Source organism: Saccharopolyspora sp. NPDC002578 (genome assembly GCF_053592695.1).
On sequence record NZ_JBSFWJ010000005.1, the window covers coordinates 56,649 to 114,319 of the forward strand.

The 57,671-nt window shown below is 71.6% G+C and carries 48 protein-coding genes and 1 riboswitch (2 of these 49 cut by a window edge); of the genes, 33 read left to right on the forward strand and 15 right to left on the reverse strand.

The features are described 5' to 3' along the window. Positions 1–452: the beginning of a glycosyltransferase family 2 protein gene (locus ACWD38_RS04370; RefSeq protein ID WP_450123341.1), read on the reverse strand. It extends 520 nt beyond the left edge of the window; the window shows 452 of its 972 coding nt (coding positions 1–452); its start codon is at positions 450–452; its stop codon lies beyond the left edge, outside the window. Then, on the reverse strand, positions 449–2,188 hold the full coding sequence (locus tag ACWD38_RS04375) for a hypothetical protein (protein ID WP_450123342.1): 1,740 nt from the start codon (positions 2,186–2,188) through the stop codon (positions 449–451). Before ACWD38_RS04375 ends, ACWD38_RS04370 begins: the two co-directional genes overlap by 4 nt. A 456-nt stretch (positions 2,189–2,644) precedes the next feature. Here ACWD38_RS04375 and rplU point away from each other — a divergent pair, with 456 nt between their 5' ends. The 4 genes from rplU (at position 2,645) to proB (ending at position 5,950) form a co-directional block, all read left to right on the forward strand. Then, positions 2,645–2,953 carry a 50S ribosomal protein L21 gene (gene rplU, locus ACWD38_RS04380; RefSeq protein ID WP_184477668.1) on the forward strand — a complete coding sequence of 103 codons (309 nt, stop codon included), beginning with the start codon at positions 2,645–2,647 and terminating at the stop codon, positions 2,951–2,953. 14 nt (positions 2,954–2,967) lie between these two features. Then, entirely contained in the window at positions 2,968–3,228 is a 261-nt protein-coding gene (rpmA, locus tag ACWD38_RS04385) for a 50S ribosomal protein L27 (protein ID WP_184477669.1), read from the forward strand. Between the two features lie 113 nt (positions 3,229–3,341). Continuing rightward, a complete protein-coding gene (gene obgE / locus ACWD38_RS04390; protein ID WP_184484806.1) occupies positions 3,342–4,829 on the forward strand; it encodes a GTPase ObgE in 1,488 nt (495 codons plus the stop codon). Further along, positions 4,826–5,950: a glutamate 5-kinase gene (gene proB, locus ACWD38_RS04395; protein ID WP_184477670.1), complete on the forward strand. Its 1,125-nt coding sequence runs from the start codon at positions 4,826–4,828 to the stop codon at positions 5,948–5,950. Before obgE ends, proB begins: the two co-directional genes overlap by 4 nt. Before the next feature lie 12 nt (positions 5,951–5,962). On the opposite strand, the gene ACWD38_RS04400 is transcribed toward proB, so the two are convergent. Both ACWD38_RS04400 and ACWD38_RS04405 read right to left on the reverse strand, forming a co-directional pair. Continuing rightward, the gene (locus tag ACWD38_RS04400; RefSeq protein WP_184484808.1) at positions 5,963–7,198 is read right to left on the reverse strand and encodes an MFS transporter; all 1,236 of its coding nucleotides are present in this window, start codon (positions 7,196–7,198) and stop codon (positions 5,963–5,965) included. 391 nt (positions 7,199–7,589) lie between these two features. After that, positions 7,590–9,707: a RecQ family ATP-dependent DNA helicase gene (locus tag ACWD38_RS04405; protein WP_450123343.1), complete on the reverse strand. Its 2,118-nt coding sequence runs from the start codon at positions 9,705–9,707 to the stop codon at positions 7,590–7,592. Positions 9,708–9,803: 96 nt separating this feature from the next. On the opposite strand from ACWD38_RS04405, the gene ACWD38_RS04410 reads away from it, so the two are divergent. After that, the gene (locus tag ACWD38_RS04410; protein WP_425503523.1) at positions 9,804–11,120 is read left to right on the forward strand and encodes a glutamate-5-semialdehyde dehydrogenase; all 1,317 of its coding nucleotides are present in this window, start codon (positions 9,804–9,806) and stop codon (positions 11,118–11,120) included. An 86-nt stretch (positions 11,121–11,206) separates the two neighbouring features. Further along, on the forward strand, positions 11,207–11,830 hold the full coding sequence (nadD, locus tag ACWD38_RS04415) for a nicotinate-nucleotide adenylyltransferase (protein WP_184477672.1): 624 nt from the start codon (positions 11,207–11,209) through the stop codon (positions 11,828–11,830). Positions 11,831–11,858: 28 nt separating this feature from the next. On the opposite strand, the gene ACWD38_RS04420 is transcribed toward nadD, so the two are convergent. After that, positions 11,859–12,362 carry an N-acetyltransferase family protein gene (locus ACWD38_RS04420; RefSeq protein WP_450123344.1) on the reverse strand — a complete coding sequence of 168 codons (504 nt, stop codon included), beginning with the start codon at positions 12,360–12,362 and terminating at the stop codon, positions 11,859–11,861. A gap of 225 nt (positions 12,363–12,587) precedes the next feature. Between ACWD38_RS04420 and rsfS the strand changes: the two genes are divergently transcribed. The 5 genes from rsfS to ACWD38_RS04445 all read left to right on the forward strand — a co-directional run bounded on the left by rsfS (position 12,588) and on the right by ACWD38_RS04445 (position 17,905). Beyond that, on the forward strand, positions 12,588–12,980 hold the full coding sequence (gene rsfS / locus ACWD38_RS04425) for a ribosome silencing factor (RefSeq protein ID WP_184477674.1): 393 nt from the start codon (positions 12,588–12,590) through the stop codon (positions 12,978–12,980). Further along, on the forward strand, positions 12,977–13,588 hold the full coding sequence (locus tag ACWD38_RS04430) for a histidine phosphatase family protein (RefSeq protein ID WP_184477675.1): 612 nt from the start codon (positions 12,977–12,979) through the stop codon (positions 13,586–13,588). The genes rsfS and ACWD38_RS04430 overlap by 4 nt, the downstream gene beginning before the upstream one ends. A 54-nt stretch (positions 13,589–13,642) precedes the next feature. Next, positions 13,643–14,503 (forward strand): DegV family protein, encoded by an 861-nt coding sequence (locus ACWD38_RS04435; RefSeq protein ID WP_184477676.1) that lies wholly within the window; start codon positions 13,643–13,645, stop codon positions 14,501–14,503. A 142-nt stretch (positions 14,504–14,645) separates the two neighbouring features. Continuing rightward, positions 14,646–15,539, forward strand: a complete 894-nt coding sequence (locus ACWD38_RS04440) for a ComEA family DNA-binding protein (RefSeq protein WP_184477677.1) — start codon at positions 14,646–14,648, stop codon at positions 15,537–15,539. After that, on the forward strand, positions 15,536–17,905 hold the full coding sequence (locus ACWD38_RS04445) for a ComEC/Rec2 family competence protein (protein ID WP_184477678.1): 2,370 nt from the start codon (positions 15,536–15,538) through the stop codon (positions 17,903–17,905). The genes ACWD38_RS04440 and ACWD38_RS04445 overlap by 4 nt, the downstream gene beginning before the upstream one ends. Positions 17,906–17,959: 54 nt before the next feature. Here the strand turns inward: ACWD38_RS04445 and ACWD38_RS04450 are convergent, their stop codons facing one another. Both ACWD38_RS04450 and thrC read right to left on the reverse strand, forming a co-directional pair. Next, positions 17,960–19,183 (reverse strand): geranylgeranyl reductase family protein, encoded by a 1,224-nt coding sequence (locus ACWD38_RS04450; RefSeq protein ID WP_450123345.1) that lies wholly within the window; start codon positions 19,181–19,183, stop codon positions 17,960–17,962. Between the two features lie 198 nt (positions 19,184–19,381). Continuing rightward, positions 19,382–20,650, reverse strand: a complete 1,269-nt coding sequence (gene thrC, locus ACWD38_RS04455; protein WP_184477680.1) for a threonine synthase — start codon at positions 20,648–20,650, stop codon at positions 19,382–19,384. Positions 20,651–20,662: 12 nt separating this feature from the next. Beyond that, positions 20,663–20,790: riboswitch (SAM riboswitch) on the reverse strand. A gap of 106 nt (positions 20,791–20,896) precedes the next feature. On the opposite strand from thrC, the gene holA reads away from it, so the two are divergent. After that, a complete protein-coding gene (gene holA, locus ACWD38_RS04460) occupies positions 20,897–21,880 on the forward strand; it encodes a DNA polymerase III subunit delta (RefSeq protein ID WP_184477681.1) in 984 nt (327 codons plus the stop codon). 136 nt (positions 21,881–22,016) lie between these two features. Here holA and rpsT read toward each other — a convergent pair whose 3' ends face one another. Continuing rightward, complete coding sequence (gene rpsT / locus ACWD38_RS04465; protein ID WP_184477682.1) at positions 22,017–22,277, reverse strand: 30S ribosomal protein S20; 261 nt, start codon at positions 22,275–22,277, stop codon at positions 22,017–22,019. A gap of 228 nt (positions 22,278–22,505) precedes the next feature. Between rpsT and ACWD38_RS04470 the strand changes: the two genes are divergently transcribed. The 6 genes from ACWD38_RS04470 (at position 22,506) to ACWD38_RS04495 (ending at position 29,921) form a co-directional block, all read left to right on the forward strand. Continuing rightward, entirely contained in the window at positions 22,506–23,312 is an 807-nt protein-coding gene (locus ACWD38_RS04470) for a TSUP family transporter (RefSeq protein ID WP_450123346.1), read from the forward strand. A gap of 289 nt (positions 23,313–23,601) precedes the next feature. Then, complete coding sequence (locus tag ACWD38_RS04475; RefSeq protein WP_184477684.1) at positions 23,602–23,805, forward strand: cold-shock protein; 204 nt, start codon at positions 23,602–23,604, stop codon at positions 23,803–23,805. 93 nt (positions 23,806–23,898) lie between these two features. Further along, complete coding sequence (locus tag ACWD38_RS04480; protein ID WP_184477685.1) at positions 23,899–24,279, forward strand: VOC family protein; 381 nt, start codon at positions 23,899–23,901, stop codon at positions 24,277–24,279. Between the two features lie 122 nt (positions 24,280–24,401). Further along, entirely contained in the window at positions 24,402–26,255 is a 1,854-nt protein-coding gene (gene lepA / locus ACWD38_RS04485; RefSeq protein ID WP_184477686.1) for a translation elongation factor 4, read from the forward strand. Positions 26,256–26,565: 310 nt separating this feature from the next. Further along, positions 26,566–28,926, forward strand: a complete 2,361-nt coding sequence (locus tag ACWD38_RS04490) for an arylsulfatase (RefSeq protein ID WP_450123347.1) — start codon at positions 26,566–26,568, stop codon at positions 28,924–28,926. Between the two features lie 101 nt (positions 28,927–29,027). Beyond that, on the forward strand, positions 29,028–29,921 hold the full coding sequence (locus tag ACWD38_RS04495; protein ID WP_184477688.1) for a LysR substrate-binding domain-containing protein: 894 nt from the start codon (positions 29,028–29,030) through the stop codon (positions 29,919–29,921). A gap of 136 nt (positions 29,922–30,057) precedes the next feature. On the opposite strand, the gene ACWD38_RS04500 is transcribed toward ACWD38_RS04495, so the two are convergent. Then, entirely contained in the window at positions 30,058–31,518 is a 1,461-nt protein-coding gene (locus ACWD38_RS04500; RefSeq protein ID WP_184484812.1) for an XRE family transcriptional regulator, read from the reverse strand. Between the two features lie 121 nt (positions 31,519–31,639). Between ACWD38_RS04500 and aceA the strand changes: the two genes are divergently transcribed. Then, on the forward strand, positions 31,640–32,962 hold the full coding sequence (aceA, locus tag ACWD38_RS04505; protein WP_184477689.1) for an isocitrate lyase: 1,323 nt from the start codon (positions 31,640–31,642) through the stop codon (positions 32,960–32,962). Between the two features lie 364 nt (positions 32,963–33,326). Further along, positions 33,327–33,890 (forward strand): Uma2 family endonuclease, encoded by a 564-nt coding sequence (locus tag ACWD38_RS04510; RefSeq protein ID WP_184477690.1) that lies wholly within the window; start codon positions 33,327–33,329, stop codon positions 33,888–33,890. 136 nt (positions 33,891–34,026) lie between these two features. On the opposite strand, the gene ACWD38_RS04515 is transcribed toward ACWD38_RS04510, so the two are convergent. Then, the gene (locus tag ACWD38_RS04515) at positions 34,027–34,245 is read right to left on the reverse strand and encodes a hypothetical protein (RefSeq protein ID WP_184486138.1); all 219 of its coding nucleotides are present in this window, start codon (positions 34,243–34,245) and stop codon (positions 34,027–34,029) included. Between the two features lie 329 nt (positions 34,246–34,574). Between ACWD38_RS04515 and ACWD38_RS04520 the strand changes: the two genes are divergently transcribed. Continuing rightward, a complete protein-coding gene (locus tag ACWD38_RS04520; protein WP_450123348.1) occupies positions 34,575–35,627 on the forward strand; it encodes an NAD(P)H-dependent flavin oxidoreductase in 1,053 nt (350 codons plus the stop codon). Positions 35,628–35,723: 96 nt separating this feature from the next. Next, complete coding sequence (locus ACWD38_RS04525; protein ID WP_450123349.1) at positions 35,724–36,374, forward strand: MOSC domain-containing protein; 651 nt, start codon at positions 35,724–35,726, stop codon at positions 36,372–36,374. On the opposite strand, the gene ACWD38_RS04530 is transcribed toward ACWD38_RS04525, so the two are convergent. After that, positions 36,349–37,347: a methyltransferase gene (locus ACWD38_RS04530; protein WP_450123350.1), complete on the reverse strand. Its 999-nt coding sequence runs from the start codon at positions 37,345–37,347 to the stop codon at positions 36,349–36,351. The two genes, ACWD38_RS04525 and ACWD38_RS04530, sit on opposite strands and share 26 nt — an antisense overlap. A 50-nt stretch (positions 37,348–37,397) precedes the next feature. Next, complete coding sequence (locus ACWD38_RS04535; protein ID WP_184477692.1) at positions 37,398–38,066, reverse strand: FCD domain-containing protein; 669 nt, start codon at positions 38,064–38,066, stop codon at positions 37,398–37,400. 135 nt (positions 38,067–38,201) lie between these two features. On the opposite strand from ACWD38_RS04535, the gene ACWD38_RS04540 reads away from it, so the two are divergent. The 11 genes from ACWD38_RS04540 to ACWD38_RS04590 all read left to right on the forward strand — a co-directional run bounded on the left by ACWD38_RS04540 (position 38,202) and on the right by ACWD38_RS04590 (position 49,417). After that, positions 38,202–39,011, forward strand: coding sequence for a sugar phosphate isomerase/epimerase family protein (locus ACWD38_RS04540; RefSeq protein WP_450123351.1), 810 nt, complete (start codon positions 38,202–38,204; stop codon positions 39,009–39,011). 90 nt (positions 39,012–39,101) lie between these two features. Beyond that, positions 39,102–39,866, forward strand: a complete 765-nt coding sequence (locus ACWD38_RS04545; protein ID WP_450123352.1) for an SDR family NAD(P)-dependent oxidoreductase — start codon at positions 39,102–39,104, stop codon at positions 39,864–39,866. Positions 39,867–39,998: 132 nt separating this feature from the next. Further along, positions 39,999–41,336, forward strand: coding sequence for a GntP family permease (locus ACWD38_RS04550; protein WP_450123353.1), 1,338 nt, complete (start codon positions 39,999–40,001; stop codon positions 41,334–41,336). A gap of 154 nt (positions 41,337–41,490) precedes the next feature. Further along, positions 41,491–43,179 carry a dihydroxyacetone kinase family protein gene (locus ACWD38_RS04555; protein ID WP_184477696.1) on the forward strand — a complete coding sequence of 563 codons (1,689 nt, stop codon included), beginning with the start codon at positions 41,491–41,493 and terminating at the stop codon, positions 43,177–43,179. Positions 43,180–43,497: 318 nt separating this feature from the next. Beyond that, on the forward strand, positions 43,498–44,997 hold the full coding sequence (locus tag ACWD38_RS04560; RefSeq protein ID WP_184477697.1) for a CoA-acylating methylmalonate-semialdehyde dehydrogenase: 1,500 nt from the start codon (positions 43,498–43,500) through the stop codon (positions 44,995–44,997). A gap of 72 nt (positions 44,998–45,069) precedes the next feature. Then, a complete protein-coding gene (locus tag ACWD38_RS04565) occupies positions 45,070–46,254 on the forward strand; it encodes an acyl-CoA dehydrogenase family protein (RefSeq protein ID WP_343071234.1) in 1,185 nt (394 codons plus the stop codon). Then, positions 46,251–47,297, forward strand: a complete 1,047-nt coding sequence (locus ACWD38_RS04570; protein ID WP_450123354.1) for an enoyl-CoA hydratase/isomerase family protein — start codon at positions 46,251–46,253, stop codon at positions 47,295–47,297. The genes ACWD38_RS04565 and ACWD38_RS04570 overlap by 4 nt, the downstream gene beginning before the upstream one ends. Positions 47,298–47,457: 160 nt before the next feature. Continuing rightward, positions 47,458–48,381, forward strand: a complete 924-nt coding sequence (gene mmsB / locus ACWD38_RS04575; RefSeq protein ID WP_450123355.1) for a 3-hydroxyisobutyrate dehydrogenase — start codon at positions 47,458–47,460, stop codon at positions 48,379–48,381. A 91-nt stretch (positions 48,382–48,472) separates the two neighbouring features. After that, positions 48,473–48,691, forward strand: a complete 219-nt coding sequence (locus tag ACWD38_RS04580) for a hypothetical protein (RefSeq protein ID WP_221316169.1) — start codon at positions 48,473–48,475, stop codon at positions 48,689–48,691. Beyond that, positions 48,688–48,921, forward strand: a complete 234-nt coding sequence (locus ACWD38_RS04585; protein WP_246456683.1) for a hypothetical protein — start codon at positions 48,688–48,690, stop codon at positions 48,919–48,921. Before ACWD38_RS04580 ends, ACWD38_RS04585 begins: the two co-directional genes overlap by 4 nt. Positions 48,922–49,054: 133 nt before the next feature. Continuing rightward, positions 49,055–49,417: a barstar family protein gene (locus tag ACWD38_RS04590; RefSeq protein WP_343071235.1), complete on the forward strand. Its 363-nt coding sequence runs from the start codon at positions 49,055–49,057 to the stop codon at positions 49,415–49,417. A gap of 16 nt (positions 49,418–49,433) precedes the next feature. On the opposite strand, the gene ACWD38_RS04595 is transcribed toward ACWD38_RS04590, so the two are convergent. From ACWD38_RS04595 to ACWD38_RS04605, 3 genes are all read right to left on the reverse strand, one after another. Continuing rightward, the gene (locus ACWD38_RS04595) at positions 49,434–50,213 is read right to left on the reverse strand and encodes an enoyl-CoA hydratase-related protein (RefSeq protein WP_450123356.1); all 780 of its coding nucleotides are present in this window, start codon (positions 50,211–50,213) and stop codon (positions 49,434–49,436) included. A 244-nt stretch (positions 50,214–50,457) separates the two neighbouring features. Further along, entirely contained in the window at positions 50,458–52,914 is a 2,457-nt protein-coding gene (locus ACWD38_RS04600) for an ADP-ribosylglycohydrolase family protein (protein WP_450123357.1), read from the reverse strand. Positions 52,915–53,341: 427 nt separating this feature from the next. Next, positions 53,342–57,671, reverse strand: the 3' portion of a protein-coding gene (locus ACWD38_RS04605) for a type VII secretion system-associated protein (RefSeq protein WP_450123358.1). The gene runs 929 nt beyond the window's last position; the window shows 4,330 of its 5,259 coding nt (coding positions 930–5,259); its start codon lies off the right edge, out of view — the gene reads right to left on this strand; it ends in the stop codon at positions 53,342–53,344.

Below are 57,671 nucleotides of genomic sequence, written 5' to 3' on the forward strand. Positions count from 1 at the left end.
GTGATCACGCCGGTCATCCAGTTGAAGAACTTCGACGGCAACCGCTTGCCCAGCGGATCCTTGCGCTGCGCCTTGTGCCCGCTGACCAGGTCGGCTCCCGCGTCGAGCTCGGCGAGCAGCCGCGGCACCTCCGCCGGGTCGTCCTGCAGGTCCGCGTCGAGGGTGACCAGCAGCCGCCCGCGCACCTCGGCCACCCCGGCGGCCAGCGCGGCGGCCTTGCCGAAGTTGCGCCGCAGCCGCAGCCCCCGCACCCGCGGATCCACCGCGGCGTGCTCGGTGATGACGCGCCAGCTGTCGTCGGTGCTGCCATCGTCGACGACCAGCAGTTCCCAGCTGCGCGGCTGGGCGTCCATCGCCGCGGTGATCTCGGCGAACAGCTTCGGCAGGCTCTCGCCCTCGTTCTTCGCCGGGGCCAGCAACGACACCTCGACGTCCGCAGTGCGGTCGCTCATGACGCCACCTTCGGGTTCTCGGTGAGGGGACGGGCCCACCAGCCGTCCGGGAAGCGGAACGCGACGCGCAGCGGACCGGTGGTCGCCGCCGGGGCCACCGCGCGGTAGCCGAGGCCGATCTCGATGCCGACGGTCTGGCTCTCGGCGTCGGACCGCGGGATGTCCACGACACCACCGCCGACGACCTCGCCGTTCTGGTCCAGCACCGCGACGCACTCGGCCCGTTCGATGCCGGAGATCGCCCAGCCCTTGAGCATCCGCGCGCCGCCCTGGATCTGGTCGGTCTCCACGTTGAGGATCACGTCCCACCCGGCCGGGCGGGGTTCGCGGTAGCTGCCGACGCTCGGCACCCGCCAGCCGGAGGTGTCCACCCGCGCGCCGATCTCGGTGCCGTCGCCGCAGCCCAGGGTGAACTCGTCGGAGAACGGGTAGTGCCCCAGCGCTCGCATCCGCGGCAGCAACCGGTCGGGGGAGGGGAAGCGATCGGTGAACGCGTCGGTGGCGTCGACCTTCGCGGCGACCGCGAGCAACTGCTGGTTCGGCGCGTCCTCGCGCACGGTCTGCGCCATCGGGGCGCCCAGCGCCACGGTGCTCAGGACGGTCGTGAACACCGCCACCGACCGCACCGCGGGCCAGCGGGCCCACGCCACGGTGATCACGAGCACCGCGATCCACAGCGCGGCGGTCATGCTGTTGTAGCGGCTCTGCAGGCCGGCGGACTCGCCGAACGCCGCTCGCGAACCGGAGATCATCACCGCGCAGCCGACGGCGTACACGGCCAGGCCCCACCAGGGAGCGCTCGCCGAGCGGTGTTCGGGGCGCAGGCACCCCGGCAGGTGCACGGCCAGCAGCGCCAGCCCGGCGACCCCGGCGACCAGCGCCAGCGAGGGCTCGGTGCCCGTCCACACCATGCCGAGCATGCTCAGCCCGGCCAGCAGCGCCTGCGCCGGGTCATCGGTCGGGGAGGCGCCCCCGCCGCCCTGCGGGCCGCGCAGCACCAGCCAGGTCGCGACCACGACCACTCCGACGATCATCGGAGTGGCGATGCGCGCCCGCCGTTCGCCGCGCAACCACGCCACCAGCGACAACGCCGGCCACACCGCGAACGAGGTGCCGTAGCTGATCGAGGCCAGCAGCCCCAGCACCACCGCGGTCGACAGCCGCCCCCGCTGCATCGCCAGCAGCGCGCCGAGCACCAGCAGCATCGCCAGGATCCACGAGGCGCCGCTCATCGAGCGCACGAAGTTGTGGATGCCGTGCGGGTTGAACACCAGCGTCGAGGTTGCCACCACCAGCGCCGCGCGCTGCCAGCGGCCGAGCGAAGCGGGCAGCATCGCCCACACCAGCAGCACGCAGCCCACACCGAAGGCCAGCACCACCAGCCCCAGCGGATGGTTCAGGCCGTGCCCGAACCGGGCGCTGAGCCAGAACAGCAGGCTCGGCAGCACGAACGGGTGCTCGTTGCGGAACCCGAACAGCGCCTCCGGGCGCAGCGAGCCGTCCTCGCCGGTGATGTCCAGCAGGACCCACCAGTAGTCGTAGAAGTGCAGCTGAGGTGAGCGCAGCACTTCCCGGAGCATCATCAACGGCGGTACCAGGGCCGACAGCAGCAGCAGCCGAGGGCCGAGCGGTCCTGCGCGGAGCCGCTGTGAGCGGTCGCGCGGCAGGTCGTCGAGGTCCCCGGACGATGCGTGCTCGTCCCGCCCCGAAATGGACTCGGATGCGATCTCGGTCACGCGCTTTTCCCCATGTCACGGTCGAACGGCGACTCACCGTAGCAAGCGGCGTGCGCGGGTTCGGGCGTTTGTCGGGACATCGCCGGTGACGGTGTTCACCCGCGCTTTCCGGCTGGTGCGCGGCCCTCCGGAGGAGCCGCGAGGCGCCGATGCCCACCCGGTTCTCCGGTGCCGCGGCGGTGTGGAATAAGCTGCCGTCCTGCCCGCTCCCGGCGGCTCGGACCCCTAGCGGCCGGGTGCCATCGGGCGGTCTGTATGCTGTGTGAGCACTTCTCGCCGCCGGACGGGCGGAGAGGCAAAACGCCTGTGGAACCCGGTGTGCCCCTCGTGGGGACGAGGGTCGCGACACAGGAACCCCCCGAAGCCCGGCCTGGCCGGGTGGTAGGAACTCCGGCTCGCCGGAGAGGGCGTCAACGGGTGAACCAAGCGAACCGAGTAGCAGGAGACTTCCGACTCATGTACGCGATCGTCAAGACCGGCGGCAAGCAGTACAAAGTGGCGGTCGGGGACGTCGTCGAGGTCGAGAAGCTCGAAGGCGACGCCGGCACCGAGGTCACCTTCCCGGCTGTTCTGGTCGTCGACGGCACCGACGTCACCGCCGACGCCAACGCACTGGCGAAGGTCTCGGTGACCGGGAAGCTGGTCGAGCAGACCAAGGGCCCCAAGATCCGCATCCACAAGTTCAAGAACAAGACCGGATACCAGAAGCGCCAGGGTCACCGTCAGAAGTTGACCCGCGTTGAGGTCACCGGCATCACCAAGTGAGGACCTGAGTAGTCATGGCACATAAGAAGGGCGCATCCAGCTCTCGTAACGGCCGCGACTCGAACGCTCAGTATCTGGGCGTGAAGCGCTACGGCGGCCAGGTCGTCAAGGCCGGCGAGATCCTGCTTCGGCAGCGCGGCACGAAGTTCCACCCCGGCCTGAACGTGGGCCGCGGCAAGGACGACACGCTGTTCGCTCTCTCGGCCGGTGAGGTCGAGTTCGGCAGCAAGCGCGGTCGCAAGACCGTGAACATCGTGCCGGCCGAGGTCGTCTGACCCGGCTCTCGGCACAGCACTTCCCGACGAGGGGCGGGTCCGGTTCGCAAACCGGTCCCGCCCCTCGTTCGCGTTCGCGCTCGCGGACGCTGTGATGTCAGCACTTTCTTTACCTGGAGGGACTCGTGTCGCGGTTCGTTGACCGCGTGACCATCCACATCGCCGCGGGCGATGGGGGCAATGGCTGCGCCTCGGTCCACCGGGAGAAGTTCAAGCCGCTCGGCGGCCCCGACGGCGGCAACGGCGGCCGCGGCGGTGACGTGCGGCTCGTCGTGGATTCGGGCGTGCACACGCTGCTCGACTTCCACCACCGGCCGCACGCCGCCGCGGCCAACGGCAAACCGGGCAAGGGCGGGCACCGCAACGGCGCGATCGGCGAGGACCTGATCCTGCCGGTGCCGGACGGGACCGTCGTGCTCACCGAGGACGGCGAGGTGCTGGCGGACCTGATCGGCCCCGGCACCACGTTCGTCGCCGCCGAAGGCGGCCGGGGCGGGCTCGGCAACGCCGCGCTGGCCTCGAAGGCCCGCAAGGCGCCCGGTTTCGCGTTGCTCGGGGAGCCGGGTGACCAGCTCGACCTGGTGCTGGAGCTGAAGTCCGTCGCCGACGCAGGCCTGCTCGGATTCCCCTCGGCGGGCAAGTCGTCGCTGATCTCGGTCGTGTCCGCCGCGAAGCCGAAGATCGCGGACTACCCGTTCACCACGCTGGCGCCGAACCTCGGTGTGGTCACCGCGGGCGAGACGGTGTTCACCTTGGCCGACGTGCCCGGTCTGATCCCCGGAGCGAGCGAAGGCCGCGGGCTGGGCCTGGACTTCCTGCGCCACATCGAGCGGTGCGCGGTGCTGGTGCACGTCGTGGACTGCGCGACGATGGAGCCGGGACGCGATCCGCTGTCCGACGTGGACGCGTTGGAATCGGAACTGGCCCGCTACACGCCCGCGCTGCAGGGCGAGCACGGCGACCTCGGCGAACGCCCGCGGCTGGTGGTGCTGAACAAGGTCGACGTGCCGGAGGCGCGCGAGCTCGCCGACCTGATCCGGCCCGACCTGGAAGCCCGCGGACTGCGCGTGTTCGAGGTCTCCGCGGCCAGCCACGAAGGCCTCCGCGAGCTCACCTTCGCGCTGGCCGAGGAGGTCGAGCGCTACCGGGCGTCGCTGCCCGAACCCGAACCGGCGCGGGTCGTGGTGCGCCCGCACGCCATCGGAGACTCCGGGTTCACCATCGAGACCGACCCGGAGGACGACGCCGCGTTCGTCGTGCGCGGCGAGAAGCCGGAGCGGTGGGTGCGCCAGACCCAGTTCGACAACGACGAGGCGGTGGGCTTCCTCGCCGACCGGCTCGCGAAGCTCGGGGTGGAGGAAGCGCTGGGCCGCGCCGGTGCGGAGCCGGGCAGTCAGGTCACCATCGGCAGCGTGACCTTCGACTGGGAGCCGTCCACCCCGGCCGGTGTCGCCGCGATGCTCAGCGGGCGCGGCACCGACAACCGCTTGGACTCGACCGACCGCGTGGGCGCCTCCGAGCGCAAGGCGGCGAAGAAGGCGCGCCGTTCGCACCTCGACGAGCAGGGCGGCTACATCGGCGGTGACGAGGAGGACGAATGACCGACGCGGTGGAGCTGTCGCCGACCCGCAAGTCGATCGCGGCGGCGCACCGCCTCGTCGTCAAAGTCGGTTCGTCCTCGCTGACCACGTCGAAGGGCGCGCTGGACCAGGCGCGGCTAGCCGCGCTGGTGGACGCCGTCGCCGCCCGCGTCGACGCGGGCTGCCAGGTCGTCGTGGTGTCCTCCGGTGCCATCGCGGCCGGGATCGCGCCGCTGGGACTGCGCCGCAGGCCGCGTGACCTCGCCACGAAGCAGGCCGCGGCCAGCGTGGGGCAGCAGGCGTTGGCGCACGCCTACGCCGAGTCCTTCGCCCGCTACCGCCGCACCGTCGGGCAGGTGCTGCTCACCGCCGACGACGTGGTGCGGCGGGCGCACTACCGCAACGCGCAGCGCACGCTGAACCGCCTGCTCACGCTGGGTGTGGTGCCGGTGGTCAACGAGAACGACACGGTCGCCACCGCGGAGATCAGGTTCGGGGACAACGACCGGCTCGCCGCGCTCGTCTCGCACCTCGTCGGCGCGGACGCGCTGCTGCTGCTGTCCGATGTGGACGCCCTCTACGACGGTGATCCGCGCGGTGGGGGTGCGTCGGTGATCCGCGAGGTCACCGGTGCGGGCGACCTCGACGGCGTGGACGCGAGCGGAGCGGGGTCGGGGGTCGGCACCGGCGGCATGGCCTCCAAGGTCGAGGCCGCCCGGGTGGCGTGCACCGCGGGCATCCCGGTGCTGCTGACCTCCGCCGCGCAGGCCGGGCGGGCGCTCGGCGACGCCGACGTGGGCACCGCGTTCGCGGCCACCGGCACCCGGCTCTCGGCCCGCCGGTTCTGGCTCGCGCACGCCGCGGGCGCCCGCGGCCGGTTGTGGCTGGACGACGGGGCGGTCGCGGCCGTGGTCCGGCGGCGGCGTTCGCTGCTGGCGGCCGGGATCACCTCGGTCGAAGGCACCTTCGACGGCGGCGACGTCGTCGAACTGCTCGATCCGTCCGGGATCGTGGTGGCACGTGGTGTGGTCGCCTACGACGCGGGTGAGCTGCCCGACCTCATCGGCCGCTCCAGCCACGAACTGCCCGCGGAGCAGCGCCGCGAGGTCGTCCACGCCGACGACCTGGTCGCACTGCGCTGACGGCGTTCGCGCTCAGCGGAGTTCGGTGCCCTTGGTCTCCGGGAGGGTGCGGATGACCAGGAACGCGACCACGGCGCTCCCGGCGATGTACCAGAAGAACGCGGTGGACGCGTCGACCGCGGCCAAGCCCTGGATCACCAGCGGAGCGGTGCCGCCGAACACGGCGACCGTCAGGTTGTACCAAGCCCCGATGCCCAGACCGCGCAGCTCCGTCGGGAACAGCTCCGACATGATCGCCGGGGCGATCGACGTCATCGCCGTGTAGAGGCCGACGCCGACGCAGAAGACGACCAGCAGGCTGCCGAGCCCCGGGCGGACCAGGGCCGACAGCGGCACGATCAGCACCGCCGTCGCCGCCGACCACGCCAGCAGCTGCGGTTTGCGCCCGAAGCGGTCCGACAGCACGCCCATCGGGTACTGCAAGGCGATGAACAGCGCGGTGGCCACCGACAGCGCCAAGAAGACGTCCGTGGCGTCGGCACCGCGGGTCTTCACCGCGAACGGGGTCAGCGCGCTGAAGAACGTGTAGTAGCACAGCGTCGAGAGCATGCTGAACCCGATCAGCTGGCCCACCGCCTTGGGGTGCAGCCGCAACGTCGTCCGCAGCGGTTTCGCGAGGGCGCGGGCCTTCTCCCGGTTGTCCTCGAACTGCTCGGTCTCCTCCAGCGAGCGGCGCAGCCACACGCCGATCAGCCCCAGCACGCCGCCGATCACGAACGGGATGCGCCAGCCGAAGTCGGTGAGCTGCTGCTCGCTGAGCACCGAGGTCAGCAGGAAACCCAGCAGCGAGGCGATGAGCAGCGCGGTGCCGGTGGAGATGTAGAAGAAGGCGGAGTAGCGCCCGCGCCTGCTCGCCGGGGCGATCTCGGCCAGGTAGGCCGACGCGTTCGACACCTCGCCGCCCAGCGACAGGCCCTGCCCGATCCGGGCCAGCACGAGCAGCGCGGGCGCCGCCCAGCCGATCAGGTCGAAGGTCGGCAGCACCCCGATCAGCAGCGAACCGCCCGCCATCAGCGCGATCGTCAGCAGCATCGCCGTCTTCCGGCCGCGCAGGTCGGCGAACCGGCCGAGCAGCCAGCCGCCGAGCGGGCGGAAGAAGAACGCGAGCGCGAACGTGGCGAGCGTGTTCACCAGCGCCAGCTCACCGGGGAAGAAGCGGCTCGCGAAGTACACGCTGAACGCGCTGTAGATCGTCCAGTCGTACCACTCGATCGCATTGCCGATGCTTGCCGCGACGAGCTTGCGCATCGGCAGCCGATGCCGCTCGGGCACGGATGTAGCCGTCACCGTCCGCCCCTCCCCGAATCGGTCCCCCACACGGGCTAGTGGGTCGGATCACACTAGAGCTCCTGGCACCCGCCTGGAAACCCTTCCCAGCCACCGGACCCACCGTTTCGCGTGAAACACCCCGATCACCACCCCACCCTCAGCGACCCGCCCGGCCCCTCAACCCCGAACCACCCCACGTCCGAGCGACACCGCCCACCCGCAATTTCTCGCGAAATTGACGAGGGGAAACGCCGTGATCAGCGGAAACGTGAGCGGTGGGATTCAATTTCTCGCGAAATTGCAGGGGGTGGGTGACATTCGTGCGGGTGGAATCGGTGTCGACGCTGGGGAGCGTGCGGTAAGAGACGGCTCAGCCGGTGGAGGCGAGGGTGAACGGCAGCACCGCCGGGGCACCCGCGAGCCGCAAGGTGCGGGCGACGATCGCCGAGGTCCAGCCGGTGTCGGTGTAGTCGTCCATCAGCAGCACCGGACCGTCCAGCTCGGCGACCTTCGCCGCGAGGTCCTCCGGCACCTTGAACTGCCCGCGCAGCGAACCGACGCGCTGCGCGCTGTTGCCGCGCTTCGGCGACGTCGACGGATTCGTCGCCACCTCGCCCAGCAGCGGCAACCGGCCGATCGTGGCGATGCGCTGCGCGAGGGTGCGCACCAGCAGCGGCCTGCTGTTCGAGCCGATCGAGATGACGCCCACCGGCCGCTGCTCCCAGTCCCAGGAGGCCAGCACCTGCACGCACGCCTGGAACAGGTCCTCCGGCAGCTCCTGGTCCGCGACACCGGTGCCGAGCAGTTCGCGCAGCCGATTGCCCCAGCCGATGTCGGTCAACCGGCCCACGGCGCGGCCCGGTTCGGCGCGCTCTCCGGCGGGCAGCCTGCCGGAGACGGCGAGCCCCAGCGCATCCATGCCGCTCGGCCACATCTTGCGCGGTTCGAACACGACGCCCGGCCGGTGCAGCCGCTCCTGCGCCTGCTGGACCACCTGCTCGTCGACGTCGGTGGAGCGGTTCTCCCCGGTGCAGTTGTCGCAGCGCCCGCACGGCTCGGCGTACGGGTCGTCGAGCTGGCGGCGCAGGAACTCCATCCGGCATTCGGTGGTGCCCAGGTAGTCCAGCATCGCCTGCTGCTCGGAGGCCCGTTCCGCGGCGATGCGCCCGTAGCGTTCGGCGTCGTAGCTCCAGGGTTCGCCGGTCGCTTCCCAACCGCCCTTGACCCGGCGCACGGCGCCGTCCACGTCGAGGACCTTGAGCACCATCTCCAGCCGGGACCGGCCCAGTTCGACGCGGGGTTCCAAACCGGCCGTGGACACGGTGCCGCTTTCGGCGAGGGCGGCCAGGATCGAGCGGACGGTGCCCTCCGGCGGGAACGCGAGCGACGCGAAGTAGCGCCAGATCTCCTGGTCCTCCGGTCCGGGCAGCAGCAGCGCCTCCGCGCGCCGCACACCACGACCGGCGCGGCCGATCTGCTGGTAGTAGGCGATCGGCGAGGACGGCGCACCCAGGTGCACCACAAAACCGAGGTCGGGCTTGTCGAAGCCCATGCCCAGCGCGGAGGTCGCCACCAGCGCCTTGACCCGGTTCGCCAGCAGGTCCTCCTCCGCGCGCTGCCGCTCCTCCGGGTCGGTGCGCCCCGAGTAGGAGGCGACCTCGAAGCCCTGGTCGCGCAGGTACCCGGCGACCTCGTCGGTGGCCGCGACGGTGAGCGTGTAGATGATCCCGGAGCCGGTCATGTCGCCGAGGTTGCTCGCCAGCCACGCGAGCCGCGCCTGCGCCGTCGGCAGCCGCAGCACGCCGAGCCGCAGGCTCTCCCGGTCCAGGGTGCCGCGCAGCACCAGCGTCTCCTGCGGGTCGCTGAACTCGCCGCCGACGCCGAGCTGGTCGGACACGTCCTGCACGACGCGGTCGTTGGCGGTGGCCGTCGTCGCCAGCACCGGGACGCCTTCGGGCAGCTCGCCCAGCAGCGTGCGCAGCCGGCGGTAGTCGGGCCGGAAGTCGTGGCCCCAGTCGGAGATGCAGTGCGCCTCGTCGACCACCAGCAGGCCCGCGCTGTGGGTGAGCTCCGGCAGCACCGTGTCCCGGAAGTCGGGATTGTTCAGCCGTTCGGGGCTCACCAGCAGCACGTCCACGTCGCCGACGGCGACCTGCTCCTCGATGGACTGCCAGGCCTGCGGATTGGCCGAGTTGATCGTGGCGGCGCGCACGCCCGCGGCTTCGGCGGCTTCGACCTGGTTGCGCATCAGCGCCAGCAGCGGCGAGACGATCACCGTGGGGCCTTCGCCGAGTTCCCGCAGCAGCGCGGTGGCCAGGAAGTACACCGCGGACTTGCCCCAGCCGGTGCGCTGCACCACGAGCGCGCGCCGACGATGCAGCACCAGGGCCTGGATGGCGCGCCACTGATCTTCGCGCAGTTCCGCATCCGGACCGGCCAGCGCACGGAGCCGTTCATCGGCGAGTTCCCGCAGGGCTTGTTCGTCCACGCCTCGATTCCTACCGGATGGCGCCGACGTGCCCGGCACCGCCCATCGCTTCGTCACCAGCGGAACTCGGTTGCGGGCGCCCACTAGGCTGGTCGCGTGACGACGAGCATCGAATCCACCGACGCCCGGCAGGCGGAGACCGCCGGCGACGAACTCCGCGACCAGGTGCGCGACGCGGCTCGGGCCGCTCGGGACGCCGCCGCCGAACTGGCGCTGCTGCCGCGAGGCGCGAAGGACGCGCTGCTGCACGCGATGGCCGATGCGCTCGTCTCCCGCGCCCCGGAGATCTTGGCCGCCAACGAGCTCGACGTCGCGCGCGCGGAGGACAACGGCACCGCCGCCGGGTTGATCGACCGGCTGCGGCTGAGCACCGACCGCGTCGAGGGGATCGCCGACGGGCTGCGCACCGTCGCCGGGTTGCCGGATCCGATCGGCGAGGTCGTGCGCGGCAACGTGCTCGCGAACGGCCTGCAGCTCCAGCAGGTCCGGGTGCCGCTGGGCGTCGTCGGCATCGTCTACGAAGGCCGTCCCAACGTGACCGTGGACGCCGCCGGGCTCACGCTGAAGTCCGGCAACGCCGTGCTGCTGCGCGGTTCCGCGTCGGCGGAGCAGTCGAACACCGCGCTGGTCGCGGTGCTCCGCGAAGTGCTCGTCGAGCACGAGCTGCCCGCCACGGCCGTGCAGCTGCTGCCCAGCCACGACCGCGCCTCGGTGCGGCACCTGATCACCGCGCGCGGCCTGGTGGACGTCGTGATCCCCCGCGGCGGTGCGGGCCTGATCTCCACGGTCGTCGAGCAGTCCACGGTGCCGACGATCGAGACCGGGGTGGGTAACTGCCACGTGTACGTCGACGCGCACGCCGACGCGGACACCGCGCTGCGCATCCTGCTCAACTCCAAGGCGCGTCGCCCGAGCGTGTGCAACGCCGCGGAGACGCTGCTGGTGCACCGGGATGTCGCGGCCGAGTTCGTGCCGCGCGCGGTCGCCGAGCTGCGCGCCGCCGGGGTCACCGTGCACGGCGACGACGAGGTCGTCCGCCTCGGCGGTTCCGGCGTGGTCGCCGCCGAGGAGCACGACTGGGACACCGAGTACGGCTCGCTGGACATCGCCGCCGCCGTCGTGGAGTCGCTGCCCGCGGCGGCCGAGCACATCCGCGCTCACGGATCCGGGCACACCGAGGCCATCGTGACCAGCGATGTCCGCGCCGCGCGCCAGTTCACCGCGCGGGTCGACTCGGCGGCGGTGATGGTCAACGCCTCCACGGCGTTCACCGACGGAGCCGAGTTCGGCATGGGCGCCGAGATCGGCATCTCCACGCAGAAGCTGCACGCCCGCGGCCCGATGGGGCTGCCGGAGCTCACCTCCACGAAGTGGCTCGTGTTCGGCGACGGGCACGTGCGGCCCGCGGGCTGAGCGGCGGCGCGCGGGGCGTGTGATCAGTCACCGTCGCGCAGTTCGCCGGCGCTACCTGGGAGGTCGCTGGATTAGGCTGTGCAGTCATGTCTCGTCGGCGCCGTATCGGGGTCATGGGTGGCACCTTCGACCCGATCCACCACGGTCACCTTGTGGCTGCCAGTGAAGTGCAGGCCCAGTTCGGCCTCGAACAAGTGATCTTCGTGCCGACCGGCCAGCCGTGGCAGAAGGGCCACGACGTGGTCAGCCCGGCCGAGGACCGCTACCTGATGACGGTCATCGCCACGGCGTCGAACCCCCGGTTCCTGGTGAGCCGGGTCGACGTGGACCGCAGCGGCCCCACCTACACCGCCGACACCCTCAGCGACCTGCGCGCGCAGTACCCGGACGCCGAGCTGTACTTCATCACGGGCGCCGACGCGATGGAGCAGATCCTGTCCTGGCACCGGGTGGAGGAGCTGTTCGAGCTCGCGCACTTCATCGGCGTCACGCGTCCCGGCTATTCGCTCGACGACGCGCACCTGCCGCAGGGCTCGGTGTCGCTGGTGGAGATCCCGGCGATGGCGATCTCCTCCACCGGCTGCCGGGAACGCGTGAACGCGGGCCTGCCCGTCTGGTACCTGGTTCCCGACGGGATCGTCCAGTACATCACCAAGCGCGGCCTCTACCGCGCCGAAGACGGCTCACCAGCACCGGAGTGGGGTCCGTGAGCGTCCGATAGGACCTCGATATCGCCGGTCAGGCGCCGCTGTCGAGGTCCAGTGCCATCAGGACGTCGTCGACGTAGTCGCCCTGCAGGAAGAACTCGCCCCGCAGGGTTCCTTCGACCCGGTAGCCGTGCCGCTGGTACAGCGCCTGCGCGCGGGGGTTGGAGCCGAGCACCTTCAACGTGATCCGGCGTGCGCCGCGCGCGACGGATTCCTGCCGGATCGCGTGCAGCAACGCCGTCCCCACTCCGCGCCCTTGGTGTTCCGGGGCGACCGAACACCCGTAGATCAGTTGGACGTGGGCCGTGACCGAGCCGACCTTGGGCTGGGCGAGCGAGCTCGGGACCAATTTCGCGAAACCCAGCGGGTGCGCGTTCTCGACGGCCACGAGGACGTCCTCGGGGCGGACCGGCTCGGTGAAGACGGGGGCGTCGAGCGGTGGTCGCGGGAACACCGACGATTCCGGCGACCACGCGGTGTGCACGATTCGTGCGAGTTCTGGTTCGTCGTCCTGAACAGCCGTCCGCACTCGCATCCGCCGACTCCTCTCGCTGACCTCACGTCCAGTTTCCTGTTCGGCGCAACCGATTATCGGGATCGACGGAAATCCGCTGCGGGTCTTCCGCGCCCGCGTCCCGGGGTCTCGGAACTCGTCGCAGTGGTCCACGTCCCGTGCGCACCCCGGTGGTCGTGGTGGGCGTGGTGGGGCTGGCTATCCTGGGGCGCGTGGGCGGAACCGTGCCCGCCTGAGAGGAGTGACGTGGCAGCCACTGAGGAAGCCCGCAGGCTGGCCCTCGTCGCGGCGCAGGCCGCGGCGGACAAGAAGGCGAACGACCTCGTGCTGCTCGACGTCTCCGAGCAGCTGGTGATCACTGATTGCTTCGTGATCGCCTCGGCGCCGAACGAGCGCCAGGTCGACTCGATCGTCGAGGCCGTCGAGGAGAAGATGCGCGCCGCGGGCACCAAGCCGGTGCGCAGGGAAGGCGCCCGCGAGGGGCGCTGGGTGCTGCTCGACTTCGTCGAGGTCGTGGTGCACGTGCAGCACGCCGACGAGCGGTCCGTGTACGAGCTGGAGCGGTTGTGGAAGGACTGCCCGCGCATCGACTTCGTCGACAGCGCCGTTCCCGCTGAGCAGCAGGACGGCGTCGAGTGAGCTTGGATCGCCTGGTGCTGTGGCGCCACGGCGAGACGGACTACAACGCCGCCGGCCGCATCCAGGGGCACCTCGACACGTCGCTGACCGAGAACGGCATCGCGCAGGCGCACCGCGCCGCCCCGGCGATCGCGGCGTTCGAACCGGAGGTCGCGGTCGGGTCGGACCTGCGGCGGGCGAGCGCGACCGCGGCGGCGTTCACCGAGGTCTCCGGCATGCCGGTGCGGCAGGACAAGCGGCTGCGCGAGACCCATCTGGGCGAGTGGCAGGGCCTCAGCGGTGCCGAGGTCGAGCACGGCTGGCCGGGGTCGATGGCGGTGTGGCGATCCGATTCGACGTGGGCGCCGCCCGGTGGCGAGTCCCGCGTGGAGGTCGCCGAGCGCGCGTTCGAGGTCGTCGACGAGCTCGACTCCGCTCATCGGGCGACCGCGCTGGTGTGCGCGCACGGTGGGCTGATTACCGGGTTGACGGCTCGGTTGCTGGAGTGGCCGGTGGAGATGTGGACCGGTCTCGGCGGGGTCTCGAACTGCCACTGGGTGGTGCTGACGCGGCACGCGGTCACCGGTCGGTGGCGGCTGACCACGTACAACGGCGGTATGCCTGCCTGAGCGCCTGGTCACCCTTGAGGGTGCGCGCGACGGCCGGACCTTAGGGTTGCGCGCGTGTCCGTAGCCGTCGTCACCGATTCGACCGCGTACCTGCCGACCGGGTTCGCGCAGCGGCACGCGGTCCAGGTGGTTCCGCTGCACGTCAGCGTGCAGTCCGCCGAGCCTGTCCCGGAGCACGAGTTCGATTCGGGACGGCTGCTGGCGGCGTGGGACCGCAAGCAGCGGGTGACGACCTCCGGCGCGAGCGTCGGCGAGTTCGCGGCGGCGTACCGGGAGGCGTTGTCCTCCGGTGCCGACGGAGTGGTCTCCATCCACCTGTCCCGCCGGCTGTCGGGCACCTGGGACGCCGCGCGGCTGGCGGCGAGGGAGGTCGACCCGGAACGGGTGCGCGTCGTCGATTCCCGTTCCGCCGCGATGGGGCTGGGTTTCGCCGCGTTGGGGGCGGCGGAGAGCGCCCGCTGCGGGGCGAGCCTGTCCGCGGTGGAGAGCCGGGCCGCGTTGATCGCGCAGCGGACCAGGACGTTGTTCTCCGTGCAGACCTTGGAGCACCTGCGCCGCGGTGGCCGGATCGGTGCCGCGGCGGCCGTGCTGGGCACGGCTCTGGCGATCAAACCGCTGCTGCACGTGCACGAGGGCCGGGTGGAGCTGCTGGAGAAGGTGCGCACCACGGCGCGCGCGCACGCCCGGCTGCTCGACCTGGTGTGCCGGTCCGCGGAGGAGGGGCCGGTGTCGGTGGCGATCCACCACTTGGCCGCTCCCGAATGGGCGGAGCGGCTCGCGGAGCAGTTGCGCAGGCACGCGTCGGCGGCGCTGGAATGCGTCGTGTCCGAGGTGGGGCCGGTGGTAGGGGCGCACATCGGCCCTGGAGCGCTGGGTGCGGTGGTGTTGCCGGGAGGCTGGCGGCCGACTGCTTGATCCTGCGATTCACTCTGATGAATAGCGGATACATCTGCTTTCGAGTGAATTCGACGTCGAGTTGTCCACAGGTCATCGATTCATCCACAGATTCTGACATTCGGTCTGGGCGCGGCCGGAACGGACTTCTAACGTCGATGGCATGGCTGCTCCGACCCGCCTTCGTGGCGTTCTCCACGATTCCCCCGAATCCGCGACCACCCCGCGAGCTCGCCTGCTCGCGCTGAAGCAGCAGGCCGATCGCGAGTCCCGAACCCAGGAACGGGATTCCCGCGAGCACGACGACACCGCGGTTCCGCTCGATTCCGGAATCGAGCACGATTCGCGCGCCGGCCCCGAATCCTCCGGACGGCATTGCGCCACGGCGGAACCGGACACCCGGACGCGACGAGTGCTGCAGCGGTGGCTGCCCGAATCCGTGCTGGGGGCCAGGCTCGACCCCGGCCGCGCGGGACGGCTCGGCCTGCTGCTCGCGGCCGCGCTGGCGCTCATCATCGTCATCGTCACGACCTGGGTGGATCGCCCGGTTGCCGAACCCGCTCCAGGACCGCCGCTGCCCGTTCAACCGGCCCCGGCCGCCCCTGCACCACCCCCACCGCCGCCGGAATTGGTGATCAGCGTCGTCGGCGAGGTCGCTCGCCCCGGCCTCGTCACCGTGCGGCCCGGCGCCCGCGTGGCGGACGCGCTGGAAGCGGCGGGCGGTTCGAACGCGGGATCCGACATCACGGCGCTCAACCTGGCGCGGCGGCTGGCCGACGGCGAACAGCTCTACGTCGCCGTCCCGGTACCACCGGGCGCGAACACCGGGCAGGCCGAGTCGAGCCCCGGAACTGGGACGTCCTCGACGAAGGTCGACCTCAACACCGCTACTGAGGAGCAACTCGATGCGCTGCCCGGAGTCGGCAAGGTCATGGCGGAACGGATCGTGCAGTGGCGCACCGAGCACGGGCGCTTCGGCTCCATCGATCAGTTGCAGGACGTCGACGGCATCGGGGAGACCCGATTGTCCAAGCTGCGCGAACTGGTCCAGGTGTGAGGGCCACGTCCTTCCCGCACTCGGCTCTGCTCGACCTGCGGCTGGTTCCGGCGGCCCTCGTGACCTGGGCGGTGACGCTGGTCGGGCTGCTCGGCGGCTGGGTCCCGGCAGCGGTGCTCGCGTGCTCGTCGGCGGTGCTGCTGGTCGCGGCGTGGTCGGTGCGGGGCCGGGCGTGGCGCAACGGCCTGCTCGCCGTGCTGATCATCGCCGGGGTCGCCGCCGCGGGTGTGGCGGTGCGCGCCCACGCGGTCAGCGCGCACCCGCTGCGCGTCGCGGCACAGCAGGGCGAGCGGGTGACGCTGCGAGCCACGCTCGCGGAACCACCGCGTCCGCTGCAGGGCGCGTCCTACGGGGCGCGGCGTGCCCAGGACCGCTCCCTGGCGCACGTGCGGCTGAGCTCCGTCGACACCGGCGAGGGGAAGACCCGGGTCGGTGGCAGGGCGTTGCTGCTGGTGCCCACGGCGCAGTGGCGGACCTTGATCGCGGGCCAGGAGATGACGGTGACCGGGAGGGCGGTCCCACCGCGCGGCGGGGAACTGCTGGCGGCCGCGGTCCAGGTCAACCGGCCGCCGACCCAGGTGCTCCCGCCGCCCGGCTGGCAGCGGGTGGCGGAAGACCTCCGCGAAGGACTGCGGTCGACTTCGCGAGCGGTGCTGGGCCCGGCCGCCGCCGGACTGCTGCCCGGACTGGTCGTCGGCGACACCGGTCGGTTGCCACCGGAAGTCGTGGAGCAGTTCGACACCGCGGGGCTGACCCACTTGATGGCCGTCTCGGGGGCGAACCTCGCCATCGTGTGCGGAGCGGTGCTGCTGGTGCTGCGGCTGGCCGGGGCGGGACCGGTGCCGTCCTCGGTGGGCGCCGGGCTGGCGATGGCCGGATTCGTGGTGCTGGCCGGACCGGAGCCGAGCGTGCTGCGGGCGGCCGTGATGGGCGCGATCACGCTGTTCGCGCTGGCGCTGGGACGGGAGCGATCGGCGTTGCCGACCTTGTCGGCCAGCGTCATCGGCCTGTTGCTGCTCGCCCCGGGCTTGGCGACCACGGTGGGCTTCGCGCTGTCGGTGGCGGCGACGGCCGGGCTGGTCCTGCTGGCACCGGTGTGGGCGGGTGCGATGCACGCCAGGGGAGTGCCGGTCGGGATCGCCGAGTCGCTGGCGGTGCCCGCGGCGGCGCACCTGGTCACGGCCCCGCTGGTGGCGGCGATCTCCGGGGAGGTCAGCCTCGTCGCGGTGGCGGCGAACCTGCTCGCCGGGCCGCTCGTCGCGCCCGCGACCGTGCTGGGCGTCGCGGCCACCGTGCTGGCTCCGATCTCCGCTGCGCTGGCCGCCGCGCTGGTGTGGCTGGCGGGGCCGGAGCTGGAGTGGGTGCTCGCCGTGGCGCGGCACGCGTCGGCGGTGCCGGGCGCCTCGTTCGGCTGGCCCTCGGGAGTGCTGGGCGGGGCGTTGCTGGCGGTGCTCTCGGTGATCGCCCTGATCGTGCTGCGCGGTCGCATCGCCCGGCTGGTGCTGGCGAGCGTGGTGCTGATCGTCGTGGTGGTGGTGATCCCGATCCGGCACCAGGTGGCGCCGTGGCCGGTGCCGGGCTGGGCCGTGGTGGCCTGCGACGTCGGCCAGGGCGACGGCCTGGTGCTGTCCACCGGGCGCGATCGCGAAGCTGTCGTCATCGACACCGGGCCGGATCCGGTGCTGATGGCCGAATGCCTGCGGCGGCTGCGGATTCGCAGCGTGCCGCTGGTGCTGCTGACCCACCTGCACGCCGATCACGTCAGCGGGCTCCCGGCGGTGCTGTCCGGCCGGGAGGTGGGCTCGGTCGCCGTCGGGCCGCTGAACGAACCCGCGTGGGCGGCGCAGGAAGTGCGGGCGACCGCTCGCGCGCACGGGGCTCACGTGCTCCCGCTGCACGCGGGGCAGCGGCTGCGCTGGCCGGGGCTGGTGCTCGACGTGCTCGGCCCGAGGGGCGAGTTGGCGCGGACCACGTCGGCCGACGACGCCAACGACGCCTCGTTGGTGGTCAAGGCGACGACTCCGGCCGGTCGCGTGCTGCTCACCGGGGATGTCGAACTGCCGGGCCAGTCCGAACTGCTGGCGGCGGGGGTCGATCTCCGCGCGGAGGTGCTCAAGGTGCCGCACCACGGTTCGCGCTACACGTCGCCCGCGCTGCTCGCGGCGGTGCGGCCGCGGGTCGCCGTGATCAGCGTCGGCGCGGGCAACGACTACGGCCACCCCAGCCCGTTGATCCTGGGCGCCCTGACCAGGATGGGCGTGCGGATCCAGCGGACCGACCAGTCCGGGGACATCGCCATCGCCGCCGAGGGCGACGGCCGCGCGGTGGTCGAACGAGGAGATCCGGTGCGGCCGGACGAGAACTGACCGGGGTGGTACGCGCACCACCGTCACGGCCCACGAATCAGGTGGCCCGCCGACTCACCAGAAGCGCAAGATTCGAAGCACGGTGGAAGCGTGGATCCGGCCGAAGCCGAACAGCATCTCCACCCCGTCCGCCAACATGCGCGGGTCGTGTCGCGCGGTCCGCAGCAGTGCGGATGCCCACCGCGGGTTGCGCAGTAGCCGCTGCGAAACGAGGGAGGAGACGAAGTGGGCCCGGTAGCGTCGGCGGAAGTCCGCCTCGAAGCCGGTCAGCGCCGCAGCAAGCGCGGCTCCGTCGTCGAGGCTCGGCGGTAGGGCCTCGACGAGGCGTTCGGCCGCGGAGACCGCATAGGCGATGCCTTCGCCGCTCACCGGGTTGATCATCGACGCGGCGTCGCCGATCAGAACCGCTCGAGGATGCGCCATCTTCGCCAGGCCGCCGACGTGCGGGAGGTGGTAGGCGCGTTGATCATGGAGCTCGCCGAGTTCGATCCCACGCGCCCGCACGCTGTCGGCGAACGTCGACGTGAGCGCCTTGATGTCGTCGTCGCGGTCTTGCATGCTCTTGAGCGAGCCGACGATACCGATGTTGACCAGGCCGTTGGTGAGCGGGAACAGCCAAGCGTAGTGCGGTAGCAAGTCCGCGCGGAAATCGAACAGCAGTCGTGGCCCGATTTTGCCGCCGGGTTGAAAATCTCCACTCTCGGCGTACGCGCGGCTCGCCAGGCCTCGATGTTTCTTGGCTCTGGCCGAATCGGTTTCCGAGGACAGTTCTTTCCGGATCGCCGAGTGTGCCCCGTCGGAGCCCACCACCAATCGAGCGTTGATCGAACGTAATGTCCCGTCGGCGGCTCGCAGCCGGACTTCCCGCGTGCTCGGGCCGTCGACCATGGACAGGTAACGCATGCCCGTGAAGTCCGCGGCTCCGGCTCGCATGGCCGCGCGCACCAGCCGATCGTCCAGCTCCAGCCGGGAGATGACGTGGCCGTGGGCCACACGCCCGTCGTCGCGGGAGATTGCGCTGTGCAGCTGCTCGCCGACCGGTCCGAAGATCGTGACATCGTTGATCGGCGTGCGGTCGGCGAACACGTTCCCGAGGCCGAGGCGGTGAATGACTTCGACCGCGCCAGGGCCGACCCCGTCCCCGCACGTCTTATCCCGGGGAAAGATGGCCCGGTCCACCAACGCGACGCGCAGGCCTCGCCGCGCTGCGGAATATGCTGCGACGGATCCGGCCGGACCGGCGCCGACGACGACGATATCGAAGGATTCCTGCGTCATGCGGCGCAGTGTCGCACGCTTCGCGGAAGGGTGGTGCTTTGTCGAATTGCTCGAACCGGGTCGTGTCATTTCCGGTCATCGGCGAAATGTTCCAACTCGCAATTGTGGAATTCGCTGAGGAGAAATTCGGCTGGTGAACGGTGACCGGAGCCGTCCCAGCACCGTGGGCCGCGGCGCACCGCGGCCCACGGGGGACGATCAGAGGCCCAGCGCCTCGTTCACGGCGTCGGTGCTGGGGGCGACCGTGGCCTTCGGCCCGACCTGGTCCTGCACGGCGTCCAGGGTCTTGAGCCCGTCGCCGGTGATCAGCAGCACCGTCTCCTGGTCCGGGTCGATCTTGCCCGCCTCGATGAGCTTCTTCGCGGTCGCCACGGTGACGCCACCGGCGGTCTCGGCGAAGATGCCTTCGGTCCGGGCCAGCAGCCGGATGCCTGCCACGACCTCCTCATCGGTGACGTCCTCGATGGCCCCACCGGTGCGGCGGACCGCGTCGAGCACGTAGGGCCCGTCCGCGGGAGCCCCGATGGCCAGCGAGCGCGCGATGGTGTCCGGGCGCACCGGCTGCACCACGTCGTGGTCGCTCTTGAAGGCGGTGGCGACCGGGGAGCACCCGGTGGCCTGCGCACCGAAGATCCGGTACGGGCTCTGCTCGACCAGACCGGTCTGCCCGAGCTCGCGGAAGCCCTTGTCGACCTTGGTCAGCTGCGAACCGGACGCGATGGGAACGACGATCTGCTCCGGCAGCCGCCAGCCGAGCTGCTCGGCGACCTCGAAGCCGAGGGTCTTGGAGCCCTCCGAGTAGTACGGCCGCACGTTGACGTTGACGAACGCCCAGTCCTCGTGCTCGGCGGCGAGCTCGGTCGCCAGCCGGTTCACGTCGTCGTAGTTGCCGTCCACCGCGAGCAGCGAGCCCTCGTAGACCGCGCTCATCAGGATCTTCGCCCGCTCCAGGTTGGAGGGGACGAGCACCACGGAGTCCCAGCCCGCGCGGGCCGCGGCGGCGGCCACGGCGTTGGCGAGGTTGCCGGTCGAGGGGCAGGCGAGGACCTTGAAACCGAATTCGCGGGCGGCGGCCAGCGCGACCGCGACGACCCGGTCCTTGAAGGAGTGGGTCGGGTTGCCGGTGTCGTCCTTGATCCAGATCCGCTTGACGCCGAGCGCCTTCGCGAGATTGTCGGCACGCACCAGCCTCGTACAACCGGGCTCGGTGTTCGGGTACTCCTCGACGTTCGTCGGCACCGGCAGCAGCTTCTTGTAGCGCCAGATCGACCGCGGGCCGGACTCGATGTCCTCGCGGCGGATGCGCCCGAAGTCGTAGGCGACCTCGAGGGGCGAGAAGTCCTCCAGCGAGACGAACTCGGGTGCCAGGGGCTGGCGGTGGCCCTCTTCCTTCGACACCAGTTCGACGGCGGGACCCAGGTCGTAGGTCTTACCGGTGGAGTTCGGGGCTTGGGCGGCAGCAGTCATCGCGAGGTCCTTTCCTCATCTGTCCCGCGGGCGGGTCGGAGTTGGCACCAATTTCTTCGACTGCCTCGCGAGTGCCGCGAATGGTCGAGATGGTTGCCGGGGCTTCATCGGGCCGTTCCCTCTGCCCCTCTGGATGAGCTATTCGGTTGTGGCGGCAACGTTACGGTAGGGCGCCGCGTCCTGGCCAGCACGGTCCAGCGCACGGGAACGATCCGCGGTGTCGCAGGGTCATGCGACGATGCCCCTATGAGTTCTCCGTCGGTGGTCTGCGACCCGCTGCATTTGATCCTCGGGGACGAGGAACTGCTGGTGGAGCGTGCCCTGTGGGAGGCGGTCGGGGCGGCCCGCGCGGCCGACCCGGAAACCGAGCTGCGCAGGATCAAGGTGAGTGAACTCACCCCGCCGGAGCTCGACGAGCTGCTGAGTCCCTCGTTGTTCGCGGAGGGCCGAGTGGTGGCGCTGGAGGCCGCGCAGGACGCGGGCAAGGAGATCGCCGAAGCGATCTTGTCCCACGCCAGGCAGCCCGCGGACGGCGTGGTGCTCGTGATCGTGCACAACGGCGGGGGCCGCGGCAAGAACGCGAAGGAACTGCCGAACGCGCTGCGCAAGCTCAACGCCCGGGTCACGGAGTGCAACAAGATCACCAAGGGCTCGCAGCGCGAGTCGTTCGTCAAGGACGAGGTGCGGCGCGCGGGCGGGCGCATCGACGCCGCCGCGGTGGGCGCCCTGATCGAGGCGGTCGGCTTCGACCTGCGCGAACTGTCCTCCTCCGCGTCGCAGCTGGTCGCCGACACCGGGGGCAAGATCGACGATGCGGCGGTGCGCCGCTACCACCGCGGTCGTGCTGAGGTGACCGGCTTCGTCGTGGCGGAGAAGGCCGTGACCGGGGACCGGGCCGGGGCGCTGGAGGCGTTGCGGTGGGCGCTGCAGCTGGGCGTGGCGCACGTGCTGATCGCCGACGCCCTGGCCGACTCGGTCCGCACCATCGGCCGGGTCGCCGCTTACGGCCGAGGGGACCCGTTCCGGCTCGCCGGCGAGCTGGGCATGCCCGCGTGGAAGGTGAAGAAGGCGCAGGGCCAGGCGCGGGGCTGGAGCAGCGCCACGGTCTCCGAGGCGCTGCGCGCCGTCGCCGCGCTCAACGCCGACGTCAAGGGCATGGCCGCCGACGCCGATCACGCCTTGGAGCGCACCGTGCTGCGCTTGGTCGACCTGCACTCGTCCCGGAACTGACGCGTACCGCCCACGCGGGTCCAGCGGCGCTTCGTGGTTGCCCCGCACGACGAAACGGGGCCCGTTCCCCGGAGGGAACGGACCCCGTTGTCAGCCTGCGACCGGTCGAGCGCGAAGCCGGCCGGTGCCGCGCGGCTCAGAGCTCGTTGGCGACCTTGGCCAGCGCCGACTTCTTGTTGGCGGCCTGGTTGGCGTGGATGACGCCCTTGCCGGCGGCCTTGTCCAGCGTGCGCGAGGCGGCGCGCTGCAGCTCGAGGGCCTTGTCCTTGTCGCCGGCGGCAGCGGCCTCGCGGAACTTGCGGATGGCCGTCTTGATCGACGACTTCACCGACTTGTTGCGCAGGCGGTTGCGCTCGTTGGTCTTGATCCGCTTCATCTGGGACTTGATGTTGGCCACTGCGGGCGCCTCTTTCCTCGATCGGATTCGTCGTGCCGCGCTGAATCGGCGCTGCCGTGCCGGGTCGAGCGGACCTCGGCGCGCGCAGCTTTCCTCCCTGGCGGAATGCCGCACGGCACGGTCGGCAATCCTAGCAACGCCGCACCCGGCGCCGGCGCCGCGGTCCTGGCTGCGAGGGCGCTCACACGCGGCGCCGTCGCCGGTGGTCGCCGCATAGGGTCACCCGTCGTGTTCACCGCATTGGGCTGGCCCGGCTTCGCCGAACTGTCGCTGGCCGGGTTGATCTTCCTCTGCTGCGCGGCGTTCCTCGCCGGCGCGGTGGACGCCATCGTCGGTGGCGGCGGCCTGATCCAGCTGCCCGCGATGCTGCTGCTGGTGCCGGGTGGCGACCTGATCTATTCCTTGGGTACGAACAAGCTCGCCGCCGTCGCGGGCACCGCTGCCGCCGCCCGGACCTACGCGAAGCGGACCTCGGTGCCGTGGCGCAGCGCGCTGCCGATGGCGGCGGTCGCGTTCGTCGGCGCCTTGGGGGGCGCGATGTTCGCCGCCGCGCTGCCGCAGGCGGTGCTGACCGGAGTGGTGCTGGTGGCGCTGATCGCGGTCGGGATCTACACGTGGCGCAAGCCGGACCTCGGTTCGGTGGAGGCTCCTCGATTCGCTCCGGCCCGTCAGACCCAGGTGATGGTGGCGGGCGGCGCGGTGATCGGGTTCTACGACGGCATCGCCGGTCCGGGCACCGGCTCGTTCCTCGTCTTCCTGCTCGTCGGGCTCGTCGGTTTCGCCTTCGTCGGGGCGTCGGCGACGGCGAAGATCGTCAACGTGGCGACGAACCTCGGGGCGCTGCTGTTCTTCGTCGCCGCGGGCAAGATCCTGTGGGGGCTGGCGCTGGCGATGGCGGTGAGCAACGCGACCGGCAGCGTGCTGGGTGCGGCGATCGCGTCCAGCCGCGGTTCGGTGTTCGTGCGCAAGGTCTTCCTGGCCGTCGTGGTGGCCTTGGTGGCGAGTCTCGGGTGGAAGCTCGCGTCCGGGATCTGAGCATCCGGAGGCCGGTTCCGATCGGGCCGCGGGGCAAGACGTCACCGCTGCTGCGAAGGGCCGCGACAGGCGCGGGTTGAGATCGAGAACACCGGCGGGTCGCGGGAATGATCCGGCCCTGAGTGTGGTTGTATGAGTCGGCCGATTTTTGTGTTCGTGTTCGACACGCTCGCGAAAGTTGCGGGCGCGACTCTGTCCTGAGCGCAAGCTGGAGAGTTCGCCGTCTGGACTAGGCCCCGTTGCTCGCACAGTGCGGGCATCGGTACTCATCAGCTGTGAGGAGACAGAGATGGCACAGGGCACCGTGAAGTGGTTCAACTCCGAGAAGGGCTTCGGCTTCATCTCCCCCGACGGTGGCGGCCCGGACGTGTTCGTCCACTACTCGGCGATCGACGGCTCCGGCTTCCGCACCCTGGAAGAGAACCAGACCGTGACCTTCGAGATCACCCAGGGCCAGAAGGGCCCGCAGGCCAGCGGCGTTCGCCTGGTCTGAGAGCGGTGATCCGCTCGGCGGGTCCCCCACCTTCGTGGTGGGGGGCCCGCCGTTTTTTCGCCCCGATGCGGCCGAAGCGGTACAACCGGACCCATGGAGGTCCTCAACAGCCGCATGATCCTTCGCCCGCTCGACCCGGAGCGCTCGCTGCGCTTCTACCGGGACGTGCTGGGCCTCGCGATCTCCCGCGAATTCCCGGGAGGCACCGTGTTCTTCCTGGGGCAAGGGTTCCTGGAGTTGTCGGGCCGAGGTGAGCACGGCCCCAGCCCCGATCAGGTGCTGTGGTTGCAGGTGCGTGACCTGCGCTCGGAGTTCGACCGGCTCAGCGGGCTCGGCGTCGCGGTGGAGACCGCGCCGGTCCGGCAGCCGTGGGGCCTGGACGAGGCGTGGATCGCCGACCCGGACGGCATGCGGATCGTGCTCGTGGAGGTCCCGCAGGACCATCCGGTCCGCGCCGACCAGCGCCCGCGGTGAGCTGACCGGCCGCGCCCCGGATCCGGGCATTCGGAACTGGGCATAAGGGGCCGCCCGCGGCGTGGGACGATGTGGGTTGAACGCGCGCCCCGCGAGGACCCCGAGATCCCAAGGAACACCGAGTGAGCAGCTTCGCCGACAACACCTTCACGGACCCGGAGCGCATCCGGAACTTCTGCATCATCGCCCACATCGACCACGGCAAGTCGACGCTGGCGGACCGGATGTTGCAGCTCACCGGGGTGCTGGGGGAGCGGGCGTACCGGGCGCAGTACCTGGACCGGATGGACATCGAGCGCGAACGCGGCATCACGATCAAGGCGCAGAACGTCCGCCTGCCGTGGGAGAAGGACGGTGTCGAACACGTCCTGCACATGATCGACACTCCGGGGCACGTCGACTTCACCTACGAGGTGAGCCGGTCGCTGGCCGCGTGCGAGGGCGCGATCCTGCTGGTCGACGCAGCGCAGGGCATCGAGGCGCAGACGCTGGCGAACCTGTACCTGGCGATGGAGCACGACCTGCAGATCATCCCGGTGCTCAACAAGATCGACCTGCCCGCCGCGGAACCGGACAAGTACGCGGCCGAGCTCGCGCACATCATCGGCTGCGAGCCGGGCGACGTGCTGCGGGTGTCGGCCAAGACCGGCGAGGGCGTCGGGGCGGTCCTCGACGAGGTCGTCAGCCAGATCCCGGCTCCGGAGGGCGATCACGACTCGGCGCCCCGCGCCATGATCTTCGACTCGGTCTACGACACCTACCGGGGCGTGGTGACCTACATCCGGGTGGTGGACGGCAAGATCACGCCGCGGCAGCGCATCCGGATGATGTCCACCAACGCCACGCACGAGCTGCTCGAAGTCGGCATCATCTCGCCGGATCCCAAGCCCTCCGCCGGGCTCGGCGTCGGCGAGGTCGGTTACTTGATCACCGGTGTGAAGGACGTCCGCCAGTCCAAGGTCGGCGACACGGTCACCGCGGAGCGCAAGGGTGCCGTCGAGCCGCTCGGTGGTTATCGCGAGCCCAAGCCGATGGTGTACTCGGGCCTGTACCCGCTGGACGGCTCGGACTACCCGATCCTGCGGGAGGCGCTGGACAAGCTGCAGCTCAACGACGCCGCGCTGACCTACGAGCCGGAGACGTCGGGCGCGCTGGGCTTCGGCTTCCGCTGCGGCTTCCTGGGACTGCTGCACTTGGAGATCACCCGGGACCGGCTGGAGCGCGAGTTCGGCCTGAACCTGATCTCCACCGCGCCGAACGTGGTCTACCAGGTGAAGCTCGACGAAGGTGAGGACTTGGAGGTCACGAACCCGTCGGACTGGCCGGAGGCCAAGATCGGCGAGGTGCACGAGCCGATCGCCAAGTGCACCGTGATCGCCCCGTCCGAGTTCGTGGGCACGATCATGGAGCTGTGCCAGAGCAGGCGCGGCCAGCTCGACGGCATGGACTACCTGTCGGAGAGCCGCGTCGAACTGCGCTACACGCTGCCGCTGGCCGAGATCGTGTTCGACTTCTTCGACCACCTCAAGTCCCGCACCCGCGGATACGCCTCGATGGACTACGAGGAGTCGGGCACGCAGAGCTCGCAGCTGGTCAAGGTCGACATCCTGATGCAGGGCGAACCGGTCGACGCGTTCAGCGCGATCGTGCACAAGGACGCCGCGTACGGCTACGGCACGAAGATGACCTCGAAGCTGCGCGAGCTGATCCCGCGGCAGCAGTTCGAGGTGCCGATCCAGGCGGCCATCGGTTCGCGGATCATCGCGCGGGAGACGGTCCGCGCCATCCGCAAGGACGTGCTGGCCAAGTGCTACGGCGGTGACATCAGCCGGAAGCGCAAGCTGCTGGAGAAGCAGAAGGAAGGCAAGAAGCGGATGAAGACCATCGGCCGGGTCGAGGTCCCGCCGGAGGCTTTCGTCGCCGCGCTGTCCACGGACGACGCGGGCAAGGACGACAAGTCCAAGCCGAAGAAGTGACCTGCCGCGGTCCTGCTTGAGCGGTGCCGGCGGTGGTGTCGCACCGTCGGCGAGGTGCGCGCCATAGGCGTCGGCTATGGCGCGCATCGTGAATCGGTCTTCCCGTCATCGGCATGCATGATCACCAGGCGCGATGCTCGCCGGATGTGTCGTGGACCTCGCTGACCAGCGGCGTCCGGCCCGTGGGAACCCTTGCTCCCGGCCACTCGCCGACTAGCATTCGGTCGGCATCGTGGAGACCCGGAATTCGTTGCGCCGCTTGCGGTTTCGCCTCCCGTGCCCGTTCACCGCATCGCACAGGAGGTAGCACATGGGAGCATCCGACGTATCGCGTGAACACCTGCCGATCCCGGACGCCCCGCCCGCTTCCGCAACATCTCTCGACGCACGAGACCAGGACCCCGCCTTCACCCCGGTCCAGCCGCTGAACGCACCGGCCGGTGCGCCGAACGTGGTGATGGTCCTGATCGACGACATGGGTTTCGGCGCGTCCAGCTCGTTCGGCGGGCCGTGCGAGATGCCCGCGGCGCAGCGCTTGGCCGACGGTGGACTGCGCTACTCCCGGTTCCACGTCACCGCCATCTGCTCGCCGACGCGGCAGGCGCTGCTGACGGGCCGCAACCACCACTCGGTCGGCATGGGCGTCACCACCGAGATGGCCAGCGCCGCGCCCGGCTATTGCGGAATCCGCCCGCGCAGCGCCGCCACGATCGGTCAGCTGCTCAACGGCAACGGGTACAACACGGCCGCGTTCGGCAAGTGGCACCAGACCCCGGCGCGGGACGTGAGCCCGGCTGGTCCGTTCGACCGCTGGCCCACCGGTGAGGGCTTCGAGAAGTTCTACGGGTTCCTGTGCGCGGAGATGAACCACTGGTACCCGGTGCTGTTCGACGGCACGAACCCGGTGGAGCCGGACCGCCGCCCGGAGGACGGCTACCACCTCTCGGAGGACCTGGTGGATCACGCGATCGACTGGATGCAGACCCAGCACACGCTGAAACCGGACACGCCGTTCTTCACGTACCTGCCGTTCGGCGCGACCCACGCCCCGTACCACGTGCCGCAGGAGTACCGGGACAAGTACCGCGGCAAGTTCGACCACGGCTGGGACCGGCAGCGCGAGATCACGTTGCAGCGCCAGAAGGAATTGGGCGTGGTGCCGCCGGACACCGAGCTCGCGCCGTGGGCCGAGGGCGTGCCGCACTGGGACGAGCTGTCCGATGAGGAGCGCCAGGCGGCCGCTTCGCTGATGGAGCTCTACGCCGGTTTCGCCGAGCACACCGATGACCAGGTGGGCCGCCTCGTCGATGCGCTGGACGAGCTGGGCGAACTCGACAACACGATCTTCATCTACATCCTCGGCGACAACGGCGCTTCGGCCGAAGGCGGCCTGGGCGGCACGTTGAACGAGCACCGCTTCGCCACGGGCATCCCGGACAGCGCCGAGTTCATCAACGCGAACCGCGACGCGCTCGGCGATGCCACGACGCACGCGCACTACCCGGTGGGCTGGGCGCTGGCGATGAACACGCCGTACCAGTGGACCAAGCAGGTCGCCTCGCACCTCGGCGGCACGCGCGACGGCATGATCGTGCACTGGCCGCAGGGCATCGAGGAACGCGGCGGTGTCCGGGACCAGTGGCACCACGTGATCGACGTGGTGCCGACGATCCTGGAAGCCGCGGGCATTCCGCACCCGAGTTCCGTGCAGGGCGTGCCGCAGCAGCCCATCGAGGGCACCAGCATGCTCTACAGCTTCAACGACGCCGCGGCGCCGGACCGGCACCGCGTGCAGTACTTCGAGATGGTCGGCAACCGCGGCATCTACCACGACGGGTGGATGGCCGTGACCCGGCACGGGACGCCGTGGGAGATGGTGCAGGACGGCACTCGCCGGTCCTTCGACGACGACCGCTGGGAGCTCTACGACACCAACGTGGACTGGAGCCAGGCGCACGACATCTCCGCCGAGCACCCCGGCAAGCTCCGCGAGCTGCAGCAGTTGTTCTTGGTGGAGGCCGCCAAGCACCAGGTGTTCCCGCTCGACGACCGGATGACGGAGCGGGAGAACCCGAAGGAGGCCGGTCGGCTCGACCTGCTCGGCGACCGCAAGACCATCACCTTCCACGCCGGTGCCAAGCGGCTCACCGAGGAGACCGCGCCGAACATCAAGAACCGGTCGCACGTGATCACCGCGCAGGTCGAGGTGCCGGAGGGCGGCGCCGAAGGCGTGGTCGTGGCGCAGGGCGGGCGGTTCGGCGGCTGGTCGCTGTACTTCCACGAGGGCCGTCCCAGCTACGCCTACAACTACTTCGGCACCGACATCTACAAGATCGCCGGGGAGCGGTTGGAGCCGGGCGTGCACGAGGTGCGGCTCGACTTCGGTTACGACGGTGGCGGTGTCGGCAAGGGCGGGACGGCCCGGTTGGACGTCGACGGCGCGAAGGTCGCCACCGGGCGGGTCGAGGCGACCATCCCGTACTACTTCGCCTTCGACGAGACGTTCGACATCGGCGTGGACCGGGCCTCTCCGGTGGTGGACGACTACGCGCCGGTGGACAACGCGTTCACCGGTCGGCTGCGGTCGGTGCGCTTCGACCTGGGTGACGACCTGGCCAGCGATTCGTCGGACGCCGAGGCGCGGGAGCGCTTCCGCGCGGCCCACGACTGAGCGGTTCCGCTCCGGCCCGGCGGTCGCCGCCGGGCCGGAGCGCTTGCGCAGACCGTCGTGTCCGGGATGGTTACGGTGACCGGATGTGAGAGGAGGCGGTCGTGGAGCGTCGTGAGGTCGAGTACTTCCTGGCCGTCGCCGAACACGGCAGCTTCACCGGTGCCGCGAAGGCGTTGCACGTCGCGCAGCCGTCGCTGTCGGCGGCGATCGGCCAGCTGGAGAACCGCTTGGGCGGCAAGCTGTTCCACCGCCTCCCGCACGGGGTGCGCCTGACCCCGGCGGGCGAGGCGCTGCTGGAGCCGGGCCGCCAGGTGATGAGGGACCTGACCACGGCCCAGGACTCGGTGCGCCAGGTCCTGGGGTTGACCTCCGGTCGGTTGGACATCGTCGCGCAGACCACGCTCGCCATCGATCCGCTCGCCGGGCTGATCGGGAAGTTCCTCCACCACCACCCGCAGGTGGACGTGCGGGTCGTCGATCAGGAGTCGGGAAAGTCGCTGACCGGCATCGTTCGTGCGGGTGAGTGCGAACTCGGCATGGTCGACTCCGGAACCGACCCGGAGGGGATGGACGGGATTCGGTTGCCCGGCCGGGAGATCTACGCCGTGCTGCCGCCCGGCCAGCGCACCACCAAGCGGATCGGGCTGTCCGAGCTGGCCGCCTTGGACTTCGTCACGACACCGGAGGGCACTGCCACCCGCGGGGTCATCGACGACGTGGTCGCCGCCCGCGACCTGCGACCGCGGGTGTCGGTGGAGACGGTGCACCTGGCGATGGTCGTGCCCCTGGTGCTGGCCGGGGCGGGGGTGACCTTGCTGCCGGAGTCGATGGCGGCCGGTGCCGCGCGGGAGGGGGCGACGGTGTTGCCGTTGCGCCCGAAGGTCGTCCGGGCCGGGCGGTTGTTCTGGCGTCCCGGACCGCTGTCCCCGGCGGCGTCCCGGTTCGTCGACCTCGTGATGGAATCGGCCGAACCGAAGAGGCGCCGCGCACGGTGATCGCCCCCGGAATCAGGGGTGCGCGCATCGAGCCGATGCCGCCATCGAAGTCCCGTGGTGAGGGCGCTTCGATGGCGGCCGTGCGTTGGTCCTGCTCGTCCGTTCCTGCGGTCGTGACGCAGGCGGGCGATCTCGGTCAGTGCGTTTCGAGGAACGAGTAGACGTCGGCTTCGTCCACGCCGGGGAACGTTCCGGACGGCAGTGCGGAGAGCACGTGGGAGTGCGCCCGCGCTGACGGCCAGACCATGCCCTGCCACCGGTTCGAGAGCTCTGTCGGCGGGCGCTGGCAGCATTCGCCGTTGGGGCAGCGCGACTTCGAGTGGTTCGTGGTCTCACGTCCGCGGAACCAGCGGGATTCGGTGTAGGGCACTCCCAGCGTGATCGCGAAGTCGCGGCCCCGGTTCGGGTCGACGTGCGCGACGCACCAGTGCGTGGCTCCTGGCTTGTCGGTGTACTGGTAGTGCGTCGAGTACCGGTCCGGTGAGGCGAAGACCGTGCGCCCCGCCCAGTGCCGGCACATCCGCTGGCCCTCGATGGCCCCCGCCGGGTCGGTGGGGAAGACCAGGCCGTCGTTCTCGTACGCCTTGTAGATGATGCCGGTCTCGTCGTTGCGCACGAAGTGGCAGACCAGGTCCAGGTACTGCGTCGCGAGGTTGGTGAACCGGTGCGCGGCCATCTCGTAGGACACCGAGAACACGTCCCGCAGGTCCTCGACCGCCAGGTCGCGATCAGCTTTGGCCTGCTTGAGGTAGCTGACCGCCGTCCGCTCCGGCATCAGCACGGCCGCGGCGAAGTAGTTCGCCTCCACCCGCTGGCGCAGGAAGTCCGCGAAGTCCCGAGGCTGGCTGTGGCCGAGGGTCAGGTGCCCCAGCGTCTGCAGCAGGATGGTGCGCGGGCTGTGCATGCCCAGCGATTCCCGGCGCAGGAAGATCCTGCTGTGGCGCAGGTCGGTGATCGAGCGCACCGAGCGCGGCAGGTCGGTGACGAACCGCAGGCCGTAGCCCATGTGCGTGGCGATGGACTGGATGAGGCCCTCGGAGAGCGCGCCACCGTGGTAGCCGACCCGGTCGAGGATGCCGGAGGCGGCCTGCTCGATGTCCGGGAAGTAGTTGCCGTGCTCGCGCATCATCCGCCGCAGCTCGGCGTTCGCCTTGCGCGCCTCCTCCGGCGTGGCGACCTGCTTGGTCTCCCGGCGCTTGAGCTCGTCGTAGAGCGCGAGCACGTGCTCCAGCGCCTCCGTGGGCACGCGCTTGCCCACCTTCAGCGGTGGCACGTCCAGCCGCTGGTACAGCGGGTCGAGCTGAGCCTGCTCGACGGCGATCTCTAGCTCCGCGCGGCGGTTCGGCGGTTTTTTCGACATCAGTTCGTCCACCGAGCTCCCGAGCGCGTCCGCCAGCGCGCGCAGCAGCGAGAGCTTCGGCTCGCGGTGCCCGTTCTCCAGCAGGGACAGCTGCGAGGGTGCGCGCCCGACGCGTTCGCCCAGCTCAACGAGGGTGAGCCCGGCGGCGCGGCGCAGGTGGCGCAACCGCTGCCCGAAGACCAGAAGGTCTTGGTCGGTGGAAAAATTGCGGTCTTCTTCAGCGGCGAACTCGGCCATGTCGTTGATGCTAGCAGAAAAATCCACGAAATTTCCACGGATTTCTTCTCGGAATGGGCTTGTTCTCCGGCAACACTGGGTTCAGCAACGCCGCAACGAACATCCCGGAAGGGGAAGAACCATGAGCCTCCAGCCTGGAACCCGCCAGCAGGCGATCAAGGCCGCCGAAGAACTCCAGCACGACTGGGACACCAACCCCCGCTGGAAGGGAATCGAGCGTACCCACACCGCCGCGGACGTCGTCCGGCTGCGCGGTTCCGTGCAGGAGGAGCAGACCCTGGCGCGCAACGGCGCCGAGCGGCTCTGGAACCTGCTGCACGAGACCGACTACATCAACTCGCTGGGCGCGATGACCGGTAACCAGGCCGTCCAGCAGGTTCGCGCGGGGCTCAAGGCCATCTACCTCTCCGGCTGGCAGGTCGCCGCCGACGCCAACCTGGCGGGCGAAACCTACCCCGACCAGAGCCTCTACCCGGCGAACTCGGTCCCGCAGGTCGTGCGCCGGATCAACAACGCCCTCAAGCGCGCCGACCAGATCAGCTGGTCCGAGGCGCTGGACCCGGAGACGGAGGAGACCGACTCGGAGCCGACGCAGTGGATGGCCCCGATCGTCGCCGACGCGGAGGCCGGCTTCGGTGGCGTGCTCAACGCCTACGAGCTGATGAAGGGCATGATCCAGGCCGGTGCGGCCGGCGTGCACTGGGAGGACCAGCTGGCCTCCGAGAAGAAGTGCGGCCACCTGGGCGGCAAGGTGCTCATCCCCACCAGCCAGCACGTCAAGACGCTCAACGCCGCCCGCCTCGCCGCGGACGTCGCGGGCGTGCCGTCGCTGGTCGTCGCCCGCACCGACGCGCAGGCCGCGACGCTGCTGACCAGTGACGTCGACGAGCGCGACCAGCAGTTCGTGACCGGCGAGCGCACCTCCGAGGGCTTCTACAAGGTCCGCAACGGCATCGAGCCCTGCATCACCCGCGGTCTGGCCTACGCGCCGCACGCGGACCTGATCTGGATGGAGACCTCGAAGCCGGACCTGGAGGTGGCCAAGCGGTTCGCCGAGGCCATCAAGGACAAGTACCCGGACCAGATGCTGGCCTACAACTGCTCGCCGTCGTTCAACTGGCGCAAGAACCTGGACGACAGCACCATCGCCAAGTTCCAGCGGGAGCTCGGCCACATGGGCTACAAGTTCCAGTTCATCACGCTGGCCGGCTTCCACGCGCTGAACTACGGCATGTTCGACCTGGCCAAGGGCTACGCGGCGGACGGCATGACGTCCTACGTGGACCTGCAGGAGCGCGAGTTCGCCGCCGAGGCGCAGGGCTACACCGCCACCCGCCACCAGCGCGAGGCGGGCACCGGCTACTTCGACCTGATCAGCACCGCGGTGAGCCCGGACTCGTCGACCACCGCGCTGGCCGGGTCGACCGAGGCCGCGCAGTTCTGATCGCGACGTGATCCGATGCCCTGCCGTGTCGGATCGGGCGGGGGAGCGGCGGTTCCGGCCAGCGGCGGCCGGGGCCTGCCGCGCCGGGCACCTCGGTGCCCGCCTCCGCAGCACAAAAACGGATGAGCGCTCGTCGCGGGAGCGCTCACCCCAGACGCACCAGCGGCCCTGTGGCGGGGTGTGAGTGATCGCAATGGTGCGAGTGGGCGGGAATCTCCGATGGGGATTCCCGCCCACTTTTTTGCGCTCACACCTTCCGGTGACGGCTGTATCAGATCGGCGGTCTCGTCCCTCTTCATCGCAGACCGGTTCGCGTCGGCGCTCGCGCCGACCGGGCAGCAGGCACCAGCGGAAGGGGACGATCATGCGGATCGAATCGGGAGCGGGACGGCCGTTCAGCGTGCACGACCTGGACGGTTCGCCGGAGGACGGCAGGCGCTACGAATTGATCGACGGCGATCTGATGGTGAGCGCGGCGCCGGGGTGGCCGCACCAGGCGGCGGTGGTGGAACTGGCCTCGCAGCTGCACATCGCCTGCACCTCGGAGTACCGGGTGCTTCCCGCGCCGTTCGCGGTGCGCCCGGACCCGTTCACGGAGTTGCGGCCCGACGTCCTGGTGGCGCGCCACGACGATCTCACGCTGCGGAACCTGCCCGCGGCGCCGGAGCTCGCGGTCGAGGTGATCTCGGCGAGCAGCAGGCTCAAGGACACCACGTTGAAGAAGGCGATCTACGCGAAGCTGGGCGTGCGGTTCTTCTGGCTGGTGGACCCCGACCTGGAGGAACCCGAGATCGCGGCGTGGGAGCTCGTGGGCGGGTCCGGATACCAGCGGATCGCCCGCGTGCGCAACGACGAGGTGTTCGAGGTGCAGCGCCCGTTCCCCGTCAAGCTCACCGCCTCGGACCTGGTGGCGGGGTTGCGGCCGTGAAGGCGGGCCGTCCGGCCACCGCGCAGGGCACGCGCGCACGAGAGCGGGGCGGGAATCCGCGCCTGGTTCCCGCCCCGCTCAGGTGGCCGATCGATTCACCGGGGCGCGCGCGAGGCGCGCCTGCCGGTGCGCCGGATCAAGCCGCCAGCCCCAGCGCGTCCAGCGCCGCGCCGATCGAGGACAGCGTGCTGGCCAGCGTCGCGTCCAGCGCCTCGGCGATCGGCGTCAGCTCCGCGGCGTTCGCCGGGAGCGCGAGGCCGACCATGAGGGCGGGGACGGCGACGGCGGCGAAGGCGAAGCGCCGGAGGCGCGTGCGGGGCTCGGCGACGGCGGTCTGCTCGGTCGTCGTGTTCATGTGGATCACCTGTTCTCGATGCGAATTGGCTGGTGTGCCAAGAGATTCGCCGTCGCGATGGCACAGGGCAAGGTCGTTTACAGCTCGTTTTCCCGTTCGGTACGCGTTCGCCCCACTCGTGTCCCGGGGCACAGACCTTCGGTGGTGGCGCCGTCGCGCGGCACGTGGCTCGAAGTCGTCGTGGATCGGCCGAGCGCGGCGATGTCATCCGGACGCGCCCGTCGTCGGCGGTGCGTCGGCGGCGAACCCGGTTGCCGCGTGGGGTGATTCACGAGCCGGGCCGGGGTGATGCCATCGCGCGGCGGCCGGGTGAACACTAGGGTCCGGGCATGATCGAGCGGCGGACTTCTCCGGTGATCGCGGCGCCGATGGCGGGCGGGATCTCCACTCCTGAACTGGTGGCGGCGGTCGGCGACGCGGGCGGATTCGGCTTCCTGGCGGCGGGCTACCTCGCGGAAGAGGCGCTGGCCGGGCAGATCCGGCGGGTCCGCGAGCTCACCGGCGAGCCGTTCGGGGTGAACCTGTTCGTTCCGGGGCCGCGAGCCGATCTCGACCTGGGCGACTACCGGGAGCGGGTCGCGGCCGAGGCTGAGCGCTACGGCGTGCGGGCGGGATCCGGGCACTGGGACGACGATCTGTACCAGGCGAAGGTCGAGCTGGTGATCGCCGAACGGGTTCCCGTGGTGTCGTTGACCTTCGGCTGTCCGGAGAAGTCCACTGTGGATCGACTGCGGGCGGCCGGCGCGCAGGTGATCTGCACGGTCACCACTCCCGCGGAGGCGCGGCGGGCGGCGGCGGCCGGGGTCGACCTGCTGTGCGTGCAGGGCGCCGAGGCGGGCGGGCACCGGGCGGTGTTCGACGACGACGCGGATTCCGCGGCCGGCGGGGAGCTGTTCGGTCTGCTGGGCGCGCTGCGGGTGATCTCCGGAGCGGTCGATCTCCCGCTGATCGGCGCCGGGGGCATCGTGTCGGGCGCGGACGTGGCGGCGGTGCTCTCGGCCGGTGCGGTGGCGGCGCAGCTCGGTACGGCGTTCCTGGTCTCCGACGAAGCGGGGACCGCGCCCGCGCAGCGCGCGGAGTTCGCGTCCGCGACCAGGGGCACCGCGATCACCCGAGCGTTCAGCGGACGTCCGGCGCGCGGCTTGGTCAACCGGTTCATGGCGGAGCACGGCCCGCACGCCCCGGCCGCCTACCCGCAGCTGCACCACCTCACGAAACCGGTGCGGGGCGCGGCGAGCTCGGCCGGGGATCCGGAGGCGATGTCGCTGTGGGCGGGGCAGACCTACGCGCAGGCGACTCCGCTGCCCGCCGCCGAACTGGTCCGGGCGCTCGACGAGCAGGCCAAGAACGCGCTCGACGCCGCGCGCGCCCGCTGGTCCTGAGGGCGCGGTGCTCAGCGGCCCGTTCGCTGCGAGCTCCGGCGGAGTGTGGGTGAAATCCGGGTGCGTCGCCGGGCTCGGCGCACATAGATTGGCCCGGTGGGTCATGTGCAGTCAGTGAACATCGCCGTGCTCCGGACCGGTCAGTGGACCGGCCGCATGGGCAGCACGGGCATCGACAAGCGGCCGGTGCCCGGCCCGGTCAGGTTCACCGAGGCCGGGGTGAGCGGTGATCGCGTGATCGACACCAAGCACCACGGCGCCTGGTACCAGGCCGCCTACGCCTTCGACGTCGAGGACTTCCACTTCTGGTCGGCGGAGTTGGGCAAGGAACTCGTGCCCGGCAACGCCGGCGAGAACCTGAGCCTGCGCGGTTGCGACTCCAGCTCCGCGCTTGTCGGGGAGCGGTGGCGGATCGGCGACGCCGTGCTGCGCGTGACCGGGCCGCGCAACCCGTGCCGGGTATTCGCCGGGTTCTGGGACGTCAAGGGCTTGGTGAAGCGCTTCGCCGAGGTCGGGCGTCCCGGCGCCTACCTCGCGGTGGAACGGGACGGTGAGATCACCGCGGACGATCCGGTCGAGGTGCTCAGCAGGCCCGGCCACCTGGTCACGGTCGCCGACGTGCTCGCCCTGAGCATGGGGGACCGGGAACGCAAGGAGCACGTCGCGGCGGCCGCCGCGGATCTGCCGGAGAAGTGGCGGGTGTCGCTGGGGCTCGCGGAGCTCAGCGGTCGGGAAGGCATTCGATGATGCCGTGGCCGTCGTCGAGCGTGGTGACGGCGGCGACGAACAGCCCGGCGGCGGCGGTGATCCGCTCCGTGCGGTCCATGTCGCGCATCCGGCCGCCCACGTAGATCATCATCCGCAGGTCCGTCTCGGTGAACTCGCCATCCGGGTCGGGCAGCAGCTCGATGATGATCACGCTGCTCTCCGGGCCCGCCGCCTCGGCGCAGCGGGTCAGGATGCGCACCGCGTCCTCGTCCTCCCAGTCGCTGAGCACGTCGCACAGCACGTAGGCGTCGGCACCGGCGGGCAGCGGGTCGAAGAAGTCGCCGACCACCACCTCGGCCCTGTCCCGCACGCCGCGGGACTCCAGGTAGTCCTCCGCGGCGCGGGCCGGACCGGCCAGGTCCACCACCGTGCCGCGCACCGCGGGGTAGCGCTCCACGATCTCCGCGATGAGCACGCCCTTGCCGCCGCCCACATCGGTGACCTGGTCGAACCGGTCCCAAGCCAGTGACGCCGCCACCGACGGGACGAACTCGCCGGACTTGGACTCCATCAGGTCGTCGAAGGAGTCCGACAACTGCGGGCTGTGCGCCAGGTCCTCCCGGAACGAGCGGCCGAACGCGGCCCGGTAGGCGGGGTGGTGCCCGCGGACCTGCTCGATGAGTTCCACGAAGGCCAGGTCGGCGCGGCCGACGGCGCCGTCGAGGTCGAGCCATTCGCGGCTCCCGCCCGGAGCGTTGCTCTGCAACGAGCGGGAAGCCTCGTTGGGGCCGAACACGTCCGGTTCGGGCTCGGTGAAGATCCCGCGCCGAACCAGGAATCGCAGCACCCGGCCGAGCGGATCCGCTCGGGTCTCGGACCGCTTCGCGATCTCGTCGAGCGGGACCGGGCCGTCCTGGACGATGTCGGCCACCCGCAGCGTGGCCGCGGTCCGCACGGCGAAGGGCGTGATCAGGTCGGCCATCGCCCAGACGTCCACCGGCTCAGAGGCCATGCGGGCAGGATAGGCGCGGCTCCGGAACCTGGCAGGGGCGTCGGTCCCGGTCAGTCCTGCAGGACCGACACGATCCGCTCGGCGGTCTCCCGCATGTGCTCGCGCACGACCTCGCGGGCCTTCGCGGCGTCCCCGGCCTCGATGGCGTCCACGATCGGGGAATGCCGCTGCCAGGCCATGTTGCGCACGGCCAGCTCCGGCCCGGATCGGACGATGGTGGCCCGGGTTAGCCCGGAGATGTGCTGCCAGGACTGCACCAGCGCGGCGTTGCCGGTGAGCTCGCACATCCGCTGGTGGAAGGCCAGGTCCGCTTCGACCAGCGTCGCCATGCTCTGGTCGAGGTCGCGCAGCCGGTCCACCGATTCGCGCAGCTCCGCGACGCTGGTGCTCCGGTCCGGCGCCTCGCAGAGCGCCTCCACCGCCAGCGATTCCAGGGCGGCGCGCACGGCGAAGATGTCCCGCACCTCCGCCGTGGTCAGGGCGCGCACCAGCAGCTTGCCGCGTTCGTCGGCGACCACGAGGCCTTCCTGCACCAGGTGGCGCAGGGCTTCGCGCAGCGTTCCCCGGGAGACCGAGAGCGCATCGCTGAGCTCCGTCTCGATCAGTCGCCTGCCGGGTTCGAGCTGGCCGCTGCTGATCGCCTCGCGCAGCTTCCGCAACGACTGCTCGCGCAAGGTCTGCCGGTCGACGCCGCCGAGCGCCGGAACATCCAGGGGCACTTGTGCATCGCCTCTCTGCTGGTGGTCGCGCTCATCGTAATCCACCACCACTTCGCCGAATAACGGTCGACTGTTGACAGTCGACGAGACTCGCCGTTAACTGTGCGCTACCTAACGCACGAAGGGGTGAGGCGGATGCCGGAGTTGGGCTGCTCGACGATCTCGTTCCGGCAGCGGCCGGTGCGCGAGGCGCTCGCCGTCATCCGGGAACTCGGCTTCGACGGCATCGACCTCGGCGGCCTCCCCGGCGTCTGCGACCACATCCCCACCCCGCTGGCCGGCTCCGCGGACGAGCTCGTGGACGTGGTCCGGGGGTCCGGATCGCGCACGTGGGCGATCAACGTGGACCCGGGCCCGCTGAACGATCCGATGCTCGACGAGCACGACCTGCGCGACTCCGGCCGGGAGCTCATCGGGCTCGCCGCGAGCCTGAACGCGGCGATGATCGTGCCGTGCGGGGCCCAGCACCGGGAACCGTTCGTCGACGAGGCGGCCGATCTCGACCGGATCGCGCACGGCCTGGGCCTGCTCGGCGAGCTCGCCGAGCAGCGCGGGGTGCGGCTGCTGGTCGAAGGGCTGCACCACTACCGCTTCTGCCACACGACCGAGCGAGCCGAGGCGCTGCTGGACCGGGTTCCCGCGGCCGCGGCGGGCTTCGTCTTCGACGTCAGCCACGTCGTGGCGGGCGGGTTCGACGAGGTCGCCTTCGCGCGGGAGTTCGCCGAACGCATCGAGCACGTGCACTTGCGCGACGCCGAACCCGGCGACATCAACCTCAGCATCGGCCGCGGCCGGGCCGACTTCGCCGGGGTCGTCCGGGCGCTGCGCGACCACGGCTACACCGGCCGCTACGTGCTCGAACTCGAAACCCACGACGTCGCCGAGCAGGACCGGCCCGCCGAGGCCGCGGCGGCACGAGCGGCCATCACCGCGTTGCTGGACTGACCCGCACCTGCCGGCCGCACTCCCCGATTCCGGCGTCAGCGCACGAGCCTGGCGACCGACCGCAGATCCGACCCGTTTTGGAGGACCCGCATGTCCGAATCCGCTCGCACCGCCCTGATCACCGGCGCAGGCTCGGAACGCGGCATCGGCCGGGAGACGGCCCGCGAGCTCGCCGCCGCGGGCTTCGACATCGCCGTGCTCGACCTCGACGGCGAAGCCGCCCAGCGCACCGCCGACCTGGTCGCCGAGGAGCACGGGGTCCGCGCGCTGGGCGTGCGGGCCGACGTCACCGATCAGGCGTCGGTCGACGTGGCTGTCAGCGCGGTCGAAGCCTCGGAGCTCCCGGCGGTCGCCGCCCTGGTCAACAACGCGGGCATCACCCGCCCCACCCGCTTCCTGGACATCGAACCCGCGGAGTGGGACCTGGTGTTCAAGGTCAACGTCACCGGCACCTACCTGGTGACCCAGCGCGTGCTGCCCGGCCTGGTGGAGCGCGGGTACGGCCGCATCGTCAACGTCTCCTCGGTCAGCGCGCAGCGCGGTGGCGGCGTGTTCGGCGGCTCGCACTACTCCGCGGCGAAGGCCGCCGTGCTCGGCCTCACCAAGGCGCTGGCGCGGGAGGTCGGCCCGAACGGGGTCGTGGTCAACGCGGTCACGCCGGGCCTCATCGACACCGACATCACCGGCGGTCTGCTGACCGGTGAGCGCAAGGAGGAGCTGATCGCCGGCGTGCCGGTCGGGCGCAACGGCCGCACCACCGACGTCGCCGCCACCATCGCTTTCCTCTCGGGTGACGCCGTCGGCTACATCACCGGCGCCACGTTCGACATCAACGGCGGCTCGCACATCAACTGATCACGCGGCCTGCCGCGTCGTTTCCAGGTGCCTCGCGACGTGCGACGACGTGCTCCTGGAAGCTCGACCGGCCGGGGACCGCCCACCCGCCGCACCGCCTCAACGACGAGGATCACGGAAAGAACGAGTGGTATGCCCAACTCCCTCATCCTGCTGCACACGGCCATCACCGTGGTCGGCATCGTCACGCTGATCGTGGCGGCACGGCTCAACCCGGTCATCGTGCTGGTGCTGGGTTCGCTCTACCTGGGGCTGGCCACCGGCCTCGGTTTCGAGGAGACCGCGAAGGCCGTCACGGACGGCTTCGGCGGCTTGATGGCCGAGGTCGGCCTCATCATCGGGTTCGGCGTGCTGCTGGGCGCGCTGCTGTCGGCGACCGGGACGTTGCAGCGCATCGTCGAGCTGTTCCTGAAGGCCTTCGGCAAGTCCCGGTCGCCGTACGCGCTCGGGCTGTCCTCCGGCGTGGTGTTCCCGGCGATCTACTTCGACGTGGCGCTGGTGATGCTGGCACCCATCGCCCGGTCGGTCGCGGCGCGCACCGGGGCGAGCGTCGCCGCCGTCGGCGGGGCGCTGGCCATCGGCCTGGAGGTGGGCCTGCTGATGGTGCTGCCGGGCGCGGCGGCGCTGGCGATCAGCGGTTCGCTGGGCGTCGGGCCGGGCATGATGCTGCTGTGCGGCATCGGGATCGGGGTGCTCTCGATCGTCATCTCGGTGTTCCTGCACGGCAGGCTGATGCGCCGCACGTGGAATCCGGCGAAGGACGAGGTCGCCGCCGACGGCGGCCCCCAGGGCGTGGAGGCCGCTGCGGAGGAGTCGCCGCGCCGAACCCTGCCGCTGATCGTGCTGGTCCTGCCGGTGCTGGTGCCGCTGGCCCTGATCGTGCTGGGCACGGTGACGGAGACGGCGGGCGTGCAGATCGGCTGGGTCTCGTTCCTGGCCGATCCGGTGGTGGCGCTGCTGTTCGGCCTGCTCATCGGCTGCGCGCTCACGGCGTGGACGTTGTCGCGCGACGCGGTGGAACGGGCGCTGACCAGGGGTGCTTCGACGAGCGGCACGATCCTGCTGTTCACCGGTGTCGCGGGCTCGCTCGGCGAGGTGATCAGCCGGACCGGGGTGGGCGACATCGTCTCCGGCTTGTTCCACGCGGGCAGCGCGTCGCCGCTGCTGCTGGCGTGGGCGGTCGCGGCGCTGCTGCGGCTGGCGCAGGGGTCGGGGTCGGTCGCGGCGATCACCGGCGCGACGCTGCTCGCCCCGGTGGTCGGCGAACTCGGCACTCCCGCGGTGCTGGTGGCGCTGGCCGCCGCCGCGGGCGCGAGCTTCGGCGGGCACGTCAGCGACAACACCTTCTGGATGTTCCGCACGATGCTCGGGTTGTCCACTCGGGGCGCCTTCCAGGTCTACACCGTCGCCCAGTCGATCATGTCCGTGGTCGCGCTGGCGCTGGTGCTGGCCGCGGACCTGGTGCTGTGAGCCGCTGACGCCCCGCGCGTTCACCCGGCGGGAGAGGCCGGGACGGACGCACCCTGGTGGTCGGCGTGCTGCCGGACCGGGGGCGCGCTTCGAGAATCGGGCGGCGCCGTCGCGCGGGCCGCCTGGCGCGAAGCCGTGGTGGGGCGGGGAAACGATGACGCGCTTGTTCAACGATCCGGCCTCGTTCGCCGAGGACGCGCTGGCCGGTTTCTGCGACCTGCACGCCGCGCGGGTGCGCAGGGTCGAGGGCGGAGTGGTGCGAGCGGTCCCGTCGGCGCAGGGCAACGTGGCGGTGGTCGCCGGAGGGGGCTCCGGGCACTACCCGGCGTTCCACGGGCTCGTCGGAGCGGGATTGGCCGAGGGCGCGGTGGTGGGTGACGTGTTCACCTCGCCGTCGTCGCGGGAGGTGTTGTCGGTGGCGCGGGCCGCGCACCGCGGTGGTGGCGTGCTGTTCGCCTTCGGCAACCGCGCGGGCACCGTCGAGAACTTCGAGGCCGCGCGGGCGCGGTTGTTCCGGGACGGCATCGACTGCCGCGCGGTGGCGGTCACCGACGACATCGCTTCGGCGCAGGCTCCGTCGCGGCGCAGCGGGGCCGCCGGGAACTTCGTGGTGCTCAAGATGGCGGCGGCAGCGGCGGACCAGGGCCTGGTGCTCGACGAGGTGCAGCGGGTCGCGGTCACCGCCAACGAGCGCACCCGGACCCTCGGCGTCGCGGTGGACGGGTGCACCTTGCCGGGGCGGGACGGTCCGCTGTTCACGGAACCGGTCGGCAAGGTCGGGCTGGGGCCGGGTGCGCGGGGCGAGCCGGCGGCGTCCGGCGTGGGCTTCTCCACGGCGGCGGAACTCGCCGACGTCGTCGTCGACGGGGTGCTGGCGGAGTCCCCGGCCGGCGCGGGCGGCCGGGTCGGCGTGGTGCTCAACGGGTTGGGACGCACCGAGCACGAGGAGCTGTTCGTGCTGTGGTCCCGGATCGCGGCGCGGTTGCGCGGCGCCGGGCTGGAGGCCGTGGAACCGGAGTCCGGCGAGCTCGTGACCAGTCTCGACACGGCGGGCGTGTCGCTGACCCTGGTGTGGCTGGACGAGGAGCTGGAGCGGTTCTGGCGCGCCTCGGCCGACGCTCCCGCGTACCGCAAGCGCGCTCGGCCGCGGACCGCGACGGTGCGGGCCGTCGCGGATAGTGCTCCCGCGAGCCTGCGGGCGTACCCCGAATCGCTCCTGGAGTCCCGCCGGGCCGCGACGGCGGCGGCCTCGGTGCTGGGCGAGATCCACCGGGTGATCGAGGCGCACGCCGCGGAGATCGACCGGCTCGACGCGGTCGCCGCCGACGGTGATCACGGCCGCAGCATGGCGCGGGGGACCGGCGCCGCGCACGCGGCCGCGATGACCGCGGTGCGGGCGGGCGCGGGGGTCCGCTCGACGTTGGCGGGGGCCGGCGATGCCTGGGCAGCGCGGGCGGGCGGGACCTCGGGCGTGCTGTGGGGCACCGGCCTGCGCGCCTTCGCCGGTGAGCTCTCCGACGGGGAGGCGCCGTCGGCCGCCGAGCTGGCCGCCGGGGTGGCGGCGTTCGCGGAGTCGATCGTGCGAACGGGCGGGGCCCAGCAGGGGGACAAGACGATGGTGGACGCGATCGCGCCGTTCGCGGCGGAGTTCGCCGGTTCCGGTTCGTGGGCGCGCGCGGCCGAGGCGGCCCGTGCGGCGGCAGGGGAGACGGCGTCGTTGCAGCCGAAGGTCGGCCGGGCCCGGCCGATGGCGCAGCGCAGCCTCGGCACCTCCGATCCCGGTGCGATGTCGTTCGCCCTGATCGCCGAGACGATCGCGGCGGCGGCCGGGACCGCAGGCTGAGCCGGGGCAATCCGGTTCGCGAGCGGTGCCGGTGGTCCGCTCGGCGCGTGCAGCGGCACCGCTTCGACGTCCGTGGACTCCGGCCCTCCTCGCAGCTCAACGGCGGCGCGCACCTCCTCCCGGGAATCGGCCGAACGAGGGCTTCACCCGTTCGAATGCTGTGACGTGCGGCACCTGTAGCAGCCGGACCGACTAGAGTGATGATTGGGTGACCGAAGGTTGGAAGCCCGACTAAATTGCGAACCGGGGAAGGCTCGATCCGGTGAGCGCGGGCCCGTCCGGGATCAACGGTGAGATCGGCGAAAGGTGCGGTGCGGTATGTCCCAGGAGTTGGAGCACTTCATCGGCGGCAAGCGTGTCGCCGGAACCTCCGGGAACTTCGGTGACGTCTTCGACCCGAACACCGGGCGGGTGCAGGCCAAGGTGCCGCTGGCGTCGACCCAGGAGGTCTCCGCCGCGATCGCCAACGCCGCGGAGGCGCAGCCCGCGTGGGCGGCGCAGAACCCGCAGAAGCGCGCCCGGATCATGATGCGCTTCCTGCAGCTGGTCAACGAGGAGATGGACTCGCTGGCCCGGCTGCTGTCCGCCGAGCACGGCAAGACCGTCCCCGACGCCAAGGGCGACATCCAGCGCGGCCTGGAGGTCGCCGAGTTCGCCGTCGGCATCCCGCACCTGCTCAAGGGCGAGTACAGCGAGAACGCGGGCACCGGCATCGACGTGTACTCGATGCGCCAGCCGCTGGGTGTGGTCGCGGGCATCACGCCGTTCAACTTCCCCGCGATGATCCCGCTGTGGAAAGCGGCGCCGGCCATCGCCGCGGGCAACACGTTCGTGCTCAAGCCCTCCGAGCGCGATCCCTCGGTGCCGCTGCGGCTCGCGGAGCTGTTCATCGAGGCCGGGTTGCCGCCGGGCGTGCTCAACGTGGTCAACGGCGACAAGGTCGCGGTCGACGCGGTGCTCACCGACCCGCGCATCGAGGCGGTCGGCTTCGTCGGCTCCTCCTCGATCGCCGAGTACATCTACAGCACCGCCGCCGCGCACGGGAAGCGCGCGCAGTGCTTCGGCGGCGCCAAGAACCACATGATCGTGATGCCGGACGCCGACCTCGACCAGGTGGTGGACGCGCTGGTCGGCGCGGGCTACGGCTCGGCGGGCGAGCGCTGCATGGCGATCTCGGTGGCGGTTCCGGTGGGGCAGCCCACCGCGGACGCGCTGGTGGACAAGCTCACCGAGCGGGTCCGCAAGCTCAAGATCGGCACCAGCTTCGACGAGACCGCGGACTTCGGCCCGCTGGTGACGAAGCAGGCGCTGCAGCGGGTCGACGAGCTCGTCGCCGCCGGGGTCGAGGAGGGCGCCGAGCTGGTCGTCGACGGCCGCGGGTTCTCGTTGGAGGGCCACGAGGACGGGTTCTTCGCGGGCGCCTCGCTGTTCGACCACGTCACGACGGACATGCGGATCTACCGCGAGGAGATCTTCGGGCCGGTGCTGTCGATCGTGCGCGCCGCCGACTACGAGGAAGCGCTCCGGTTGCCCAGCGAGAACGAGTACGGCAACGGCGTCGCGATCTTCACCAGGGACGGCGACGCCGCGCGCGAGTTCACCAGCCGCGTGAACGCGGGCATGGTCGGCGTGAACGTCCCGATCCCGGTGCCGATCGCGTACCACACCTTCGGCGGCTGGAAGCGCTCCGGGTTCGGCGACCTCAACCAGCACGGGCCGGACTCGATCAAGTTCTACACCAAGACGAAGACGGTGACCTCGCGCTGGCCCTCCGGGCTCAAGGAAGGCGCCAGCTTCACCATCCCGACCATGAACTGACTCGGCAGCGGGCAGGGCCGGCCGCACCACGTCGGCTGGTCCTGCCCGGGAAACTCGAAGGTAGGAGTGAACGTGTCGGTAGCAGCGGTTTCCGGACCTTCCGGCGCGGTGTCGCCGTTCGCGCTGACCGAGGACCAGCGGGCGATCCAGCAGCTCGCCCGCGAGTTCGCGGTCGAGCAGCTCGCGCCGCACGCGGTGCAGTGGGACCAGGACAAGCATTTCCCGGTCGACGTGCTGCGGGCCGCCGGTGAGCTGGGCATCGGGGGCATCTACGTCGACGAGGCCTACGGCGGCACCGGGCTGAGCCGGTTCGAGTCGGTGCTCATCTTCGAGGCGCTGGCCTCCGGTGATCCCTCGGTGGCGGCGTACCTGTCGATCCACAACATGGTCGCGGGCATGATCGACCGCTTCGGCGACGCCGAGCAGCGGGCGCGCTGGCTGCCGTCGCTGTGCGCGCTGGAGACCCGCGCGAGCTACTGCCTCACCGAACCAGAAGCCGGGTCCGATGCGGCGGCGCTGCAGACCCGAGCGGTGCGCGACGGCGACGACTACGTGCTGACCGGGGTGAAGCAGTTCATCTCCGGCGGCGGCAGCTCCGACGTGTACGTGGTGATGGCGCGGACCGGGGAGAGCGGCTCGAAGGGCATCTCCACGTTCATCGTCGAAAGCGGCTCCGAGGGGCTCTCGTTCGGGCCGAACGAGAAGAAGATGGGCTGGAACGCCCAGCCCACCCGCCAGGTGATCCTCGACGGCGTGCGGGTTCCGGAGAGCAGGCGCCTCGGCCCCGAGGGGATCGGGTTCAAGATCGCCATGGCCGGGCTGGACGGCGGCAGGCTCAGCATCGCGTCCTGCTCGCTGGGCGGTGCGCGGGCCGCACTGGACCAGAGCCTCGGCTACGTGCGGGAGCGCAGCGCCTTCGGCTCGAAGCTCAGCGAGTTCCAGGTGCTGCAGTTCAAGCTCGCCGACATGGCCACCGAGCTGGAGGCCGCGCGGATGCTGCTGTGGCGCGCCGCGTGGGCGCTGGACTCCCGCGACGGGGACGCGACGAGGCTGTGCGCGATGGCCAAGCGGCTGGCCACCGACGTGGGCTTCACCGTGGCGAACGAGGCGCTTCAGATCCACGGTGGATACGGATACCTTGCCGAGTACGGCCTGGAGAAGATCGTGCGCGACCTGCGCGTGCACCAGATCCTCGAGGGCACGAACGAGATCATGCGACTGATCATTTCCCGTGGACTGCTGGAGTCGGCATCATGACAACACCCGCCCCGGAGCAGGTTCTGCTCAGCGTCGAGGGCGCGCTCGGACGCATCACGCTCAACCGCCCCAAAGCGATCAACTCGCTGACCCTGGAGATGGTCCGGGAGATCACCGCCGCGCTGCGGCGGTGGAGCTCCGACGACCAGGTCCAGGTGGTGCTCATCGAGGGCGCGGGCGAACGCGGCCTGTGCGCGGGCGGCGACATCCGGGCGCTCTACGACGCGGCGAAGGCGCAGGACGACTCGCTGCCGAAGGCGTTCTGGAGCGAGGAGTACCGGCTCAACACGATGCTGGCGCACTACCCGAAGCCGGTCGTGGGGCTGATGGACGGCGTCTGCATGGGCGGCGGGGTCGGCATCTCCGCGCACGGTTCGCACCGGGTCGTGACGGAACGGACGAAGATCGGCATGCCCGAGGTCGGCATCGGCTTCGTGCCCGACGTCGGCGGTACGTTCCTGCTCTCGCAGGCCCCCGGCGAGCTCGGCACGCACCTGGCGCTGACCGGCGCGCCCGTCGGCGGCGCGGACGCGGTGGCGCTGGGGCTGGCCGACCACTACCTGCCCAGCGAGCGCATCGACGACCTCGTCAAGGCTTTGACCACCGGTGACGCGGACGCGGCGCTGGCCAGGTTCGCCGAGCCCGCGCCGGAGTCCCCGGTGGCGGCGCAGCGGGAGTGGATCGACGCCGCCTACGCCGGGGACGACGTGGCGCAGATCCTCGAGAGGCTGCGCGCCCGGCCGGAGGAGGCGGCCGGCCAGGCCGCGGACGCGATCGAGACGAAGTCCCCGACCTCGCTGAAGCTGACGCTGCGCGCCTTGCGCAGCCGTCCCGGCACGCTGGAGGTCGCGCTCGACCAGGAGTTCCGGATCGCGCTGCGCTGCCTCACCGCGGGCGACTTCGTGGAGGGCGTGCGCGCCACCCTCGTGGACAAGGACCGCGACCCGAAGTGGTCGCCGAACCGGCTCGACGACGTGGGCGAAGACCAGGTGCAGCGGTTCTTCGCCCCGCTCGGCGCGGACGAACTGGGCCTGTCGGGCTGACCGCCTGCCGTTGACCTCGCCTGCCGGGTGAGCTGCGTTGCGGACGTCGAGCGCGAGGTTCCGCTGCCCGCCCCGCGCAGGCCGAGGTCGAAGGCAGGTCCTGAGCACCCGGGCCGCGCGCCCGGAACGAACCACCGCACCCGCAGAAGGGAACATGACAATGGCTGTCATCGGTTTCATCGGGCTGGGCCACATGGGCGGCCCGATGTCGGCGAACCTGGTCAGGGCCGGGCACACCGTGCGCGGGTTCGACCTGGTGCCCGCGGCGCTGGACGCGGCGCGCGCGAACGGGGTGACCGTGGCCGACTCGGCCGCCGAGGCCGTCGCCGGTGCCGAAGCGGTGATCACGATGCTGCCCAGCGGCAAGCACCTGCTGGACTGCTACGAGCAGGTGCTGCCCGCGGCGGAACCGGGCGCGCTGCTCGTCGACTCCTCGACGGTCGACGTCGCCGACGCCAGGGCCGCGCACGAGCTGGCCGGGGCGGAGGGCTTCGGCTCGCTGGACGCGCCGGTCTCCGGCGGCACGGCGGGCGCCGAGGCGGGCACCCTCACGTTCATGGTCGGCGGTGCCGAGGAGCACTTCCAGCGCGCGGAGTCGCTGCTGGAACCGATGGCCCGCAAGGTGATCCACTGCGGTGGTCCGGGCAACGGCCAGGTCACCAAGATGTGCAACAACCTCATCCTCGGGGCTTCGATGGTCGCCGTCGGCGAGGCCTTCGTGCTGGGCGAGCGGCTCGGCTTGAGCAACCAGGCGCTCTACGACGTGGCGTCGATCTCCACCGGCCAGTGCTGGGCGCTGACCACGAACTGCCCGGTGCCGGACCTGGTGGAGACCAGCCGCGCCAACCACGACTACGAGCCGGGCTTCTCGGCCGCCCTGATGCTCAAGGACCTGAAGCTGGCGGAGTCGGCGGCGCGGCAGAGCGGCACCGACGCGTCGATCGGGCGGCTGGCCACGGAGCTGTACCAGCGGTTCAACGAGGAAGGCGGCGGCGGGTACGACTTCGGCGCCATCATCCGCTCCATCCGGGAGCACTCGGAGCGCTCCGCGGAAGCGTCCCCCGAGGTCACCGGCAGCCCGTGACCGCCGTCGCCGCGCGGCACGGCCCCGGTGCCGTCCCGCGGCCGGGGCGGGATGAGGCCCGGAAGGTCCCGGCGTACGCTGGCGCCTCGTGATGGACTGGCTGTTCGAGTGGTGGGACGGCGTCGAGCTGTGGCTCGTTCAGCTGTGGTACCCGCTGCTGGTGACCCTGGTCCTGGTCGTGCTGCTGCCGGTGTGCTGGTACCTGGCGCGCGTCCTCGACCGGGCCATCGACGGGATCGGCGCGAAGCTGACCCGAGTGCGCGACGCCGAGCCGCCGGTGCGGACCCCGCGCGGAACGGACGTGTCGTGAGCAGGTTGAGTTCGCGCAAGCGCATCACCATCGCCCTGGTCGGCCTGATCGCGCTGGTCGTCATCGGGTGGTTCGTCCAGCAGGGCACGACGGGGCACCGTTCCGCGACGCCGGTTGACGGCGGGGGCACGCTGGTGTGGCAGGCTGTGCCCGTTCTGCCGGATTCATCGGTCTCGGCGGTGCCGTGGCGAGCGTTCGCCCTTCCGGGGCCGTCCGCGTCGCTGGCGTGACCGTGCGGGCTCCGGACCGTGGCGCATCGCCTCGGCATTGCGGTGAACAACACCTGTTCCTGGTTGTTGACGTGTGTGGTTGAGTGGGATGTTTGCGACGAAAAAGCCTCAGGTAATCCGGAAGGAGCCGGCGGTGGGCAAGCTGGAGCAGCCTGGCGTGAGCGCGAAGACGGCGGCTGAGGACGCGGAGCGGCGCGGTGCGTCCGTGCACGTGCTCGACGGCAGCGACCTGATCAACAAGCGGACCGCGCTGGACGGAATCGCGGCGGTGTTGTCGTTCCCCGAGTGGGCCGGGCGCAACCTGGACGCGCTCTACGACTGCCTGACCGACCTGTCCTGGTTGCCGGAAGGCGAGCACGTGCTCATCTGGTCCGGCGCGCAGAACCTCGCGGAGCACGACCCGAAGGCCTACGCGAAGATCAACACGGTGCTGCAGGACGCCGCCAGCAACACGATCTGCGGCCGCGGCTTCGCCACGATCCTCACCCGCGACTGAGCGTTCCCGCCCGCGATCACTCCGGGCGGCGGGGGATCCAGGCGGCCGGGCGCTTCTCGGCGAAGGCGCGGATGCCCTCCTGGCCTTCCTCGGAGGCGAAGTGGCTCGCGGAGAGCTCCAGGACGGCGTCGAAGTCCTCGCTGATGGTGGCCGCGCGCGGGCGCCGCAGCAGTTCCTTGGTGGCGGCCAGGGCGTTCGGAGCGCCACGGGTGAGCAGGTCGGCGTAGCGGGCGACCTCCGCGTCCAGCGACTCCGCGGGGACCGCCGAGTTCAGCAGGCCGATCTCGACGGCGCGGGCCGCGTCGAAGTTCTCCCCGGTCAGGAACAGCTCGTGCGCGGCGCGCGGTTGCAGCCGGGGCAGCACGGTCAGCGAGATGACCGCGGGCACCACGCCGATGCGCACCTCGGAGAAGCCGAACGTCGCGGTGTCCGCGGCCACGGCGAGGTCGCAGGCCGCGACGATGCCGACACCACCGGCCCGCGCCGGCCCCGCCAGTTTCGCGATGACCGGTTTCGGGCTGGTCCACAGCGCTTCGAGCAGTTCGGGCAGCTCCCGCACGCCTTGCTGGTCCGCGTCGGCGGAGCGGGATTCCTTGAGGTCCATCCCGGCGCAGAACACCGGTCCGGTGTGGGCGAGCACGACGACCCGCACGGAGTCCTCGGCCAGCGCCGCGGCCAGGTGATCGCGCAGTTCGCGGCGCAGCTGCGCGGACAGCGCGTTGCGGTTGTGCGGGGAGTCCAGCGTGATCGTCGCGATGCCCGCGTCGACGGTGCGGTGCACGAGTTCGTCGCCCATGCGCCGCACGTTAGCCGCACCGACGGCATCGGAGCCAGGCCCGGAACACCGGAGCCCGCGCTTTCGTGACGGGTTGGCGGCGTTCGTCCCCGCCGCTGAGCGGTGACGAGACGACCGCTCGCTGGTGCTCGGCCTTCCTCTTGTGCGGACGGCTTTTCGGCGCCCACTTGGGAAAAATCCCGCCGTGAGATGACAACCGAGGTTCCGATACCCGACTACGCGGGCCGAGCGCGAACGCAAGCCCTCACGTCGGTGGGTAGCGCGTCGTCCAGTCTTCGGTGTCCGGGGGGTGCGGGCCGAACTCCAGGCTCGCGTCGTGGGCGAGCTGTTCGATCACGTCGTGCAGTTCGAGCTCGGTGCGCCACCGGTCCGGGATCTTCGCCGCCCCCGCCTGCGCGCCGACGAGGCTGCCGCAGACGGCGCCGGTGGTGGCGGAGTTGCCGGAGTGGTTGACCGCCAGCGGCAGCGCGACGTCGATGTCGCCGTCGGCCACCAGCGCGGCGTACAGGCCGATGCCGAGCGCGTCGGCGGCGCTCCAGCCGTTGCCGATGCCGGTTTCCAGGTGGGTCGGCGTGGTCTCGGCGGACGCGGCGTAGCGCACCGCGGCGGCGACCTTGCGGGAGACCTCCTGCTGACCGCGGTGCCCGCTGAGCTCGTCCAGCGCCTCGTCGACGGCAGTGGCGAGGTCGCAGCCGGTGAGCAGCCGGGACACCAGGAACGCGAGCGTGCCCGCGCTGAGGTAGGCGACCGGATCGCCGTGGGTGAGCGCGGCCGTGTTCTGCCCGACGCGGAACACCTCCGCCGGGTCGTCGCTCCATAACGCCGCGGGGACCGCCCGCATCACCGCCGTGCTGCCCTGCGAGTCGCTGACCGGGTGGTCCGGGGTGCCCATCGGTTGTTGGCCCTTGGCGAACGCGATGAGCGTGCGCATCATGGTGCGGCCCGGGTTCCGGGTCTGGTACAGGGCGCGGTGCCCCACCAGCCAGCCGTCCGGGGCGGGGGTGTGCTTGAGGAATTCGCCCGCCGCGCGCCCCCAGCTGAGGTGCTGGGTGTGCAGCCAGCGCTGGTAGGCGTGCTGGATGTGCCGGGACGGGTCGGCGACCTCGCCGGTACGGCGGCTCACCCCGGCGCGGATGGTGCCTTCGAGCGAGAACAGCAGCAGCTGGGTGTCGCTGCCGAGGCGTCCCGCGGGATGCCCGGCGGGCACGTAGTTGCGCAGGCCCTGCGGCCCGTGCCGGTCCTGGATGTCGTCCCAGCCGCTGCCCGCGATGGGCGTGCCGAGTGCTTCACCGATGGCGCATCCCAGCACCGCTCCGAGGAAGCGGTCCCTGGAGGCGGCGAGTCTGGGCACGGCGTGCAGGCTCCTTCTCCGGTCGGGGGCGTGCGCAGGGGCGCCGACGGGGTACCGCTGGAGCCACTCGGCGGATTCGTCCGGGTAGGGACCGAATTCGGTGGTGGCGTCCTCGGCGAGCCGTTCCAGCACCGCGAGCGCGGCGGGTTTCTCGGCCCACGGTAGGGGAATCGCGGCGGGCCCGTGGGCGGCTCCGAGCAATTGGCCGCACAGCACGGCCGTGGTCCGGGTGTCGCCGCCGTGGTCGGCCGCGGCGGCGACGGCGGTGGTGAAGTCGTCGGGGCACGCGGCGGCGACGCGCAACGCCACGGCGAGCGCCTCGGTGCCGGTGCGGCCCGCGCCCATCGCGTCGAGCTGGGCGGCTCCGGGGGCGAAGCCGACCGGGCTGGTCGCGCCGAGGCGCAGCGCGCGGTCCAGCAGCGCGGGCCGGGAGTCGGCGGGTTCCCAGGACGCGACGGCCCGGGACAGGCTCTCGTGCAGCGGAATTCCGCGCAGCAGCAGGGAGATCGCGACGCCGAGCGCTCCGGCGGGACGGTGCCCGTCCGGGTGGCCGTGGGACAGGGCGGCGAGGTCCTTGGCGCCGCCGAACACAGCGGTGCCCGACCACAGCGCCGCCACGGCGCCCAGCGGTACGCCCGACGCGCCGGACGCGTGCGCGGAGGCCCTGCCCCCGGCGGCGATCCTGGTCAGCGCGGTGAGCAGCGCCGGGTCGTCGACCGAGTCGGCGCGCAGCTCGGGCCGGTCGACCAGCCAGCCGTCCGGTCCTTCGGCCGGGTCGGCGACGCAGTCCTGCCACGGGATCCCGCGGGTGTGCAGCCACCGCTGCAGTCCATTGAGGACGGAGGCGGGGACGTCGGCGGCGCCGTGCACGCGCAGCGCGGTGTGCGCGCGGATCACGCCCTCCAGTGCGAACAGCGCCGACGTGGTGCGTTCGCCGATGCGGCCCGCGACGGTGAATTCGGCGCAGGCGGCGCCCAGCAGCATCCCGGCGAACCGGCTCGCGGCGTCCGCCCGGTAGCCGGAGTCGTCGGCGAGGCCGGTCGCGGGCACCGGCGGTGCCGGATCGGTGCCGATGCGCTGGCGCAACGCCGCGAACCACGGCGGCCGGGTCAGCGGACGATCCCGCCACGACCGCCACTTCTCCAGCAGCAGCCGCTCATCGGCGTCGGCGGGCTCGGCCGACGCCAAGGGCGAGGTGCCCGGTCCGGGCGTGTCGGATTCCGCGCCCTCGGCGGAATCCGAGCGCGCGGTCGCCGAATCCGGCGTCGCCGAACGGCGCCGTTCCCGGTATGCCGCCAGCAACGCCCGTTCCGCCTCGGTGAGCCCGTCGGAGGCCCTCGCGTCCGTCACCCGTGCAACGTTACTGCCTGTCTTCGATCTTGTTCTGCGCGGCGGTGCGGGTGGTGGAAACTCGGCACCCGGCGTCGAACCCGATCCGCGACGGCGGTCGTTCAGCGCGGCCCCGGCGGCTTGCTCGCTGCGGGATCGATGCCGCGAGCGGCGCGGCCGACGGGACATCGTCGTGTTCGCGAGACACCCGCAGGGATCGAGCCGGATGCCGCCCAGTGGGGCGGCCGTTGGCGGGGCACCGGCCGAGGGCGCTGCTCAGCGGGAGCGACAGTGCCTCGGCCTGCTCGTCGCGGGACCACCTTGGCGAGCGCCTTCGCTGCGCCGTCCCCGCGAACTCGTGGCGGTGCCGAGCGCCCTGGTCGCTTACTCCCAGCGCTGGCGCGGCACCGCCCGCGAAGTCCTCGCGCGCACCGGGCCCCAGGGCGCCTCAGCCCGTGTACCGCTTGGTCCAGTCCGGTGCCGTGCCGTCGGGGGTCAGGTCGGTCTCGGCGCGGCGCGCGTCGGTGATCAGCTGCTCCACCTGGTCGTGCAGCTCCAGCTGGTCGAGCCACTCCGGCGGGATCTCCGCCGCACCGCGCGCCGCTCCGAGCAGCCCGCCGCACAGGGCCGCGGTGGCGGCGGAGTCACCGGAGTGCGTCGCGGCCAGCGCGACCGCGTCCGCGAACGAGTCGGGGTGCGTCAAGGCCGCGGCCACCGCGACACCGAGCGCGGCCGGAGCGTGCCTGCCGGCCCCGAGCTTCTCCAGCGCCGGCACCGGAACCGGGCCGTGCTCGGCCAGTTCGAGCGCGTCGCGCAGCGAGCGGACCGTGTTCTCGTTGCCCTCCCAGGCCTTCAGCTCGTTGAGCGTGGTGTGCACGCTCTCGGCCAGGGTCTGGCCGTCGCGCAGCGCGGCGACCATCGCGGCGACCGCCGCAGCCGGGAGGTAGCCGTCCGGGTGGCCGTGGGTGAGCACGCCGATCGTGATGCCCAGTTCGACGGCCGCGCCGGGAGTGTCGGCGTGCAGCCCGACCACGGCGCCCCGCGCCGCGGCGGCCGCGCCGGTGGCCTGGTTCGGCGGGGTGCTCGGAGTGGGGGCGGCGCTCTCGCCGTCCCATCCGGCGAGCGCGGTGAGGGTGGCCTCGTCGGGGAACCGCTGCACGCGCAGCACGGCCTGCTCGGCGAGCGCGGCGGGCCGCACGGCGGGCTCGATCGGCGCCCCCTGGGTGAGCACCCAGTGCTGCATGGTGCCGCGCACCAGGTCCACCGGCTCGGCGCCGGGCCGGTTCAGTCCGTTGTGGACGGTGCTGCGCAGCAGTCCGTCCAGCACGAACACCGACTGCTGGCCCACCGCGGTGGACCGGCCGCGGCCGCCGAGGTACTCGGCCGGTTCGCGGACGCCGTCCGGATTGCGGCGCAGGATCGCCCGCTGGGACAGGAACGTCCACGGGGCGCCCAGCGCGTCGCCCGCGAGCACGCCCAGGGCGCATCCGGCGAGCCGGTCCAGGCGGTCCAGCGCCGCCGGGACCTCCTCGGCGAGCTCCCCGTCGGCTTCGCCCGCGGCCACCAGCTGCGCGGCGCGTTCGGCGCCGAACGCCTCCTGGAGCAGCTTGTGCAGGCCTTCGGAGAGGTCGTTGGGGGTGTCGTCCTCGCCGTCGCGGAACTTGCGCCACGCGGCGAGCAGCCGCAGTTCCTCGTCGTTGAGGCCGTCGCCGGCCTCCTCGTCGGCGGAAGCATCGGCCGGGGCAGCGGTCTCGGCAGCGGCGGGAACCTCCGCCGCGGCGGGAACCTCCGGCGTGGCCGGGGACTTCGACGGTGCGGGAACCTCCGGCGTGGCCGGAGATGTCGACGTTGCTGGGGCCTCCGGCGTGGCCGGAGCCTCCGAGACCGCGGGCGCTTCGGATGCCGCAGTAGTCGCGGAAGCCTTGGCCGCCTGCGGCGTCGCCGACGCCGGGGAGGCCTCGGGTGCCGCTGGAGTCGCGGAAGCCGGAGAAGCCTCGGGTGCTCGCGGAGCCGCGGACGCCGGAGCGGCCCCCGCAGCCGGCGGAGCGGGCTCGTCGTCGGTGATGGCCGGGATCGGGGCGAGCACCGCGGTGGTCTCCGCCGCGGTCTCCGGCACCGCCGTGCGCTGCTTCGGCTCGGCCGGGCGCTCGGGCTTGCGCGGCGGCGCCGCCTTCGCCCCGGGCGCGCTGCCCGCGGGGTAGCGGCGCAGCCACTCCGGGACCGACGGCGGGTGCTCCCCGAACTCCTCCGTCGCGTCCCGCGCGAGCTGCTCGATGACCTCGCCCAGCTCCACCCGCTGCCGCCACGCGTGCGGAACGGCGCTCGCGGTGTGCGCGGCGCCCATGATGTTCCCGCAGATCGAGGCGGTCGCGTCGCTGTCGCCGGAGTGGTTCGCGGCCAGCACCACGGCGTCGGCGTAGGAGGACGGCCGGGCGAGCGCGGCGCACACCGCGATGGCCAGCGCCTGCTCGCCGACCCGGCCTTCGCCGAGCCGGTGCTGGATCTGCTCCGGGGTGGGAGTGCCCTCGGTGGCGAGTTCGATCGCCCGGCGCAGCGCGCTCGTGGTCTCCTCGTGGCCTTCCCACCCGGACAGCTCGGTGAGCGCGCGATCCACGCCCTCCGGCAGCGATCGGCCGCTGAGCAGCTGGGCCACGATGACGGCCAGCGCGCCCGCGGGCAGGAACCCGCTCGGGTGCCCGTGGGTGAGCGCGGCGGTCGCCGCACCCACCCGGAACGTCTCGGTGGGGTCCGCCGACCAGAAACCGGCCGGGGCCGCGCGCATCACGCCGCCGCAGCCCTTGGAGTCGTTGATCCGGTTCGTCAGGGTGCCCAGCCGGCCGCTGGTGGCGTAGGCGTGCAACGCCTGCACGCAGGTGGCGCCCGGCGCGCGGCGCACGAACAGCCCCTTCTCCCGGATCAGCCAGCCGTCCGGCGGCGCGGCGGCGATCGGGCCGCCCGCTTCCTTCCAGTCGAAGCCCTGGGTGTGCAGCCAGCGCTGGTAGGCGTGCTGGACCTGCGGGGCCGGATCGGTCTCGTCGTAGAGCCTGCGGCGGATCGAGGCGCGGATCAGGCCGTCGGTGGTGAACAGGGTCAGCTGGGTGTCGTCGCTGATCGAGCCGCCGGGGCGGTGCGCGTCGACGAAGTCGACCACGCCCGCGGCTCCGTGCTTGGCGCGGATGGTCTCGATCGAGTCGTCCTCGACGGGGTAGCCGAGGGCGTCGCCGACCGCGCCGCCGAGCAGGCAGCCGAGGATGCGGGCGCCGCGCTCGGTCGCGGGCTCGCTGAGGGTGCGGGTGGGGCCGCTGTAGGAGGGCTGGGGCGTCGCCGGGCGGGTCGCGGGCTGCTGCGCCGCCGGTGCGGCCTGGGCTTTCTCCTGCGGCGGGGCGGTCTCGCCGTTCGCCGGGGAGGACGTGGGCCAGGAACCCATGGTGGGCAGCGGCGGAGTGCCGGACTTCTCGGCGTCGGCGGGGGCCTGCGCCGCCTCGTCGTCGGCCGAGTCCTCCTCGTCCGCCGGAACCGGGGGCTTCCCGGTGGTCTGCTGCGCGGGCTCGTCCGCGGAGGCCGCTTCCTCGGCGGCAGCGGGCGCGGCGGAGTCCTCGGACCCGTCCGCCGGGACGGCGGCGGCGGTCCGGCCACCGGGCGCCAGCTCGGCAGCGGAGTCCGAAGTGGACTGCGCGGCCGGCGCGGTCTCGTCCTGCTTCGCCGAACCACCCGCGGCGGACTCGGTCTTCCCGGCGGACGCGCCCGCCGGGATCGGGAACCGCGCCACCGGATCGGACTTCCCCGCGGTCGTCGCGGCGGTGCCGGTCCCGGCGTCGCCCTTCGCGGCCTGCTCGCCGCTCGCCGCCTTGGCGCCGTCCTGGACCGCGGGCTGCTCGGAGGTCCGCGCCACGGCGTTGTCCCGCACGGTGCGCGGCAGCTCGGACTCGAAGTCCAGGTCGATGAGGTCCCGCTCGGCGGGGTAGCGCTGCGACCAGGTCTCGTCGGTGCGCGGCTGCGGGCCGAACTCCACCAGCGCGTCGGTGGCCAGCTTCTCGATCGTCTCCCGCTGCTTGAGGTCGCGCAGCCACACTCCCGGCATCGCGGACACGCCTTCGCGGGCACCGACGATCGCACCACAGATGGCCCCCGTCGAATCGCTGTCGCCGGAGTGGTTCACCGCGGCCATCACGGCGGGGCCGATGCCGTCGTGGCTCAGCGCCGCGCACACGGCGATGGCCAGGGCCTCGTGCCCGGTCCAGCCGCCGCCGAGCAGGTCCTTGATCTGTTCCGCGGTCGGCGCGCCCTGCGCGGCGAGGTCCTCGGCGACCAGCAACAACCGCTCGGTCTGCTGGTGCCCGTCGCACTCGACGAGCAGGTCGCGGGCCGCGTTCAGCGCCTCCGGCAGCGCGGCGCCGCCCAGCAGGCCGTGCACCAGCACGGCGAGCACCCCGGCGGGCAGGTAGCCGCTGGGCTTCGAGCAGGTCAGCGCGGCACCGGCCGCGGCGAGCCGGAACACCTCGCGGGGGTCCTCGGACCACAGCGCGAACGGTGCCGCGCGCACCACGCCGGTGTTGTCGTCGGAGTCGTTGATGGGGCGCTGGAACGTGCCGGGCGCGCCGATGGAGGCGAACTCGCGCAGCGCGGTGATGCACTCACTGTTCGGGGAGCGCACGGCGAACAGGTCGCGTTCGGCGATGAGCCAGCCGTCGGGCTCCGGGTGCCGCTCGGCGAACGGGCCCGCCGCCCGCGACCACGCGTGGCCCTGGGTGTGCAGCCAGCGCTGGTAGCCGAGCTGG

Excerpts from the sequence above, each read along its gene's own strand:
- ACWD38_RS04550 (WP_450123353.1), top strand. The coding sequence starts at position 39,999 with ATGCCCAACTCCCTCATCCTGCTGCACACGGCCATCACCGTGGTCGGC.
- ACWD38_RS04400 (WP_184484808.1), bottom strand. The coding sequence starts at position 7,198 with ATGCGCAAGCTCGTCGCGGCAAGCATCGGCAATGCGATCGAGTGGTAC.
- ACWD38_RS04530 (WP_450123350.1), bottom strand. The coding sequence starts at position 37,347 with ATGGCCTCTGAGCCGGTGGACGTCTGGGCGATGGCCGACCTGATCACG.
- ACWD38_RS04570 (WP_450123354.1), top strand. The coding sequence starts at position 46,251 with ATGACAACACCCGCCCCGGAGCAGGTTCTGCTCAGCGTCGAGGGCGCG.
- proB (WP_184477670.1), top strand. The coding sequence starts at position 4,826 with ATGACCGACGCGGTGGAGCTGTCGCCGACCCGCAAGTCGATCGCGGCG.
- thrC (WP_184477680.1), bottom strand. The coding sequence starts at position 20,650 with ATGACTGCTGCCGCCCAAGCCCCGAACTCCACCGGTAAGACCTACGAC.
- ACWD38_RS04440 (WP_184477677.1), top strand. The coding sequence starts at position 14,646 with ATGGCTGCTCCGACCCGCCTTCGTGGCGTTCTCCACGATTCCCCCGAA.
- aceA (WP_184477689.1), top strand. The coding sequence starts at position 31,640 with ATGAGCCTCCAGCCTGGAACCCGCCAGCAGGCGATCAAGGCCGCCGAA.
- rpmA (WP_184477669.1), top strand. The coding sequence starts at position 2,968 with ATGGCACATAAGAAGGGCGCATCCAGCTCTCGTAACGGCCGCGACTCG.
- holA (WP_184477681.1), top strand. The coding sequence starts at position 20,897 with ATGAGTTCTCCGTCGGTGGTCTGCGACCCGCTGCATTTGATCCTCGGG.
- ACWD38_RS04480 (WP_184477685.1), top strand. The coding sequence starts at position 23,899 with ATGGAGGTCCTCAACAGCCGCATGATCCTTCGCCCGCTCGACCCGGAG.
- ACWD38_RS04520 (WP_450123348.1), top strand. The coding sequence starts at position 34,575 with ATGATCGAGCGGCGGACTTCTCCGGTGATCGCGGCGCCGATGGCGGGC.
- ACWD38_RS04595 (WP_450123356.1), bottom strand. The coding sequence starts at position 50,213 with ATGGGCGACGAACTCGTGCACCGCACCGTCGACGCGGGCATCGCGACG.
- ACWD38_RS04450 (WP_450123345.1), bottom strand. The coding sequence starts at position 19,183 with ATGACGCAGGAATCCTTCGATATCGTCGTCGTCGGCGCCGGTCCGGCC.
- ACWD38_RS04540 (WP_450123351.1), top strand. The coding sequence starts at position 38,202 with ATGCCGGAGTTGGGCTGCTCGACGATCTCGTTCCGGCAGCGGCCGGTG.
- ACWD38_RS04500 (WP_184484812.1), bottom strand. The coding sequence starts at position 31,518 with ATGGCCGAGTTCGCCGCTGAAGAAGACCGCAATTTTTCCACCGACCAA.
- ACWD38_RS04580 (WP_221316169.1), top strand. The coding sequence starts at position 48,473 with ATGGACTGGCTGTTCGAGTGGTGGGACGGCGTCGAGCTGTGGCTCGTT.
- ACWD38_RS04510 (WP_184477690.1), top strand. The coding sequence starts at position 33,327 with ATGCGGATCGAATCGGGAGCGGGACGGCCGTTCAGCGTGCACGACCTG.
- ACWD38_RS04420 (WP_450123344.1), bottom strand. The coding sequence starts at position 12,362 with ATGCGAGTGCGGACGGCTGTTCAGGACGACGAACCAGAACTCGCACGA.
- ACWD38_RS04545 (WP_450123352.1), top strand. The coding sequence starts at position 39,102 with ATGTCCGAATCCGCTCGCACCGCCCTGATCACCGGCGCAGGCTCGGAA.
- mmsB (WP_450123355.1), top strand. The coding sequence starts at position 47,458 with ATGGCTGTCATCGGTTTCATCGGGCTGGGCCACATGGGCGGCCCGATG.
- ACWD38_RS04475 (WP_184477684.1), top strand. The coding sequence starts at position 23,602 with ATGGCACAGGGCACCGTGAAGTGGTTCAACTCCGAGAAGGGCTTCGGC.
- ACWD38_RS04515 (WP_184486138.1), bottom strand. The coding sequence starts at position 34,245 with ATGAACACGACGACCGAGCAGACCGCCGTCGCCGAGCCCCGCACGCGC.
- rplU (WP_184477668.1), top strand. The coding sequence starts at position 2,645 with ATGTACGCGATCGTCAAGACCGGCGGCAAGCAGTACAAAGTGGCGGTC.
- nadD (WP_184477672.1), top strand. The coding sequence starts at position 11,207 with ATGTCTCGTCGGCGCCGTATCGGGGTCATGGGTGGCACCTTCGACCCG.
- ACWD38_RS04490 (WP_450123347.1), top strand. The coding sequence starts at position 26,566 with ATGGGAGCATCCGACGTATCGCGTGAACACCTGCCGATCCCGGACGCC.
- ACWD38_RS04555 (WP_184477696.1), top strand. The coding sequence starts at position 41,491 with ATGACGCGCTTGTTCAACGATCCGGCCTCGTTCGCCGAGGACGCGCTG.
- ACWD38_RS04560 (WP_184477697.1), top strand. The coding sequence starts at position 43,498 with ATGTCCCAGGAGTTGGAGCACTTCATCGGCGGCAAGCGTGTCGCCGGA.